Genomic DNA, 57,353 nt, shown 5'->3' on the forward strand with positions numbered 1-57,353 from the left:
GGTACCCCCCCCCCCCCCGGCCGGCCCGGCCCCCCCCCGGGCGCCCCCCCCCCCTTACCCCGGGGCGATACTGTGGGTTTTATCCCCCCACTCACGCGCCCGGTGACGACGCCGGGAACACGTGCTGGACGGCGTCAGCCTGCCGGGGGAGGGCCGAGGGCGGGTGTCCTCAGTGCTGCTTTCCCGCGGGCGTCCGGCTCACGGTCCCCTTGCCGCTCGCCAGTTTCCACTCGCGGTTCAGCGTGCCCAGCGGGATACGGCGGTCGAAGAGGGGCGTGCCGAAGATGTCGAGGTGTGCACGGAGTGCGCCCGAGACGTCGATGCCGCCGTAGGCGGACCAGCTGCCGGTGGCCGAGGCGGAGCCGTCCGTGCCGGCGGAGGCGGTGCCGGCGACCTCGGCACGCAGGTAGGGGGCGACGTCCGCGGTGACGCCGACCGCGCCGTAGAGTCCGACGCTGGCCTCGGCGCCGAGGGAGGCCTTGACCTTGCCGGCCGCGGCCGCGGTGGCCCGTATCGGCGTGCTGTGCATCTCGGCCTTGGCGACCGGTGCCCAGCCCTTGGCGTACTGGTAGCTGCCGCCGACGGTGAAGTCGCCCTTGAGGTCCTGCTTGACGTCGACACTGGCCTTGCCGTCGGCGTCGACCTGGAGGTAGCAGGTGAGGTCGAGGTTGACCACGACCGGCACCGGCCCGACCTGGATGACGGGGTCGGCGTGCAGCTTGGCGAAGGGCAACCGCAGCGGCTTGGCCGCGGTGGAGGCGGCCGCCCGGCCCTTGAGCTCCCACTGCGAGGACCAGTCGCCGGACAGGGTCAGCGAGGCGCCGCCGACGCCGCCGCCCTTGCCGCCCTCGTAGGAGAAGTCGACCTTCGGGGCGAGCTGGACGTAGCCGGTGGCCGACGCCTCGGCGGAGACGGGGCCGCCGGAGGGCGTGGGCAGCGAGGCGCCCACGTCCAGGCGAAGGCGGCCGAGGGGCAGCGTGGCGCCCTTGGGGCCGAAGTGCAGGCCGCCGGTCTTGGCCCAGGACACCTTGACCTTGGGGGCGATGGGCTCGACCTTCATGGCGGCCGGGTCGACGGGCACCGTGCCGTGCGCCGTGGAGCCGCCGAGCAGCGCGTCGAGCGTGGCCGGGGCGGTCTTGACCTCGGTGCCCCGGTCGGTCTTCCCGACGACCTGGGTGACCTTGGCGAGGAGGCCCTGGGGCGCGCCGGGTGCCGGTGCGCTGGCGATGACATCGCCGACGGCCACGGCCGCCTTGGGCGCGGGCGCGCTCTTCGAGGGCGCGGCGGACGGGTCGGCGGACGGCGTGGTGGAGTGCGGTGCGGAGGGTGTGGCGGTCGGCGATCCGGACGGGCTGCCGGACGCCGGCGGCTCCGACGGGGCGCCCGACCTGCTCGGCGAAGGCCGTACCGCCGGGGCCGCGATGACGGCCCGTCCGCTGTTGCGGTCGAAGGACGCGACCTTGAGCGCGGACTTCTGGGCGAGTCGTCCCGGGTGGCTGCCGCCGGGCCGGGCCACGGCGCTCGGGGCGCCGCCGGCCTCGCCGTCGTCGGTGCCCTTGACGGTCAGCTTCGGTGCGGCGGCCGCCGGCTCCTTGCCGCTGTCGGACGCATCGGCGGACGGGTCGGATCCCGATGACGAGCACCCTGCGACGAGCAGGGACGCGGTGGTGAGGGCCAGGAGAGGAGCGATTCTGCTGGATCTGCGCAAGGTTGGGTCCTGGAGGGGTGAAGTGGGGGTAGACCCGGGGGAGTCCGCGGAGAGGCGGGCCCCGGGGAGTCGCCGCTACCGACAGGTAACGATCGGCAAGATCGTGTCATGGACATCAGGAGCAAAGAACCGATTCATCCGTCGTATGCGGATGATCTGGATCACATGTGCTCGGCGCAGATCCTGGGCGGTCCGGACAGCCCGAACCGCCAAGTGGGGAGGTGTCGGTGAGTGGCCGTCATGAGCGGCCGTCTTGCCGCTGCGGGCAGACGCGCGTCACCGCCCTCCCTGGAGGGGGGCGGTGACGAGGGTGTGGGTGGTGGGGGCGGGGGCGCGCCCTCGGGCGACGGTTCCGAGGGCGGGCGGTAGGGCGGGGCGGGCAGGTGACGCGTCGGCCGGCGGCTTCCCCCGTACGGCTAGCGGAGGCTCTTCTCCTGCACGACGCACAGTGCCCAGATGACGAAGCCGTACAGCGCGATCAGGACGATCGACCAGAGCGGGTAGTACGGCAGCGAGAGGAAGCTGCTGATCAACAGCAGTGCCGCGATGACGATCCCGGTGACCCTGGCCCATGTCGCGGCCTTGAACAGGGCGATACCGGCAAGGGCGGCCACGATCCCGAGGATGAGGTGGATCCAGCCCCAGCCCGTCACGTCGAACTTGAAGACGTAGTTCGGTGTGGCGACGAAGATGGCGTCCTTGGCGATCGCCATGATGCCGCGGAAGATGGCGAGGAAGCCGGAGATGGTGAGCATCACGGCGGCGAACAGGGTCAGCCCGCCGGCCAGTGCCTCGGATTTCGCGGGGCCGTGATTCGTTGTTGTCGACATGGTCTCGGACCTTCTTTTTCGTCATGACGGCGGCGGTGGCGGTCGCCGACGGACGCCTGCCGGTCAGCCGGAACGGCGAACCGTCGCCGGACGTGTCCGCCGGGTTTCCCGGCCGGCCGTCAGTGCAGGATCTTGTCCTTCGCCCGCTGGAACTCCTCCTCCGAGATGTCGCCCTTCGCCTTGAGGGCCGACAGCTTGGTCAGTTCGTCCGCATGGCTCGTGCCGCCGCGGGTCGCTGTTTCGCGGATGTACGCGTCGATCGCCTCCTGCTGATGCCGGGCGTGCTGCATCTCGCGCTTTCCCATGTCCGTGCCGCGCACCATGACGTAGACCAGGACGCCCAGGAAGGGGAGGATGATGACGAAGATCAGCCAGCCGGCCTTGGCCCATCCGTTCAGCGCGTGGTCACGGAAGATGTCGACGATGACGCGGAAGAGGACCATCAGCCACAGAACCCACAGGAAGATCCACATGACGGTCCAGAAGGCGCCCAGCACCGGATAGTCGTAGGCCAGGAACACGTTGCCCATGGCTTTCCTCCTGTCACTCGGAGTCGCCCCTTCAGACTGCGCCCGCCCGGCGGGCAGGGGCATCACCCTCCGCGGGTGAACACGGCGGGGGACTCCCGGCGCGTGACCACCCGGTCCGCCGACCCTTCCCCTCCGGCCGTGCCCGTCCGCCTCAGGGGGAGGCCTTCCCGGTGAGTCGACCCGTGGGCAGGTTGCGGGTGAACGGGAAGCCGGCGAGCGTGACGGCGGCGGCGGTCAGGACGGCGATCTTGAGGCTGTTGAGCTGGGCGCGGGCGTAGGCGTCCACGACCGCGTCGGCCTCGGCCGGCGGCAGTGAGGCGCGCTCGGTCGCGGCCCGGATCTCGTCGGTGCTCACGAAGCTGACCCCGGCCTCGATCGCGATCCCGGCCTGCTCGCGTACCGCGTCGGAGACCTTCGGGTTGTCGGCGATCTGTGTGGTGAAGGCGCTGACCAGGGCGCCGATCAGGATGGAGCCGATGAGGGCGGTGCCGAGGGAGGACCCCAGGTTCTGGGCGGTGTACTGCAGGCCGCCCACCTCGCTGCGTTCGGTCTCCCCGACGCTGGACTGCGCGACATTGCCCAGTTGCGAGGCGAGCAGTCCCATGCCGAGTCCCAGCAGGGCCATCGACAGGGCGAAGTTCAGGTCGTCGATACGGGGTTGGATCGTGGCCAGCAGCCACACGATGGCGATGAGCAGCACCAGCAGGCCGGTGCGTACGATCGCGCGCGGACCGGCGAACCGGCCCAGGAGGGGGCCGCTCATGGCGGACACCAGCATGGTGATCGACACCGGTAGCAGCCGCAGACCGGTCTGGAAGGCGCTGAAGCCCTGCACCACCTGCAGGTAGAGGGGGATGACGAAGAACAGGCCGAGCAGGATGAGGTTCTGGCTGAGCAGCATGCTCAGGCCGGACCGCAGCGGCGGTCGCGTGAACAGCGAGAAACGCACCAGCGGGTCCCGCCCGTGGCTCTCCCGCCGTCGCTCCCACACGCGGAACAGCCACAGGACGACGGCGCCCGCCGCGATGAAGAAGAGCGTGAGGGAGAAGCCGAAGACGGTGACGGGGGAGTTCCGGGGTTTCAGCCAGCCCCAGGAGCTGCTCTGCAGGACGCCCAGGACCACGACGGCCAGGCCGACGGCGGAGAGTACGGCGCCGGTGATGTCGAGCCGGGGCCGCGGCTCGGACGCCGGGTGGTCCTCGACCCACTGGATGAGGCAGAGCATGGCCGCCACCAGGACGACTTCGCCCGCGAAGACCAGCCGCCAGGTCAGATACGTCGTCACCCAGCCGCCGAGCAGCGGGCCCACCGCGATGCCCGCCCCTGCCAGCCCGCCGACGACCCCGTAGGCCACGGCCCGGTCCCGGCCGGTGTAGGCGCCGGCCACGAGCGCGGCCAGGGCCGGGAGGACCAGTGTCGCGCCCAGTCCCTCGATCACCGACCAGCCGAGTGCGAGCACCCACAGGGTGGGCGCCACGGAGGTGAGTGCGGATCCGGTGCCGTACACCGCCAGGCCGACGGCGAACATCCGCCGGCGGCCGAACATGTCGCCGAGCTTGCCTCCCGTGATCATGAACGCGGCCATGACCAGCGTGTAGAGGGTGATGACGGCCTGGATCGCGGTGACCTCGGTGTCGAAGTCCTCGACCAGTTGACTGATCGACACGTTCATCACCGAGGTGTCCAGCACCATCAGGAACTGGGCCGTGCCGAGGATGACCAGCGGCCGCCAGCGCCCCACCGCATGCACCTCCACAGGTTCCGACGTGCCGCACGGTGTGATCGGCCGTCACGGCGGCCAGCATAGGCAGGGTGGGGAGGCATTTATCGAGCTATGACAGGGCATGTCCCCCGACTGGCCGGGGCCGGCCGGAGCCGGTGAGCGCGGTCAGTGCAACGCGGCCTTCAGGGCCACGATCGTCAGGCCGAGGAGGAGGTTGACCGCCCCGGCGAGCAGCACCAGGCGGCGCGGGGCACCGGCCTGGACGACCGCGACACTCGCCCACCCCACCTGCTCGGCCGCGGCCACGGCGAGCCCCAGCCACGCCGCACCGTACGGACCGAGCCCCAGCAGCGGACTGACCGCCACGGCGGCGGCCGGCGGGACGGCCGCCTGGACGATCGGCCACTCGTCCACACAGACCCGGCGGATCTCCTGCCGGCTCAGGGACTCGTGCACCAGCCGGTCCCCGACGAGACGGGCGTAGACGTGCGCGGCCCAGAACACCACACCGGTGCACAGGAGCAGCAGCACCAGCTTGAGCCGGGGGAACGAACCGAGGGTGCCCGCCCCGGCCACCACCGAAGCGGCGAGCAGCGATCCGTAGACGGCGCCGGCGTAGTCGGCCCTCCGGGGCGACGAGGCCGGCGCCCGCCGCTCGGCGCGCCCGGGCCCGTGACCTCCCACCGCTCCGGGATCCCCGGAGTCGGCGCGGTGGGCGGGGCGGTCAGCCATCGTCCCCGGTGAGCCCGGGGCCGGGCCCCGCCGACGCGGGCGCCGTTCGCGCGGCGGCGAGGATGCCGAGGAGCACCAGGACCAGCACCACGATCCCGAGGACCAGGGCCACCACGCCCGGGGTCGGGAAGTTCCAGAGGAACAGCGTCAGCACTCCGGCACCGATGACGATCCCGGTCGTCCAGCCGCGGTGGCCGGCGAGCCAGCGGCCCGCGCCGCCCGTGCGCAGACCTGCTCGGGCGAGACCCCGTCCGGCGGAGTCGGTGCCGCGGACGGCGACGGAGCGTATCCAGCGGGCGCCGCGTCCGGGCCCGTAGAGATAGCCGGCGATCAGGACGATCACCGCGATGACGAGCACGGTGCGGGTGCTCTGCTGAAGGAAGCGCACCAGGTCGTCGTAGACGGCGGCAGCCGCCTGCGGCGACTGGACCTCGGGCTGCACGGAGTCCAGGTACTTGCCCCGGGCGAAGGCGAGCCCGACGAGCAGCACGACCATCATCACGCCGATGCCCACGGACGCGCTCATCATGGCCACCCGGTGCGAGGGCCCCGACCACACGGCCAGTGCCGCCAGCACGATGACCAGCACGGGGAGCCAGACGCCGACGATGTTGAGCAGGCGCATGGCGTTCTGGGCCTTGCTCAGCTCGTCGGTCTTCACCAGCACGATGGACTTGTCGATGTCGGGGATCTTGTCGGCGTTCTTGAAGCCCTCGTCGACCAGCTTCTTCTGCACCTGGCTGATCACGGTGCCGATGCCGAGGCTGATGGTGTTCCCCTTGGCCTCCACGGCGCTGCCGCCCTGCCCGGTGAGGACGTTGACCATGGCCAGGTGGGCCCTGCGGTTGGCGGCGTCCCAGACGTCCGCGAACTGGTCGCTGGTCACCACCTTGTTCACCACCGCGCGCACCGCGCTGGTGGCGCCGGACTTCAGCGCGCCGGCCAGCACATCCGCCTTGTCGACCACGATCGGCGGGGCGCCGGTCTTCTGCAGGGCACGGGTGAGCGCGGCGGTGACCTCCTCGGTGTTGATATAGCCGACGATCTTGTCCGTCACCCGGTTGGTCACCGCGCTCTGGACCGCCGGGTCCTCGGCGAGGGGCGCGACGGTCTGGACGTACCGGTCGGTGTCGGACATCTGGGAGTCCACCCAGGCGGCGACGACGCCGAGGGGGGCGAGGACGAAGGACAGCGCCAGCAGCAGACAGGTGACGACGTAGCGCAGTCGGCGGTGCCGCATGTCGGCGGCGCGGCGCAGACGTGTGTACTCCACCCGCTCGGCGGCGCTCAGGGGCCCCTGGGGGCCTTCGGGGGTGGCGGCGGCCGCGGATGACGAGTCCATCGCGTGCTCCTTCGCGCAGATCCTCGAACCACCGTCACCCGCCCCGACCCGGACCACATCACCCGTAACGGGCGGCCCTGCACGGTCATCCGGTCCGGGCCGTGACGCGCCCGGTGCGTACGGCATCGGCCAGGGCCTGGTGGTCGCGCTCGTTCTGGTCGGCGTAGGCCTCGGCGAAGTCCACCAGCGCCCGGTCGAAGGTGTCGGCCTGACCCAGGTAGGAGGCGATGGCGATCCGGTCGCCGGTGCGCGCATGGGCGCGGGCGAGCGCGGCACCGCACAGGTCCCCCAGGAGCCTCATGCCGTCCGGGACCATGGTTTCCGGCTGGGGGGCGCCCTTCCAGTCGCGCAGTTGGCGGACGTAGAAGTCGCGCTGCCTGCCGTCGATGCCCACGGCCCGCTCCCAGCCGAGGAAGATGTCGCCGGCGGCCTGCATCAGCCGCTGGCCGCACACCACCCGCTCTCCCTGGTTGTCGTACGCGCTCGCTCCGGCGTACGGGGCCAGCACGGACTCGCCGGCCTCCTTGGCCTGGAGCAGCAGGGGGTCCTCGTCGTCCCTGCCGAGCATCAGCAGGATCCAGCAGCGGGTGCCCACGCTGCCGACGCCGACGACCTTGCGCGCGATGTCGGCCAGCCGGAACTGGTCGAGGAGGTGTCTGCGGTCGGGTTGCAGGCTGCGGCGGTAGCCGTCGACGAGCGTATGCAGCCGGCGTTCGAGCGTGGCGCGCTCTGCCTGGGGAAGGAGGTCGCCCAGCGGGACGAGCAGCGGCGGGTCGGCGGCGATCCGCCGGACTCCGCCGACGATCCGGGTGAGCTTGGCGAAGGCCTGGAGGCTGTCGCGGCCGCGTGCCTTGGCCAGCGCGCGGTCGACCTTCTCCCGCGCTTCCCGGTCCATCCGGCCGGCGATCAGCTCGCGGAGCCGGTCCGCGTCGGCCTGGGCGTACCAGACGTCGAGATTGCGCATCCGCGCGAAGCGGCGCATCACCTCGCGGTAGGCCCGGACGGTGTCGCGCACCACCGCGCCGCGCTCCTTCGCCGTGAAGCCGTTGTTGCGGCCGGCGACCGCGAATCCGGCGGCGAGGCGCTTGACGTCCCACTCCCACGGGCCCGGCAGCGTCTCGTCGAAGTCGTTGATGTCGAAGAGCAGATGCCGCTCGGGGGAGGCGAACAGCCCGAAGTTCAGCGGGTGCGCGTCCCCGCACAGCTGCACCGGGATCCCCGTGTCCGGGGACGCCCCCAGATCGCTCGCCATGACCGTGGCCGCACCGCGGTAGAAGCGGAACGGCGACTCCAGCATGCGGCCGTAGCGAAGCGGTACGAGTTCCGTCACGCGCCCGGCGGACTGGCGCTCCAACTGCTCTACCGGGTCGGGCCGGTGCGGCGGGGGATCGAACCCGGCGTGGCCGGAGCGCGGCATACGGGCGCGCGCCGCCTTGCCGAGGGCGGCCCGCTCCTGCGGTGTCGGGGGGACGTGCGGTTCGGGGGCTGTCATGGTTCCGGCAGTTGACGCATCTCCAGGACCCGCAGGCCCAGATCCTGGAAGCGGGTGAGGAGCCCGTAGAGATGGGCCTCGTCGGTGACCTGGCCGACGAGGACCGTCTGCTGCGGCGCGAGCGCTCCGTCCAGCTCGGGAAACGCCTCGGCCATCACCGTCGAGATGCGGCCGGTCACGCGGAACTCGTATCGCATGAGCGCGCGCCTCCCCGGCGTCGGTGCGGTCGGTCCCTTCGATGCTCGACGGCCACCGGGCGCGGCCGCATCACCCGGACCAGGTGACATCCGGCCGTCGCCGGGTCACAGCAGATGCAGCTCACGCGCGCGCCGTACCGCGTCGGCGCGGCGGGAGACCGTGAGCTTGCGGTAGATGCTCCGCAGATGCGTCTTGACCGTGTTGACCGACAGATACATCGCCTCGGCGATCTCCTCGGTCGACAGCAGCTCCGCGCCGTGCCGGAGCACCTCGCGCTCACGGTCGGTCAGCGTCTCGACCATGACCGGCGTCGACGGGCGGCCGCCGTCCGTGCGGGAGGTGCCGTTGACGCGCGCCGGACGGTCGAGCAGCCATGCGTGCCTCGTGGCCAGTTCGGGCCGCTGCGCCAGCAGATGCCACACCCATGGGCCCGCCTCGGTGAAGGGCCGGCGGGCCCGCTCGGGGCGGGCGGTGGCCAGCGCGTCGTGCAGCAGGCGGCATGCGGTGTCGGTGTCCTGGGCCAGGGCCGCGGCGCGGGACCGCAGCAGGAGGACGCGGATCTGCTCCGCGGTTCCCGCGTCCGGCCGGCGGTCCAGGGACGCGAGGAGGTCGAGGGCCCGGTCGAGGTCTCCGGCGGCGAGCCGGGCCTGGACGAGGGCGAGGGTATGCGCCGCACCGCCGCCGCCGGATTCGGCCAAGGCGGCGATCGCCGACTCGGGGTCGCCTCGGGCCAGTTGGGCCGCCGAGCGGGCGATGGCGAGGCGCTGCGCCGGCCCCGGCGCCAGGGGGCCGGCGTCGGTGTCGCCTTTGAGGGCCGCGAGTGCGGCCTGCCACCGGCCGTGTGCGAGCTCCAGCCGGGAGCGGACGACGGCGATCTCGGCGTCGGTGACCGGGTCGTGGCCGGCGTCCGGGGACGCGGCGGCGAGGTCGAGTCGACGGCGGGCGGCCCGGAGTTCGCCGCGTTCGAGGGCGACGGCGGCCAGCGCGAGGTGGCTGATCCCGGACCACGGGGTCGGCGGAACGGACCGGTCCCCGACGAGTTCCAGCGCGAGCAGGGCGTGCTTCTCGGCCCGGCTCAGCTCCCCGCGCTCGGACTCCATCAGGGCCAGCCGGCCGAGGCTGCCCTGCCGGACGGTCCGCGTCACCTCCGCGGTGCAGCCCTCCACCGCGTGGTCGAAAGCCGCCATGGCCTCGTCGGGGCGGCCGCCCAGTTGCAGCCCGCACGCCAGCCCGTACCGCCGCAGCGCCTCGATCTCCTGGTGGGCCTCGACGAGCGGCCGCGGCAGCCGCTCGGCGAGTTCGCGGGTCCGCCGGGCCACCGACTCCGCCGTGCCGCAGACGTCGTCGCCGCCTTGCGCCGGGGCGCCGGCCAGCAGCCGGAGCAGGGCCGCGGCGAGCCGGGCTTCCGGTGCCGGCCGGGCCCCCGGCTTGCGCAGAGCGTCCTCGGCCCGGTCCAGTCGCGCCCGGCAGCCCGCGGTGTCGTACCGGGCCAGGGCGCAGGCGGCCGCGACGAGCGCGGGAGCCGCGCCCGGCAGATCGCCGGGCATGGCGGAGAAGACCCGCTCCAGCCGGGCTGCCTCAGGGCCGGTGAGCAAGTGTCCGATCTCCAGGCGGCCCACCATGCGGGTGCAGGCCCACTCCCAGTCCGCGGCCGCGGCGGCCTGTTCCATCCCCTCGGCGAGCCTTCCGGTGTCGGCGAGCCAGGTCGCCGCCCGGCGACGCAACCGGGGTTCGAGGCCGGGCCGGTGATGGCGCAGGTGCATGCGCAGCACCTCCGAGAACAACGGCTGGTAGCGGCACCACGGCGTGCTGTCGATCGGCTCGACGAAGAGGTGGGCGCGGGTGAGTTCGGCCAGGATCCACTCGGCGTCCTCGCGTTCCGTCAGCACGTTCGCCAGGTCCGGGTGCACCCGGTCGAGGATGCTGCCGCGCATCAGCAGCTCCTGGGTGGCGGCGGGCTGGGCGGCGAAGACCTCGGTGAGCAGGTAGTCGGCGAGGGCGCTCTGGGAGGCGGCGAACGACCGGGCGAACTCGGCCGGGTCGTCGGCCCGCTGCATCTCCAGCGCACACAGCCGCAGTCCGGCCGCCCAGCCCTCCGTGCGCGCCAGGAGGGCGTCGACGCTCTCCTCGTGGCCTCCCAGGCCGTGCCCGCGCAGCAGTCGCGCCGCCTCCTGCCGGGTGAACGCGAGGTCGGGACCGCGGATCTCCCTGATCCGGCCGTCGGCGCGGTAGCGGTGCAGCGGCAGCAGCGGGTCGACGCGGCTGACCAGCACCAGGCGCAGCTGTGGGCCCGCGTGGTTCAGCACGAAGTCCAGGCCGGAGGTGACCGCCCGTACCGGCACGTGCTCCAGGCCGTCGATGACGAGCACGACCGGCCGGCGCAGCTGTGCCAGTGCGGACGCGAGCCGTGCGAGCAGGGAGTGGTCGACGCGGTCGGCGGAGCCGGGCTGCCCCACCTCGTCGGGCAGCACGACCTGGTGATGGTTCAACGCCTCCAGCACATAGGTCCAGAACACCCCGGGCGCCCGGTCGTCCTGCTCGGCCGTCAGCCACGCCACCGGGCCGGGGGCACTCCCGCCGCGCGCCCAGGAGGCGGCCAGCGTGGTCTTTCCGGCGCCTGCCGGGCCCGTGATCAGGGTCAGCGGCCCGGCCGTGCCTTCGGTGAGCCGGTCGAGCAGCCGCTGCCGGCGAATGGCCTTGCGTGGAACGGACGGTACGGAGAACTTCGCGGCCAGCAGGGGGTCACCGGTCGGCGCCAGGTGCGCGGGGGCGCCGCCGCGGCCGGACACCGCGGCGCGCGGCCGTAGAGCGGGGAGCGCGGACTCCCCGTCGCCGGCTGCCGCTGCTGAGGCTGTGCTGCGGGGCATGGACATCACCGTCTGGGTGCGGGCTCCCTGGCACCGCCGTCCGCCCGCCGCCGCACTGTGCCGGACGAGGCGGCCATCTCCTGTCGAACCGCTTCCCGCCCCATGAGGACCTGCCTCCCACTGTGCGGCGCCCGAACCATGATCGCCATACGAGGGGCCCGGGGCATGCCCGACGGGTCGTGGCCGGGTCCGCGCCACCGCACACCTGCGCCCGTCCGCACCGCTCACCCGCCCTGGGTGATGCCAGGCCCGGCCGCGGGCTGTGGACTGGCAGCCGGCAAGCCGAAGCGGCAGCCGGCCCTCCCGTGACCGCCAGGAGTCCCCATGGGCAGTACGGATACCGGCGCACGCCACCGGACGCAGCGCTGGTCCGCGCTCGCGGCCTTGGCGGCCGCAGCCGCGGCCGCCCTGGTCCCGCTGCTGTTCGCCGGGCTCCGGAGCATCGCTCTCCTGGGCGTCGGGCTGGCCGGACTCGCCGTCGGCGCGGCGGGCGTGTGGTGGATGCTCACACGGCGCGGACTGGTCAGGATGCTTGCGGGCGCCCTGGCCGTCCTGGCTCCGGTCGTCGCGCTCGTGCTGTACGCAGGGGCCGGTCTGCTGTGGGTGGTGCTCGTCTCCCTCGCCCTGTGCGCACTGGCGGTCTCCGCCGGCGGGGCCGCGCTCAGCGGGGACACTCGGCCGGGCGGCCCGCAAGAAGTTCGCGCCGTGCCGCCGAAGAGCCCCTTCCTGATCATGAACCCTCGCTCGGGTGGTGGAAAGGTGGGCAGATTCCGCCTGAAGGAGCGGGCCGAGGAACTCGGTGCCGAGGTGCACCTGCTGGATACCGCTCGCCATGAGGACGTGGTCGCGCTCGCGCGCCGCGCGGTGGACGACGGCGCCGACCTCCTGGGTGTCGCAGGAGGGGACGGCACCCAGGCCATGGTGGCCGGTGTGGCCGCGGAGCACGGTCTGCCGTTCATGGTGATCTCGGCCGGTACCCGCAACCACTTCGCACTCGACCTCGGCCTGGACCGGGACGATCCGGCGAACTGCCTCGACGCGCTCACCGACGGCGTCGAGATCCGCGTCGACCTCGGCTTCATCGACGGGCGGGCCTTCGTCAACAACGCGTCCTTCGGGACGTACGCGTCCGTCGTGCAGAGCCCCGCCTACCGCGACGACAAGGTGCGGACCATCCTGGAGCTGCTTCCGGACCTGCTGACCCACCAGCGCGGCCCGCGGCTGGCCGTGCGCGTCGGGGGCACGGGCATCGACGGCCCGCAGGCCGTCCTCGTCAGCAACAACCCCTACCGCATGGGTGATCCGGCCGGACTGGGACGGCGCGAAGAGCTGGACGCGGGCGTCCTCGGGGTCCTGGGCGTCAAAGTCGACAACGCGGCGCAGGCGGCCGGCATCCTCAGGGGCAGGCACGGTCCGGGCCTCACCGTGCTGACCGCCCAGGAGGTCCTCGTCGACGCCGACGAGCCCGAGATCCAGGCCGGTGTCGACGGCGAGGCGCTCACCCTGCCGACCCCCGTCCGCTGCACGATCCGGCCCCGAGCCCTGCGGGTACGCGTGCCGCGGCGCCGTCCTGGTGTGCCGCGCGCCAAGCCCCCGATGGACTGGCGGCGGCTGCGCGGGCTCGCACTGGGACGGGAGCGTCCGGCGGTGGATCCTCAGCCGCCGACGCCGGACCGGCCGGCCGGGGGGACCGGCAGCAGCCGGTAGGCGTCCCCCTGGACGGTCACCCGGCCGGCTGTGGGCGGCGCGAAGTGGGTGCCGAGGACGAGGGCGTCGGTACCGGCCAGCGAGCCGAGCAGGGAGCGGCGGGTGGCCTCGGACCGCTCCGGGTCGATGTCGACGCAGCTGCCGATGGCGGGGTGGGCGAACTGGACGGGGTGGTGGATGCAGTCGCCGGTGATCAGCGCCGTCTCGCCACGGCTGCTCACCTGGACGGCGACGTGGCCGGGGGTGTGTCCGGGAGTGGGCAGCAGGCGCACGCCCGGGGCGACCTCGGTGCCCTGGGCGGGCACGTCGACGAGGTCGAGCAGTCCGGCCTCCTCGACCGGATCCACGGAGTCGCGGAACATCTGCCGCCGCGGCTCGTCCATGTCGTACCCGCTCCAGAACTCCCGCTCGGCGCGGGTAGTGACGTAGCGGGCGTGCGGGAACGTCGGGGCCCAACTGCCGTCGTCCTGGGCCCGTGTGTTCCAGCCGACGTGGTCGGCGTGCAGGTGGGTGAGGACGACCAGGTCGACGCGGTCCGGGGGGAAGCCGGCGTGGGTGAGGCGCTCCAGATAGTCGGTCCTGAGGTCGTGCCACGCCGGGTTCGCCCGCGTCTTGCCGTTGCCGATGCCGGTGTCGACGAGGACGCGCAGCCCGCCCGCTTCGAGCGCGAAGCTGTGGCTGTCGAGGTGCAGTACGCCGTCGTTCCCGGCGAAGTCGGGGCGCAGCCAGTCGTGTGGGGCGACCACGTCCGCGGTGGCGCCGGGCAGCAGCCAGCGTCCGGTCGCGGGTGGGAGGGGGACCTCGTCGATGCGGTGCACGGTGACGTCGCCCACGGTCCAGGACGGGGCGGCGGCGGGCGGGTGGGGTTCGTTGACCGGTGGTGTCTGCACGGTCCGTTCGGTTCCTTTCCTTGCCGGGAAGCTAAAAGCAATGAGTTTGCTTTAAGTGACTGTAGGCTCTACGATCACTTAAAGCAAATGCTTAGCTTTTGTGTCGCAGCCTCTCCAATCCGATGAGGGAGACCCCCATGCCCGCCGATCCGTCAGTCGATGAACTCACCCCGCCCGAAGCGGCCCGATGGGCTGCCCGTGCCGGACTTCCCTTGGCGGACGACCGCCACTCGGAGGTGGCGGCCACCGCCCAGCACATCCACACCGTCGTCGCGATCCTGCGGGAGCTGGACTTCGGCGACACCCAGCCCGCCTTCGGCTACCGCGCCGGAGAGGAGCGGCGCGATGCAGCCGTCTGAGCTGTCCCTCACCGCCGCCGCGGACGCGATACGCGAACGGCGCATGTCCCCCGTCGAGTTGGTGGACTCGGTGCTCGACCGCCTCGCGAGCGTGGAGCCGCACCTGGGGGCCTATGCCACGGTGACGGCGGAGCGGGCGCGCCGGTCGGCGCGCGCGGCCGAGCGCGAGGCCGCGGCCGGCCGCCTCCGGGGTCCGTTGCACGGGATCCCCATGGCGCTGAAGGACCTGATCGACGTCGCCGGCACGGCGACGACGGCCGGCTCCCGGGTCCGGGCCGACCACCGCGCAACGGCCGACAGCACGGTCGCCGCACGCCTGGCGGCGGCCGGCGCGGTCCTGGTCGGCAAGACCGAAACCCATGAATTCGCCTACGGGCTGACCACGCCGCAGACGCGCAACGCCTGGGACCGCGACCGGGTCGCCGGCGGATCCAGCGGCGGTTCGGCCGTCGCCGTGGCGGCGGGGGCCGCGGTCTTCGCCCTGGGGACCGACACCGGCGGATCGGTCCGGGTGCCCGCCGCACTGAACGGCGTCGTCGGCCTCAAACCGACGTACGGCCTCGTACCCCGCCACGGTGTGACGTCGCTGTCGTGGTCGCTGGACCACGTCGGCACCCTCACCCGCAGCGTCGAGGACGCGGCCCTGGTGCTGTCCGCCGTGGCCGGACCCGACCCCCGCGACCAGGCCTCCCTGCCCGCGGCCGCCGGGGACTACCGGCCGGGCGGCGAGGGCGACCTGACGGGGCTGCGCGTCGGCGTGCCCGGCAACTACTACTTCGACCGCGTCGACCCGGAGGTGGAGTCCGCCGTCCGGACCGCCGTCGACCGGCTGCGCGCCCTCGGCGCACGGCTCGTCGACGTCGAGATCCCGATGACGCGCTACGTCCAGGCGACGCATTGGGGCCTGATGGTCCCCGAGGCCACCGCCTCTCACGAGCGGACCCTGCGCACCGTCCCCGACCTGTACGGGGCGGACGTCCGCGTACTGCTCGAAGCCGGGGAACTGCTGTCCGCCGGGGACTATCTGCGCGCCCAGCGGGCCCGGACGCTGATGCGGCAGGAGTGGGCGCGCATGCTGACCGAGGTCGACGTGATCGCCGCCCCGACGGTCCCGGTGACCGCAGTACCGGCCGGGGAGTCGTCGGTCACCTGGTCCGACGGCACGGAGGAGAGCGTCTCCGACGCCTATGTGCGCCTGTCGTCGCCCGCCAACCTCACCGGGGTGCCCGCGTTGTCCGTGCCGGTAGGCCACGACCGGGCCGGATTGCCGATAGGTATGCAGCTGCTCGGGCGCCCCTTCTCCGAGGCCCTGCTCCTGCGGGTCGGCCACGCCTACGAGCGGACCGAACCCGCCCGCGGGCTCGCGCCGGTGAGCTGAGGGGGGCGAAGGCGCGCCCCTCTAGAAGCAAGGATTTTGCTTTAAGGTGGAGGTATGGCTCGCAGACAGATGGTGCGCCCCGGAGGGCGCAGCGCCCGGGTCCAGGAAGCGGTGCACTCGGCCGTACGCGCACTGGAATCCGAGGTGGGCCGGGACGCCCTGACGGTGCCGCTGGTGGCCCAGCGCGCCGGAGTCACCCCGTCGACGATCTACCGCCGCTGGGGCGACCTGCAGGAACTGCTGTCGGACGTGGCCGTCGAGCGCCTGCGCCCCGACACGCAGCCGGGGGACCACGGCGACCTTGGATCCGACCTGACGGCCTGGGCCGAGCAGTTCCTCGACGAGATGGCCGCTCCCTCGGGGCGCGCCTACATCCGTGACGCGCTGCTCGGCGACCCGGACGGCAGCAACGCCGGCCGCTGCTCGGCCTACGCCGCCGAGCAGATCGAGACCGTCCTCGCCCGCGCGGCCGACCGCGGGGAGCGCGCGCCCGACGCCGAGACGGTCATCGACCACGTCGTCGCCCCGATGATGTACCGCATCCTCTTCCGCCCCGCCGGGCTGGACGCCGACTACGCGCGCGGGCTCGTGACGAAACTCCTGGCCTCGGCCCGCAAGCGCTGACGGAGCGCGCCGGTCCTCGGTCCTCCCCGTACGTCGGCGGCCGGGAGACGCAGGTCACATGTGTCCATGTCACAGGGGGTCGGGCTACCCCGTCTCAGGGGTGTAGCCACTGACGACGACCGCACAGGAGCACACCATGGACGCACGCCTGAACTACTTCGCTGCCCCGTTCGCCGGCAAGGCCCTCAAGCACGTCATGGCGGCGGGCAAGGTGCTCAAGGAATCGCCGCTGCCGGCCGCGACGCAGGAGCTCGTGGCGCTGCGCGTGAGCCAGATCAACGGCTGCGCCGTGTGCATCGACATGCACACCAAGGATGCCGCCGCTGCCGGCGAGACCGCGGTGCGGCTGAACCTGGTCGCGGCGTGGCGGGAGGCCACGGTCTTCACCGAGGCCGAGCGGGCCGCCTTGGCGCTGGCGGAGGAGGGGACCCGGGTCGCGGACGCGGCCGGCGGGGTCGGCGACGCGGTGTGGGCGTACGCCGCCAAGCACTATGACGAGGAGCAGCTCACCGCCCTGGCGATGCTCATCTCCTTCATGAACATGGCCAACCGGCTGAACGTCATCGCCCAGCAGCCGGCCGGCGGTTACGAGCCCGGCCAGTTCCACTGAGGGGCACCGCGTCAGCGGCCCGGGGTCCGACTGCGGGCTCCGGGCCCCTACCCGGGGGCACCCCACCGGCCCGCCGACGGGCCGGACGATCATTGGCAGACGCGCACCGGCACGTACCGCCGGGCACAAGGGCTTCGAGGAAGGACCGGCGTGAGCAAGGTGGAGGAGTTCGAGGAGCTGCGGCCGCTGCTGTTCTCGATCGCCTATCGCATTCTGGGCAGTGTGGGCGAGGCCGAGGACGCGGTGCAGGAGACGTGGCTGCGCTTCGACGGCTCGTCGGCCCGGCCCGCGTCGACCAAGGCGTATCTGTCGACCACGGTGACGCGGATCTCGATCGATGTGCTGCGCTCCGCGCGGGTACGCAGGGAGGAGTACGTGGGCCCGTGGCTCCCCGAACCGCTGCTCGGTGACCCGTATCAGGATCCGGCGCGGGCGGTGGAGCTGGCCGACTCGGTGTCGATGGCGGCGCTGTTGCTGCTGGAGCGGCTCAGCCCGCTGGAGCGGGCGGTCTTCGTGCTGCGGGAGGTGTTCGCCTTCGGGTTCGACGAGATCGCCACGGCGGTGGGGCGATCGGAGGCGGCCTGCCGGCAGTTGTTGGTGCGGGCGCGGCGGCACATGGAGGCCGGGCGGCCGCGGTTCGCGGCGGACCGTCAGGAGCGGCAGGAGCTGGCGACGCGGTTCTTCGACGCGCTGCGGGACGGCGATGTGGACGGACTGCGCAAGCTGCTGGCCGCCGACGTGCAGCTGGTCGGGGACGGCGGCGGCAAGGCCCCGCAACTGGCCAAGGGCGTCCTGGGCGCGCAGAACGTGGCCCGCTTGCTGGGCACGGTCTTCCCCTGGCTGTTCCGGATCGACGTGACGTGCGAGCCGCGCGAGGTCAACGGCCAGCCCGGCGCGATCTTCCGCGACCGGGACGGCAAGGTGATCCACACCCTGGCCCTCGACGTGCTCGACGGACAGATCCAGACCATCCGCACCGTGGTCAATCCCGACAAGCTCGGCCACCTCGGGCCGGTCGCCGACGCCTGGGCCGTCGACCGCGAGGTCAAACAGGCCCGCCGCCAGCGGACCCGACCCGAGAAGTAGCGCCCACGACGGCTCGTTCACCGGCAGCGCGTCTTAGCCGGCGGTCCGCGTAGCGTTGCCTCCATGCCACAGCAGTCCCACGCGACAGGCACCGCCCTGCCCCGACTTCCCGACGACGCGACGCTGCGGGACCGTGCCGCCGAAGACCCCGAGAGCCTGTACGAGCTCGCCGCCCTCGTCTCGCGCGCGAGGGCGGACCACGCGCCCGCAGCCCTGTGTCGGATCGCCGTGGCGCTGTGCTCCGAGCCGTCAACCGGGGCGATCACCTGTGCGGCCCGGCTGGTCGACACCCTGCTGAGACTCGACGGGCCCGAGTATCACCGCTCGGTGCTGCGCCAGATGGCCTGGCACATGCAAACGGCGCAGAAGCCGGACACCACACTGCTGTACCCGCTCTTCCAGCGGCTTCCCCAACGCCTGGACATCGCCGCGGAGTTCCGCGCCTGTCTGCTGCAGGAGATCGCGCTGCGCTCGTGGGGGCCATGCGACGAGCCGTATCTCGACTACGCCGGACGGCTGCGCGAGCTGAACCACCCCCTGGCGTGGCTGCCGCCCCAGACCCTGTCGTTCGAGGACCGCGCCCGGAACTGCTCCCGACGCCGGGACACCGGGCTGGGAACGCTGACCCCGAGGCACCTGCGCGCCCGATACCCGGAGATCCCGCCGACTGAAGAGGGGGCGCGGGCGGCACGCGACGCCCGCGAGGTCGTCGACCCGCGACGCGCCGAGACGGCCGGGGAACCACTGGCCGCGCTGGAGATGTGGGAGGCACGCTTCTACGAGCTGCCCGAGCCGCTGCCCGCTGCCGACTGGAACGCGGGCCTGCTCACCGGCCTCCCGGCCGACTGCCTGGCCGCTCTGACGCCGGACACCCTGGCCGCCGTGCACACCACGGGTGATGAGGTACTGGCCGACCTGTTCCTCGCCGCGTTCGCGGGCGGGGTACAGGGCGGGCGGCAGGAGGGCGCCTATGCGCGGCTGGCGGCCTGGCGCGGCTGCTACGCGCTGCTGAACCTGCCGTGGGGAACCCCGCACACCGACGCCGTCCGGTACGCCGCCGAGCACCGCTGGCTGCGCTTCGCCGCGGCGGACGGCAGCCACAACGACTGGTTCACCGACAGCCACTGGGAGATCTTCGGCTGCAACCAGCTCGGTTTCGCCGTGCTCGATCCGACGGGGCGGCGGATCGCACTGCTGGCCGCCACGGATACGGACCCGGAGGTGAACGAGATGGACAGGTACTGAGGGGAAGGGTCGGTTGGGCGAGGAGCCCGACGCCGGGCGCCGTCACGGCCGGCTGAGCAGGATCAGGCAATGCGAGTGCGTCGTCTGGCAGTTGACAGCTCGAACGAGGCAGGTCAGAGTCCCGGCGTGAGCGAGACCAGTGATCTTACGCCGGCCGAGACGCAGGTATGGCGGGCGTTTCCCCGAGGCGAGTCCGTGGACTTCCGTACTGCCGAGAACGAGGATCCGGCGCTGTGCGACACCTGGGGTGCCGAGCGGACTCTACGGGCGAGTGTCCTGCGGGCGCTGCTGGTCAAGGCTCCGCGGGAGGAAGGGGAGATCGCCGCGCTCAAGATCACGGGTGCGCGGATCACCGGAACACTGGACCTGAAGTACGCCGAGATCGATGCCCCCGTCCGGCTCAGTCACTGCCACTTCGACGGCGTACCCGACCTTTACGGTGCCCGGCTGCGCCAGCTCAATCTGAGCAGGTCCGTTCTGCCGGGCCTGGCCTCAGGGACGTTGCGGGTCGAGGGGGTGCTGCGGATGACGGACTGCCGTGTGCGGGGGCCGGTGCGGCTAGGAGGGGCACGGATCTCCGGGGCGCTGTTCATGGAGCGGGCACAGTTCACGGCGCAGGACGACGCCGAGCCGGTGCTGCAGCTGAACCAGGCCACGATCGGGGACGACCTGTGGGCGCCGGAGATGCGTGCGCACGGACAGGTCCGGCTCACCGGCGCCGCCATCACCGGGCGGATCAACCTCCAGGACGCCGAGTTCGACAATCCCGGTGGCACCGCGCTGGACGCCCAGAACCTCAACGTGGGAGCCCATGTACGGGCGCGGTGCGTCCGTACGCGGGGCCGGGTCGAACTGCGAGGCTCACGCATAGCGGGCCGGGTCGACCTTCTCCACGCCCGTCTGTCGCATCCGGGCGACACGGCGCTGCGGGCGAGCAGCTGTGTCATCGGTGAACTCTGGCTGAGCGGAGGCGAGCGCATCGAAGGTGCCCTGAACCTGAGGCGTTCCCAGATAGAGATCCTGACCCTTGACCCCGAGATGCTGCCGGAGGAGGTGCATCTCGGCAATCTCACGTACACCGCACTCACCCCGCACGAGCCCGCCGGTCGTCGCCTCGCGATGCTGGAACGGGACGGCGGCGAGTATGAGCCGTACGCCTACGAGCAGTTGACCGCCGCCTACCGCCGTATCGGTGACGACGACGCGGCCCGGCTCGTCCAACTCGCCAAGGCGCGTCGCCGGCGCACCACGCTCACCTGGTACGGACGGCTGTGGGGATACCTGCAGGACGCCACCGTCGGCTACGGCTTCCGCCCGATGCGCGCGGCCGTCTGGCTGCTGTCCCTCGTGGCCATCGGATCGATCGCGTACGGCCTGGACCACCCACGCCCCATCAAGGCGGACGAGGCCCCCGACTTCAACCCCGTCTTCTACACCCTCGACCTGCTCCTGCCGGTCGTCGGCTTCGGCCAGGAGGCGGCATTCGCCCCCCATGGCTGGCACCAGTGGCTCTCATACGTTTTGATCATCACCGGCTGGATCCTGGCGACCACGATCGTCGCGGGTGTGACCCGATCGGTCAGCCGCCAGTGACCGGTTCTGCCGGCCTCCGAGTGGGCGAAAGATCCTCGGCCGGGCGGCGTAATCCCAGCACGCCCCGACCGTCGGCTCCGCCCGGGGGTGGTTCCGTGACGCTCGACCTTTCCGGGTGCGGTCCGGCCGTCGGGTCACGGAGCGGAGGAGGCTTTCGATCGTGAGTCCTGCTGAGGGCGCCCCCCGGGGCGTGGTCCCGGCGCATCTGCTCAAGGGCCAGAAGGCGCTGGTCACGGGTGCCAACTCCGGTATCGGCAAGGCGACGGCGGTGGGTCTTGGCCGGGCGGGCGCGGACGTGGTGGTGAACTACGTGGCCGGCCGGGAGGCGGCCGAGCAGGTCGTCGAGGAGATCACCTCGTGCGGAGTGCGGGCGGCCGCGTACGAGGCGGACGTGTCCCAGGAGGACCAGGTCGTCGCCATGATGGACCAGATGGTCCAGGAGTTCGGGACGATCGACATCCTCGTCGCCAACGCCGGCCTGCAGCGTGACGCCTCCTTCACCGAGATGTCCCTCGCCCAGTGGCAGAAGGTGCTGGACGTCAACCTCACCGGGCAGTTCCTCTGCGCCCGCGAGGCGACCAAGGAGTTCCTCCGCCGCGGGGTCGTCCCCGAGGTCTCGCGCGCCGCCGGAAAGATCATCTGCATGAGCTCGGTGCACCAGCTCATCCCGTGGGCGGGCCACGTCAACTACGCCTCCTCCAAGGGCGGCGTACAGATGATGATGGAGACCCTGGCTCAGGAACTCGCCCCGAAGAAGATCCGCGTCAACGCGATCGCCCCGGGGGCCATCAAGACCCCGATCAACCGCGGTGCCTGGGAGACCCCCGAGGCGCAGCAGGACCTCCTGCGCCTGATCCCCTACGACCGGATCGGCGACCCCGAGGACATCGCGCACGCGGCCGTCGGCCTCGCCTCCGACCTCATGGACTACGTCGTGGGCACCACCCTCTACGTGGACGGGGGAATGACCCTCTTCCCCGGATTCGCCACCGGCGGCTGACCACCGCTCGGTCGCCCACCGGCGGCCGACCTCCGCCCACCTGCGCCGGTTCCCGGGGGAGACCTCATGCACACCACGCTTCACCTGCTGGCGGACGCGCCGCCCCAGATGCTGCCGGCCAGATCGCTGATGGCCTTCACCCTCGCCTCCCACATCATCCTGGTCCCCCTCGGCGTGGCGCTGCCGTTCATCACCCTCGTCATGCACGCCTACGGGCTGCGCCGCGACTCCCCGGCCGCCCTGCTGCTGGCGCGGCGCTGGTCGGCGGTCATGGCGGTGCAGTTCGCGATCGGGGTCGTCACCGGCACCGTCCTGTCCTTCGAGTTCGGTCTCCTGTGGCCCGGCATGATGGGCAGGTGGGGCGACGTCTTCGGCATCGGCTTCGGCGTGGAGGCCTGGGCCTTCTTCCTCGAAGCGGTCCTCATCGCCATCTACCTGTACGGCTGGCGCAGACTGCCGCCCCGCACGCACTTCCTGCTGGCGCTCCCCCTGCCGGCCGTCGCCCTGCTCGGCGCCTTCGGCATCCTGGCCGCCAACTCCTGGATGAACACCCCCCGGGGCTTCACCCTCGACTCCGCGGGCAACCCCACCGACGTGCACATCTGGAAGGCCGTCTTCACCCCGATGTTCGGGCCCCAGTACTGGCACTTCGTGGTGGCGATGCTGGTGACCGCGGGCTACGTCGTCGCCGGGGTCTACGCCGCCGGCCGGCTGCGCGGCCGCCGGGACCGCTACCACCGTCTCGGCTTCACCGTCCCCTTCACCGTCGCCGCGGTGCTCACCCCCGTCCAGTTCGTGCTGGGCGACGCCATCGCCCGCGCGGTCTTCCACAAGCAGCCGGTGAAGTTCGCCGCGATGGAGATCGTCTGGCGGACCGACACCCACGTACCGGAGTACCTGTTCGGCCGACTCCATCCGGACGGGAGCATCTCCGGCGGCATCAGGATCCCGCAGCTGGACTCCCTCCTCGCCGGGTTCCGTGCGGACACGAAGGTGACCGGACTGACGTCGGTGCCGGCGCGGGACCGGCCGACGGCCACTCAGGCCACCATCGCCCACTGGGCCTTCGACATCATGGTCGGGATCGGCTCCGTGCTGGTGCTGCTCGCCCTCTGGTACGGCCTCGTCTGGCTGCGCCGCCGCCGGCTGCCCGAGTCGAAGTGGTTCTTCCGGTGTGCCGCGGGCGCGGGCGCGGCCTCCGTCGTCGCCGTGGAGTGCGGCTGGATCACCACCGAAGTGGGCCGTCAGCCCTGGATCGTCTACCAGAACATGCGGGTCGCCGAAGCGGTCACCGCGACCCGTTCCGCCGCGCTGTGGACCACCTTCGGCCTCGTCGCCGTGGTGTACGTGTGCGTCTTCGGCTCGTTCCTCGCCGTGCTCCTGAAGATGCGCACCCGCTGGCGGCTCACCGACGAACAGCACAAGGAGGCGGGAGCGAAGGAGACGGGAGCGAAGGAGGCGGGAGCGGCGGAGCTGCCGGAGACGGACACGCCGTACGGGCCCCGCTCCGCGGTGGTGGCCGGTGGCGCTCCGGCCTCCCCCGAGCAGGGCCCACCGACCGGGCAGGGCCCACCGACCGGCCAGGGCCCACCGACCGGGCAGGGCCGGCCATGACCGCCGGTCTCGTCGCCGTCGTCCTGCTGCTCGCACTCGCCGCGTACGCCTGCGCCGGCGGTACCGACTACGGGGCCGGGTTCTGGGACCTGACCGCGGGCGGAGCGGAACGCGGCAAGCGCCCCCGGTGGCTGATCGACCACGCCATGGCCCCGGTGTGGGAGGTCAACAACGTCTGGCTGATCTTCGTCCTGGTCCTCATGTGGACCGGCTTCCCGGTGCTGTTCCAGGCCCTCTTCTCCGCGATGTGGCTGCCGCTGGCGCTGGCCGCCGTCGGGACCGTGCTGCGCGGCGCCGGCTTCGCCCTGCGCAAGCCCAGCCGCCGGCTGGCCGGCCGACGCCTCTACGGGGCGGTGTTCGCGATCTCCTCGCTCCTCACACCGTTCTTCCTCGGCGCCGCCGCCGGGGGGATCGCCTCCGGCAGGGCGGCACCCGGCACCGAGCCGTCGGCACATGCCTGGTCCAACCCGACCTCGATCCTCTTCGGCCTCCTCGCCGTCACCACCACGGCCTTCCTGGGAGCGGTGTTCCTGGCCGCGGACGCCCGACGCTTCGACGCACCCGATCTCGACGGCTACTTCCGGCGGCGGGCCCTCGCCGCCCTCGCCGCCGTCGCCGTACTCGCCGTGCTCACCCTGTTCCTCACCCACGGTGACGCCCCGCACGTATGGCACGGCCTGACCCACGGCGTGGGCCTGCTGTTCGTCGTCCTCGCGGCGCTCGCCACGGTCGCGACCGCCTGGCTGCTGCTGCGCACCTCCGCCGCCTGGTCCCGGGTCACCGCCGTCGGCGTGGTCGCCTCGGCCGTCCTGGCATGGGGCATGGCCCAGCGCCCGTACCTCATCCCGACCTCACTGACCGTCGCCGAGGGGGCGGGCGCCCCGACGACACTGCGCTGGCTGATGTTCGTCAGCCTCGTCGCGGTCGTCCTGGTCTTCCCGGCGGTCGCCCTCCTGTACTGGCTCGACACCCATGGCGAACTGGAGGCCCTCAGCGACGCCGACCTGCGGAGCAGCGGTGCTCGCGACGAGGGCTGACCTCAAGGGCCCCGTGGCGCACGGGCCGTGCGCGGGGTGAGGCGGCCATGACCGAGGACGAGATCCTGCTGGGCGTCGGCCTGACCGTCGCCCTCGCCGTCGGCTCCCAGATCCTGGCGAGCCGGTTGCGGGTCCCGGCCCTGGTGGTGCTCCTTCCGGCGGGTTTCGCCGCCGGGGCGCTGACGGACGTCGTCCACCCCGACGAGCTGGTGGGGCAGGACTTCTCCGCCCTGGTGTCCCTGTCGGTGGCGCTGATCCTCTACGACGCCGGGCTGGGTCTGGACCTGCGCCACCTCAGGGGCGCGACCAGGAGCGTGGTCGTCCGGCTCATCCTGCTGGGCGTGCTGGTCACCTGGGGGACCGTCATGGCGCTGGGACCCGCGCTGTTCGGCGTGCCGCTCGCCGTGGCCTGCATGCTCGGCGTGATCCTCGTCGTGTCGGGGCCGACGGTCGTCGGGCCGCTGCTCGACCACGTGCGCCCCACGGACCAGGTGCGACGGGTACTGATCTGGGAGGGCTCCCTGATCGACCCGGTCGGGGGCATCCTCGGCGCCGTCCTCTTCCACTCCATCGTGTCCGGCGGACTCCGGGCCGGACACGGCTTCCGCTTCGCCGACTTCTTCGCCAGCATCGCCGTCGGGCTCGTCGGCGGCCTGATCGGGACCGCGCTGCTGTGGCTCACCCTCCGGGTGCTGGGCCTGGGCGAGACGCTGGGCACGCTCGCCCAACTGGCCACCGTGGTCGTGGTGGCCGCGGGGTGCGACATGGTGCTCGACGACACGGGCCTGATCGCCGCGATCGTCACGGGGATGACCGTGGCGAACCTGCCGGGCTTCGACATGCCCGCACGCCGGCCGTTCTTCGAGACGCTGGTGCAGCTCATCATCGGCCTGCTGTTCGTCTCCATCTCGGCCACCGTGACGCCGAAGTCCGTCGTTCCGGTGTTGCTGCCCACCCTCGTACTCGTCGCCGTGCTCGTCCTGGTGGCGCGGCCGTTGATCGCCCTCCTCTCCACCGTGCGCACGGATCTGACCACCGGGGAGCGCGCGTTCGTCGGCTGGATGGCGCCCCGCGGCATCGTCGCCGCCTCCACGGCCGCCACCTTCTCGTCCGACCTCGTCCGCGACGGCCTCAGGGGCGCCGACCGGATCCTGCCGGTCACCTTCCTGACGATCGTCGGCACCGTCCTGGTCTACGCGCTGACGGCCCGGCCGGCGGCCGCCGCACTGGGCGTCGTCCGGTCCGCGCGTACCCGCCCCCTGCTGGTGGGCGGCGACCCCTGGGCGGTGGACCTCGCCCGGTCGCTGCGCGCCGCCGGGCTCGACGTGCTGATGTGGGCCGGACCGGCACCGCAGCGGGACCGGATCCGGGACGCGGGGATCGAGCTGGCCGCCGGGGAGCTCATGGCCGCGGCGACCGACCCCGAAGCCCGGCTGGAGGGGGTCACGGCGGTCCTGCTGCTCACCGACGACGACGACTTCAACGCGCTCGCCTCGGTCGTCGTCCAGGAGGGCGTCGAGGGGCCCGTCTACCGTGTCGGCCCGCCGCCCGGCCCCCCGGGCGTGGTGGCCCCCTCCACCGGCGGCGCCGTCCTCTTCGGCTCCGGCCTGCTCCGCGACACCCTGGCGGCCCGCCATGAGCAAGGGGCCCGCTTTCCCGTGCAGCCCGCCGCCCGACCGCTGCCACCGGGGCACCGGATCCTCTTCGTCGTACGGGCCGACGGCCGGCTCGAACCGGTCACCGACACCCGGCGGGCCGCGCCGGCGGAAGGCGACACGCTCGTGCTCTTCGGGCCGCTGCCGCACGACGGCCCGGACCCCGCCGGGACGCACCACGCCCCGGGCTGACCGGCCGGCTTTCGCGCTTCCTGGTGCCTGTCCCATGGGTCAGGGTCGGACACGCCCTAGCGTCGCCGGTTCAGGGACGCGTCCAGGGTGATCGCCGCGTCGATCAGCGCGAGATGGGTGAACGCCTGGGGGAAATTGCCTAGTTGGCGGCCCGTCAGGGCGATCTCCTCCGAGTACAGGCCCAGATGGTTGGCGTACCCCAGCATCTTCTCCAGCACCAGCCGGGCCCGGTCGGTCCGCCCCGCCCGTGCCAGCGCGTCGACGTACATGAACGTGCACAGCGAGAAGGTGCCTTCCGATCCGCGCAGCCCGTCGGGTGAGGCCTCGGGGTTGTACCGGTAGACCAGGCTGTCGGTGACCAGCTCCTGTTCCATCGCGTCCAGAGTGGAGACCCACATCGGGTCGTCGGGCGTGATGAACCCGACCGTCGGTGCGCGCAGCAGCGAGGAGTCGAGCACATCGCTGCCGAAGTGCTGGACGAAGGCGTGGCGCTCCTCGTTCCAGCCCTTCGCCATGACCTGTGCGTAGATCTCGTCCCGTGCGCTGCTCCACCGGGCGGCGGTGGCCGGACGGCCGTTGTCCGCCGCCAGCCGCAACGCGCGGTCGAAGGCGACCCACGACATCACCCGGCCGTACGTGAAGTGCTGGCGGCCGCCGCGGGTCTCCCACAGGCCCTCTCCCGCCTGGTCCCAGTGGTCGACCAGCCAGTCGAGCAGGGTGAGCAGCGACGTCCAGCCCCGGTGACCGAGCTGGAGCCCGTGCCGGTGAGCGAAGGAGATGCTGTCCAGCGCCTCCCCGTAGATGTCCAGTTGGAGCTGGGTGGCCGCACCGTTGCCGATGCGCACCGGGGCGGAACGCTCATAGCCCTCCCAGTGCTCCAGGACCTCCTCGTCCAGGTCCGAGGAGCCGTCGACCTTGTACATGATGTTCAGCGGTCCGGAGTCCCCCTGGCTGCCGACGCGTTCCTGGACCCGGTCGCTCAGCCAGTCGATGAACGCCTTCGCCTCGTCGGTGAAACCCAGCCCCAGCAGGGCGTAGACGGAGAAGGAGGCGTCGCGGATCCAGGTGAAGCGGTAGTCCCAGTTGCGTTCGCCGCCCAGCTGCTCCGGGAGCCCGGCCGTCGGCGCGGCCACGAGCGCGCCACTGGGCGCGTAGGTCATCAGCTTCAGCGTCACGGCCGCGCGTTCCACCGCCTCCCGCCAACGTCCCGTGTACCGGGACTGGCCCAGCCAGGACCGCCAGAAGCGGACGGTGTCGTCGAAGAGCTGCTGGAACTCGTCGTGCCGGATCTCCCGGGGCGGTCCGTCCGCCGACGACTCCAGGACCATGCCGCGCTGCTCGCCCGCCTGCAAGGTGAGGGCGAAGTGCAGGTCGTTCTGGCCGGTGAGGGTGTTGAGCAGCCGCTCGTCCTGCGGTTCACGGACCGTGTGCACGGTCAGCTCCAGCCCCTTCGAGGCGAACACCACGCCCTGCTCGGTGAAGTGCAACTCGTGCGGTTCGCGTCCGTAGTCAAACCGCGGCGCGATGTCGATCTCGAAGGTCATGCTGCCCCGTACGCAGCGGACCATACGGACCAGACGGTGACGGGCCGAGACCGTGGTCCCGGTCACCGGCATGAAGTCGACGACCTCACCGGCCCCCGCCTCGGTCATGAACCGGGTCACCAGGACGGCCGTGTCGGGGAGGTACAACTGCTTGGTCGCGTAGGTCGCATGGGCCGGCCGGACCGTGCAGTGTCCGCCCTTCTCCCGGTCCAGCAGAGCGCCGAACACACTGGGGGAGTCGAACCGCGGGCAGCAGAACCAGTCGACCGTCCCGTCCGTGGTCACCAGGGCCGCGGTCTGCAGATCCCCGATCAGGCCGTGGTTCTCGATCAGCGGGTAGTCGTCCATCGGGGCGCCCCTTTCGGCATGCGCTGTCACCCGGATGCCGGCCCACGACCAGCGTAGTCCGGAAACCCGGCACCGGCCCGCCGAGCCGGCGGCGGGCCGGTGCCCAGGGGCGGTGGCCGGGTGGGCGGCCTCCGGCACGGGTGGTCGGAGCCCCGGGCTACGGACGCCGCCACCGTCGGCGCACCGCGCTCACACAACGGGAGACGACCGCGCTCACGCACCGGGAGACGACCGTGCTCACGCACCCGGTAGGGACGGAAGAACGTCCTGGATGTCCCTTGCCTCCCCTGCCGGATCCCCGAACACTGGCGCGCACGGGGGAAGGGGTACGGGGTGGCCGTCGAATTCTGCTTGCTCCACACGATCAGCGCGCAGGTGGACGGCCGGGAGGTGGATCTGGGGCATCTGCGCCAGCGCCAGGTCCTCGCGGCTCTCCTCGTCGACGCCAACCGCCCCGTCTCCGTGGAGCGGTTGATCGACCGGCTCTGGGGCGAACGCCCACCGCAGCGCGCCGCGACGACGCTCTACAGCTATCTCTCGCGGCTGCGTCGCGTCATCGAGCCGCTCGGCGCGTCGATCAGCCGCCATCCGCACGGCTACGTGTGCGAGGTGGACCCGCGAACGGTCGACCTGCACCGCTTCCGCGACCTGGTCGTACGGGCCCGTTCCGCCGGGGACGACACCCACGCCGCACGGCTGCTCACCGAGGCGCTGCGGCTGTGGCCCAGCGACGCGCCGACCGAGCCGGACACCCCCTGGTTCAACGCGCTGCGCGACACCCTCGAAGGCGAGCGCCTGGGCGCCGAGTTGGACCTCAACGACCTGCTGCTGCGGCAGGGCCGGGAGTCCGAGCTGCTGGCCCCCTTGCGCCTGCGGGCCCGGGAACACCCCCTCGACGAGCGGATCGCCGCGCAACTGATGCTCGCCCTGCACCGGCAGGGCCGCACCCCGCAGGCGCTGGAGGTCTACCGGGACATCACCCGGCTCCTGGACGCGGAGCTCGGCCTCGCCCCGAGCCCCTCGCTACGGCGACTGCACCAGGACCTCCTCATGGGCGCGCCACTCCCGGGCACCGACGGACCGGCCGGGGCTCCCGGCGACTCCCTCCCCGGCTCCGGCTCCGGTACCGGTACCGGTTTCGCTTCCGATTCCGTTTCCGGTGAGGGTCCCGGCCCGTCACCGGTAGTGGCACCCGAAGCCGCCCGGTTGCCGGTGCCGCGCCAATTACCGCCGCCCCCACCGGTGTTCACCGGCAGGGGGCGCGCCATGGCGGAGCTCGACCGGCTCCTGGAACCACCGTCCGCCCACGGCGGTACGGTGCCGATCGCGGGCATCGGCGGATCCGGCGGCATCGGCAAGACCTGCCTCGCCCTGCACTGGGCGCACCAGCGGCTGGAGGAGTTCCCCGAGGGGCAGCTCTATCTGAACCTGCGCGGCTTCGAGCCCTCGGGGACGCCGACGACCGTCGCCTCGGCCCTCCGCGACCTGCTCGACAGCCTGGGCGCGCCCGAGGGGGCCGTCCCCACCGGACTGAACGCCCAGGTGGGGCTCTACCGCAGCCTCATCCAGGGCCGCCGCATCCTCGTGATCCTGGACAACGCACGCGACACCGAACAGGTCCTGCCCCTGCTCCCCGGCAGCCCCACCTGCGTCGTCATCGTCACCAGCCGCCACCACCTGGCCGGCCTGGTCACCACGCACGGCGCCCGGCTCCTCACGCTCGGCCCGCTGTCCACCGCCGACGCCGCGTCACTGCTCACCCGCCGGCTCGGCCGGGAGCGGCTGCGCAAGGAACCCACCGCGGCCGCCGGCCTGCTCCAGCTGTGCGGCGGGCTGCCACTGGCCATCAGCATCATCGCCGCCCGCGCCGCCGTCCACCCGACGTTCCCGCTGCGGGCGCTGATCCGCGATCTGCACGGGGCGGGCGGCGCCCTCGACACCCTCGACGCGGGCGACGACTCCGCCGACCTGCGGGCCGTCTTCGCCTCGTCCTACGGCGCGCTCAGCGAACCCGCGCGCCGGCTCTTCCCCCTGCTCGGCCTGCACGCGGGCCCCGACATCGGCCTGGCCGCGGCGGCCGCCCTGGCCGGGGCCGCGCCGCACGAGGTCAGCCGGGCCCTGACCGAACTGGTCCGCTCGCACCTGGTGACCGCCCACCGGCCCAACCGCTACACGATGCACGACCTGCTGAGCGCCTACGCCGCGGAGCTGGCCGCGGCGGACCCGGCGAGCCGATCCGCCTTCGAGCGCCTGGTCGACCACTACCTGCACACCGCCCACGCCGCCGACCGGCTGCTGTCCCCCCACGGCGAGCCGATCGCCCTGGCACCGGCCCTGCCGGGCGCGGCGCCCGTCCAACCGGCCGACCACCAGGGCGCCCTGGCGTGGTTCGCCGCCGAACGCGCCGTGCTGACCTCCCTCGTGGCACAGGCCCGCCACACCGAACTGCACGCCAAGACCTGGCAACTGGCGGCCGTCCTCCCCACGTTCCTGGCACGACGCGGCCTCTGGGACGAGCTCACCGCGACACAGTACGCCGGGCTCGAAGCCGCGACCGCCCTTGCCGACCGCTCGTACCAGGCACGCGCCCACCGCGAACTGGGCAACTCCTGCTGCGAGACCGGCCGCTTCGACGAGGCGCACGCCCACCTGGAACAGGCCCTCACCCTGTACCAGGAGCTGGGCGACACGGTCGGCCAGGCCCACACCCACCTCAACCTCGGCTGGCTGTGGGAGCGCCGGGGAGATCAGCAAAGGGGTCTGGAACACGATCTGCTCGCACTCGACCGCTTCGAGGCCGCGGACCACGAGACCGGCCGGGCCAGGGCCCTCAACGCCGCCGGCTGGGACCACGCGCAGCTCGGCAAGTACGAGGAGGCCGCCGACTTCTGCCGGGAGGCGCTCGCCCTGCAGCAACACCTCGGCGACCGCCGAGGCGAGGCGAACACCTGGGACAGCCTCGGATACGCGCTCCAGCACCTCGGCGACCACCGGCAGGCCGCCGACTGCTTCCTGCGGAGCCTGCACCTGAACGAGGAACTCGGCCACCAGTACAACCAGGCCGAGACGTTGGAGCATCTCGGCGACACCCACGAGGCCGGCGGCGACACCGCGGCGGCCCGCGCGGCCTGGCGGCGGGCAGCGGACCTCCTGCACGCCATCGGACACAACGACGCGGACCTCCACCGGCTCCGCACCAAACTCCAAAACCCTTCCTGACCAGCTCATTCAAGAGATGGACAAGGTTTGTCCAGGACCGCCCGAGCAACGTTGGCAACGCCAATACGGCACCCGGAAACGAGTAGGGAGTGTGGACGTGTACCGGAAGATGGAAGCGATGGGGAGCAGGCTCCTGGAGCGGTTCGTGCCCAAGGCCGAGGCATCCGCCGCCGGCTGCTACGTGTGCGTCACCGGCGGGCCGGGGTCCGGCTGCGCGCGGTGGAACCACACCTGGGTGAAGGACCAGTGCACGAATACGTTCATCCGCTGCGGCTGCTTCTGACGAGGCGCGGTTCTCACAGGTCATCGCCGTCCGGCCGGGTCGCGCACCGCCGCGCCGCCCGGCCGGCTCCGGCGCACCAAAGGGGTATCCGTACCGTGGACATACTCGCTGTAGCCTGCGCGTCCTGCCTTGTCGTGGTCTTCGGGGCGGCGGCGCTCGGCAAGATCCGCAGCAGGGCCGCGTTCTCCCGTTTCGCCCAGTCGCTGACCGCCATGGACCTGCTTCCGGCCGGCTGGGTGCGCGCCTGCGCCGTGCTCGTGGCGGGGGGCGAGGTGGCGGTGCTCCTCCTGCTGCTGGCAAGCCCGTTGACGGCGCCCGCGGGCGTCGTGGGGTGCGTCCTCGCCGCCGGCCTGCTGCTGGCGTTCACCGTGGGCGCCGCGCTCACCGTCATCCGACAAGTACGCGTGGTGTGCCGCTGTTTCGGGGCATCAGGCGGCCCGATGGGCCGGCTCCATGTGCTGCGCAACGGCGCGCTGACGCTGCTCGCGGCGGGGGGAGTGCTGAGCGGCGGCGGGGCCGGCGCGGTCGCACCGGCGTACACGGCGGTGGCCGTGGCCGGCGGCGCCGTCGCCGGGGCGCTGGTGACCAGGCTCGACGACCTCGTAGCGCTGTTCCGCCCGACGGTACCGGCCCGGCCGGAACACGCCCGCGACCAAGGGAACAACACCGGCCCGGCACTCCAGGGGCCGTACGGAACGAGAGGAGTGGGGAAATGGCCTTCCTGATAGCGGCAGTGGTGTTCGTCGGCACGCTGTGCACGCTGGACCTGGTGCTCACCCTGGGGGTGATCAAGCGCCTGCGGGAGCACTCCGAGCAGCTGTCCGGGGCGAGCGGGCCGGGCGGCCGGTTCGACGCCCTCGACCCGGCCGTGGGGGAGGAGGTGGGGGAGTTCGCCACCGCCACCGTGGACGGCGAACGGCTGACCCACGGCATGCTCGCCGCGGACACACTGGTGGCGTTCTTCGCCCCCGGATGCCGGCCGTGCCGGGAGAAGCTGCCGGCGTTCGTGGACCATGCGCGGGCCCTGCCCGGCGGGCGGGCACAGGTGGTGGCCGCCGTGGTCGGCGATCCCGCCGAGTCCGCCGCGTTCGTGGCCGAGTTGTCCCCGGTCGCCCGGGTGGTCGTCGAGGAGGGGCCCGACGCACCGCTGAGCGCCGCGTTCCGGGCGCGCTCGTACCCCACGCTGCTGCGGGTGTCCCCGGACGCCGACGGCACGGTCCGGGTCACCGCCAACCGCATGGCGCTGGACCGACCGGTCACCGCGGCGCGATGACGGACACCGACGTCACACCGCGCGGACGCCGGGTGACCCGGGGCACGGGGGCCCGGGTCACCACGGCGTGGTCGCTCGCGGTCAAGGCGGCGCCCGGCACCCTGGCGGCCTTCGTGCTCCTGACGCTGGCGACCGGCGGGCTGCCGGTCGCCACGGCCCTGCTGACCAAACTGGTGCTGGACCACCTGGTCGCCGGTGCTTCGTCCGGGACCCTGACCGGACTGGGGCTCTGCCTCGGCGCGGCCGGTGTGGTGGCCGGGGCGGCCCCGCAGATCAGCCAGTATCTGCGTGCGGAGCTCGACCGCCGGGTCGGACTGCTCATGCAGGACCGGCTGTTCACCGCCGTGGACGGGTTCGTCGGACTGGAACGGTTCGAGGACCCCCGCTTCCTGGACCGGCTGCGGCTGGCCCAGCAGGCCGCCGGCGGCACCCCCAACGAAACCGTCTCCGGGGCACTGGGCATCGTCCGGGCCGTCGTCACCCTCACCGGGTTCGTCGGCTCGCTGCTGGTGCTCAGCCCCGTCCTGACCGGGCTGGTGCTGGTGGCCGGAGTGCCGGTGCTGCTCGCGGAGATCGCGCTGTCGCGACGGCGGGCGCGGATGGTGTGGGACATCGGCCCCGCCGAGCGGCGCGAGCTGTTCTACAACGACCTGCTCTCCAGCATGGAAGCCGCCAAGGAGGTGCGGCTGTTCGGCATCGGGGGCTTCCTGCGCGGGCGGATGCTGGCCGAGCGGCGCACGTCCGACGCCGCCAAGCGGGCGGTGGACCGGCGGGAGGTCCGCGCCCAGGCGGGGCTCGGGCTGCTCGCCGCGCTGATCTCCGGCTGCGGGCTCGTATGGGCGGTGGGCGCGGCGCGGTCCGGAGGCCTGTCGGCCGGAGACGTCACCCTGTTCGTGGCCGCGGTGGCCGGTGTGCAGGGCGCGCTCGCCACGCTCGCGCTGGAGGTCGCCCGCACGCACCAGGCCCTGCTGATGCTCGACCACTACCTGGCGGTGACCACCGCGGGTCCCGATCTGCCGCTCGCGGCGGCGCCCCGGCCGCTCCCCGCCCTGAGCGGCGGAATCGAACTGCGCGACGTGTGGTTCCGGTACTCCGACGCGCACCCCTGGATCCTGCGCGGGGTCAGCCTGCACATCCCCCACGGCCGGGCGCTGGCGCTCGTCGGGCTCAACGGAGCCGGGAAGTCCACGCTGGTGAAGCTGCTGTGCCGGTTCTACGACCCCACCCGCGGAGCGATCCTGTGGGACGGGGTGGACCTGCGCGAGGTGGACGTCGCCGCGTACCGCCGACGCCTCAGCGTGGTGTTCCAGGACTACATGCACTACGACATGACGGCGGCGGAGAACATCGCCCTGGGGGACCTGGACGCACTCCACGACGACCGGCGGCTTCGCGCCGCCGCCGAACGGTCCGGCATCCACCAGAAGCTGGCCGGCCTGCCGCACGGCTACCGCACCCTCCTGTCACGGATCTTCTTCACCCGGCCCGAGGGGGACGGGGCGCAGAGCGGGGTGATGCTCTCCGGCGGACAGTGGCAACGGCTGGCGCTGGCCCGCGCGTTCCTGCGCGAGGGGCGGGACCTGATGATCCTGGACGAACCCTCGGCCGGGCTCGACGCCGCGGCCGAGCACGAGATCCACGCCGCCTTGTGCGGCCACCGGGGCGAGCGCACCGGCCTGCTGATCTCCCACCGGCTCAGCGCGGTACGTGACGCGGACCGGATCGTCGTGCTCAAGGACGGTCTCGTCGCCGAACAGGGCAGCCATGACGCGCTGATGGCGCTGGACGGCGAGTACGCCCGCCTGTTCACCCTGCAGGCGGCCGGTTACCGGACGGACGGCGAGCCGGTGGGCGCCGAGCCCGGTGCGGCGGCGCCATGAGCACGGCGTCATGGGCCCTGGCGGGGGGCGTACCGGTGCTGGCGGCCTTCGTCCTCGTCCTGACCGCCACCGCGCTGCGGCGCCGGCTGGTCGCGGTTACCGTACGCGGAGCGAGCATGGAACCGGCCTACCGGGACGGCGACCGCGTCCTCGTACGGCGCGGGCGCCTGCCGGCACCGGGCCAGGTCGTCGTGGTGACGGACCTTCCGGACACCGGCCCGACCGCCGACCCGGCCACCGCCCCGGTACGTGCCGCCCCGGTACGTGCCACCGCGGCCCGCGCGGTGCCGGGTCCGGCGCTGGTGATCAAACGCGTGGCCGCGGTGCCCGGGGACCCCGTGCCCCGCGACCGGGTGGCCGCGCTGGCCGGTGTACCGGAGCGGTATGTGCCCCGCGGACAGCTGGTCCTGCTCGGGGACAACCCGTCGGCCAGCTTCGACTCCCGCCACCGGGGCTACTTCCCGGCCGCGTGCGTCGTGGGAACGGTGTGGCGCTCGCTTCCCGGCTGACCGGGGTTCGGCAGTGCCCCGCCGAACCCCACCGCGGCACCGCGGCACAGCCGGCCGGCTACTTCGCCTGCTGCACCCGCGCCACGATCTTCTTGGTCAGATCGAGGCCGGCGGCGCCCATGTCACTGGACTGGACGCTGTAGAAGGTCGTGACGACGACGTTCCCGACGCGAGTCGCCACCAGCGTGGTGCCGCCCTCCCACTCAGGTGCGGAGAGCTCGGCCTTGAGGGTCTGGTCGCCCACCTTCGGCACGGTCGTGGTCTTGATCGTCACCGAGGCCGTGGTGTCGCCGGAGGTGTCCTTGAAGTGCGCGCAGTGCTTGAGGACCTGTCCCAGGCGCTTCATGACCGTCTGCGCGTCCGTGCCCCGGAAGCTGTCGAGCTCCTGGTTGAACTCCTCCTGGGCGGCGTTGACGAAGTCGCCCTGCGCGAAGGCGGCGCCCTCGATGCCACTGGTCTGGATCCAGGCGCTGGCCTCCAGCTTCGGGCAGGCGCTCGCCAGGTCGACGGGCTTCTTCGACGACGCGGCGGCCAGGGTGCCCCCGGAGTCGCGGGTGGCCTCCGGGTCGGCCTTGTAGCCCTTGGGCAGCACCCCGACCGGAAGCAGCAGGGACTTCAGCCGGGTGCCGTTGAGCAGCGGGGTCTTGGAGGCACCGGCACCGGCCGACGGGGCGGACGATTCCTTCGAGGGGCTGCCGGAGCCACCGGAGCAGGCGGTGAGGGCGAGCGGCAGGACAGCGGTCGTGGCGACCGTCACCAAGGCACGACGAAGCTTCATGAAGCCTTCTTCTTGATCAGATAACGCACTCAGGAAAGGAAGAGGGCCGTCGCGGTATGGGGGTGCGCGGTGCGGCAGGCGCTGATCGTAAGGCCGTGCGGCCGGGTCGCCCAGCGCTCCGCCGCAGGCCGGCGGGTGGGCGGCCGGCGAACCGCAGGGGAGGATCTCGGTGAAACCGGGCAGTTGCCCCTGCTTTTCGAGAATTTCCTATGGCAACCATCACGCCGCCAGAGCGCCCGGCCCAGGCACCCGGTCGCGGTGTCAGTGGCCGCTGCCATGATGCCCGCGACATCGACGGCAGGGGAGCGGAACATGGTGGAGCAGGCAATACGGCCGATGGTCGAGGCGATCGCCGCGAAGGCGCCGTACGGCTGGACCGAGGCGGTGCTGCACAGCCGGGCAGGGCGGGGCGGCAGCTCGGTGACCGGCGGATACACCGTGCGGGGGGAGTACCGGAACACCGGCATGCCCCACCCCTACGAAGAACTCATGGCGCTGGGCGAGACGCTCCGCACGGACCGTGGCTGGGATCCCGTCAGCCTTGAGCTCCGGTGCCGGCCGTCCGGTGAGTACCGGCTCGTCGTCTTCCACGACGCCGTCACGTGGATGACCGGTGGGGGCAGCGGCTTCCACGTGGTCCTGGACGGCGACTACCGCCTGCCCCAGCCCGGCCGGCATCAGCAGCCCGGCACCGCCGCACCGGCCGGCGCCCCCGAGCCGGCCGCGGCCCGCTTCCACACCTACCTCCAGCGGCGCGCCGAGATCCTGGGACACCCCGAAGAACTGCCCCCGCCCGCCACTCCCGCCGCCCTCGACGACGCCGAACGCCGCCTCGGCCGCCGCCTGCCCGCCGACCTGCGGGCGAGGGGCCCGTCTATGTCGCGGACTCGATCACCTCCCTCCTGGGCCGGTATCTGGAACTGCTGGACCAGGGCGCATACGAGAAGGACGGCGACCACCTCCGCCTGCTGTCGCCCACCTGCGATCCCACCCCCCAGCGCATCATCGGCGCGATCCCCGACGAGGTCCCGCCCACCCTCCAGGCGATCCACCTCAACGACGCCACCGGCCTCGTCGACCTCGCCCCGCTCACCGCCGCCCCCCCACCTCCGCCTGCTGCACCTGAACCGCTCCACCGCCGCCGACCTGACGCCGGTGCGCGAACTCCCCGTCGAATCACTGCGCCTCACCCTCGCCGACGGCGATCTGACCCCGCTCGCGGGCCACCGCCACCTCACCTCCCTCGACCTGAACACCACCGCCCCGGTCGACCTCACCCCGCTGCGCACCACCCACCAGCTGCGCGGCCTCGACCTCTCCGGAGCCGAGGTCCCCGAGCCGGGGGCCCTGGCCGACCTGCCGGACCTCCGCTATCTGGCCCTCACCGGACGCCAGTGGACCGCCTTGCTGGACGAGGGCAAGGTGCCACCCACCCTGGCCGCCGCCCGCCTGGCCGACGCGGACGCCACCTTCGACGACGCCCTTGCCTGGGCGGCCCGCCTCGGCCTCGACACCGACGACGCCCTCCGCGTCACCGGCACCCTCAAGACCGCCGACGGCGACGAGGGCGGTTCGGGGTTGCGGTCGTGATCTGATGCGCCTCCTTCCCCGGGGATGCGGGGCGGCATTGTGCCCGTAGGGAAGCGTGATCGCCACCGGTATCAGAAAGGTCCGCTCGTCCCGGTGGTGATCTGACGCCCTGCCAACTTCCTTGCGCATATGCCGGATACGCTCCCGCAGGTCGTCCTACGATCTTCTATTCCCATGGGTTGAGGGTGCTAATGGTCCGGAAGAAGTCGCTGTCGAGATTGCCTTCCGTGGCGGTTTACGCGTGGCTCATACCAGTAGTTGCGTCCGCGATCGTGGTGAGCCTCGTCGGATCGTCGGCGCTCACCGCGGCACTGTGGATCGGTGTGCCGGCGGTGGTCGCGGTGACCGTCACCGCGAGCGTGGCCGCACATCGGAGCCGGCAGGCCGTCGCGTTGGAGGAAGGCGGCCACGCGCAGACGGTCGCGATGGCACGGCAGCAGGAGGCGACCGTACGGCTGGCCGACAACCTGGTGCCGGACATGCTGACGCGGCTGCGGCTGAACGAGGCTCCCGAGGAGGTGCTCAACTGGCTCACCGTACGGTGGGCGGACTCCTACAACGGTCTGCCCCCCGAGTTCCAGGCGGCCCACTGGTCGGTGCTGCGCACCGTGATCGACGCCGTCGACGCGGAGGAAGGGCTGCGGGACTCCGCGCAGCGGTCGCTGGTGAACCTGTCCCGGCGCGTGCAGGCGATCGTGCATCAGCAGGCGCAGGAGCTGCGGGAGATGGAGGACCGCCACGGACGGTCGCCCGGTGTCTTCGGCGACCTGCTGCGGATCGACCACAACACCGCGCTGATCGGCAGGCTCGCCGACTCCATCGCCGTTCTCGGCGGCGCCCGGCCCGGCCGCCAGTGGAACCGGCCGGTGCCGCTGTACAGCGTGCTGCGTGGTGCGATGTCCCGGATCGTCGGCTACGAGCGGGTCGACCTGAGTCCCGCCACAGATGTCGCCGTCATCGGCCCGGCCGTCGAGCCGCTCATCCACGCCCTGGCCGAGCTGCTGGACAACGCGACGCGCTATTCGCCGCCGCACACCCGCGTCCATCTGACGGCGGCGGAGGTGCAGTCCGGGATCGCGGTGGAGATCGAGGACGGCGGCGTGGGCATGAGCGAGTCCGCCCGTCGACGCGCCGAGCAGATGCTGGAACAGGCACAGCAGGGCATCGACCTCGGCGACCTGGGGGAGACCCCGCGGCTCGGTCTCGCGGTGGTGGGCAGGCTGGCCCAGGCCTACGGCCTTCAGGTCGCCCTGCGCACGTCCGCCTATGGCGGCGTACGGGCCGTGCTCATCGTCCCGCAGCAGCTGATCACCACGGTGGCCGAGGCCTCGGGTGTGGCGCACGGGATCGGCACCTTCTCCGGCCCCCGGGTGGCGGGTGGAACGCCGCAGTCGCTCCCCCGCCAGTCCATGAAGCCGCAGGCCGCGGACCACCACACCGAGACGGCGCCGGCGGTCGAGCGTACGGCGAACGGTCTGCCGCAGCGACGCCGCAGAACGCGGGTGGCGGAGGCGGCGGAACCCACTGCAAGCACACGTCAAGCGGAGCCAGCACCACAACGAGCGCCGGGAGAGTGGCTGGTCGCGTTCAAGGACGGCCTGACGGGCGACGGCAACAGCGGTAGCGACGACGCCGCCGCGCCGAGAGGAGAACAGTGAATCAGCGGCAGGCCAACCTGGACTGGATGCTCAAGGATCTGGCGGAGAGCGTGCCGCAGACCCGCAACGTCGTGGTGTTGTCCGCGGACGGGCTGCGCATGGGCCAGCACGGTGGCGACACCGACGCGGCCGACCGGCTGGCCGCCGCCTGTTCGGGGCTGCAGAGCCTGGCGGGCGCGGTGGGCGCCGAGCTGCCCCAGGCGGGCAGGATGAAGCTGGTGGTCATCGAGATGGACGGCGGCTTCTTCTATCTGATGGCCGCCGGCGCGGGTGCCTACCTCGCGGTACTGGCCGACGAGGGCGTGGACGCCGGGCTGATGGGCCAGCGCATGCGCGACCTGATCATCCGGCTCGGAGAACACATCACGAGTCCGCCCCGCAGCGACGGGCAGGTCAGGTGAACGACTCGGACCAGGACGGGATGGATGACGTCCCGGAGCGTCTCTATGTCATCACCGGTGGCCGCGCATCCGCCTCCAACCGCCTCGACCTCGTCACCCTGATCGTGGCCAGGACCGGTCCCACCCCCGGGACCCAGCCGGAGCACGCGGCGATCCTGAGGCTGTGTCAGTCTCCGCTCTCGGTGGCCGAGATATCCGCCTACACCGGTCTGCCGGTGAGCGCCGTGACCGTATTGATCAGCGATCTCCTGGACGAGCAGAGGGTGCTCACGCGCGCACCGGTGCCGCCTGCAGAGCTCCCCGACATCTCACTTATCGAGAAAGTGATCGATGGACTTCAAAAACTCTGAGCCCATGGCGCCGCTCAGTGAGGAACGGCTGCCGCAGACGGCGTCGGCCGCGGTCAAGATCGTGGTGGTGGGCGGTTTCGGGGTCGGCAAGACGACCCTGGTCGGTTCGGTGAGCGAGATCCGGCCGCTCACCACCGAGGAGACGATGACGCAGGCCGGCGTCGGCATCGACGATCCCGCGGGCGTGGAGCGCAAGACGGCGACCACCGTCGCGATGGACTTCGGTCGGATCAGCATCAGCGACGAGCTGGTCCTGTATCTGTTCGGCACCCCTGGGCAGGAGCGGTTCTGGTTCCTGTGGAACGGCCTGTTCGAAGGGGCCCTGGGTGCGGTGGTGTTGGTAGACACCCGCCGCCTGGAGGTCAGCTTCGATGTGATGGGCCGCCTGGAGGAGAGCGGGGTCCCCTTCGTCGTCGCGGTCAACTCCTTTCCGGGCGCCCCGGTGCATTCGCTGGAGGAGCTCCGCGCCGCCCTCGACCTTCCTTCGGGCGTTCCCCTCCTGGCCTGCGATGCCCGGCGCCGTGACTCCAGCCGCGACGTCCTGATGACCCTCATGCACTACCTCCACTCCCTTGTCGTATCGGAGATCTCATGAGCACGACTCCCCTCCCGCCACCCGGGTGTCCGGCCCACGGTCTCGGCCCGGACGGCCTGCAGCGCCTGTACGGCGTGGAAGCCGAGCGGGACCCCATGCACCTGTACGAGAAGCTGCGCGCGGAGCACGGCGCGGTGGCACCCGTGCTGGTCCACGGGGACCTGCCGGCCTGGCTGGTCCTCGGCCACAACGAGAACCTCGAAGTGGCCCGCAACTCCAGCCGCTTCGCCCGTGACCCGCGGACCTGGCGCGCCGCGCAGGAGGGGTCGGTGGTCCCCGAGGAACACGCGCTGGGACCGATGGTGACCTGGTGGCCGGTGATCAACTTCAATGACGGCCCGGTCTTCGAGCGGTTGCGAGGCGCGGTGCTGGAGTCCCTCCAGCGCTTCGACCGGCGCGGGATCCGCCGGTATGTGATGCGCTTCGCCCACCAGTTGATCGACGACTTCGTGGCGAACGGCCGGGCCGATCTCGTGGCGGAGTTCTCCAGCCAGTTGCCGATGCTGGTGATGACGCAGCTGATCGGGGCACCGGACGAGCACGGCCCGAGGCTCGTACGGGCGGTCCCCGACATGCTGGAGGGCTCGGACACCGCCCTCGCCAGCGACGAGTACGTCACGACCATGCTGTACCAGCTCGTGGAGACCAAGAAGGCCGCCCGCGGCCACGACCTCACGTCCTGGTTGCTGGACCACCCCGCGGAGCTGACGGACGTCGAGGTGCTGGCGCATGTGCGGGTGATCCTGGTCGCGGCCTATGCGACGACGGCCAACCTGATCGCGAACACCCTGCGGATGGTGCTCACCGACCCGCGCTTCCGCGCGAACCTCTCGGGTGGCCGTATGACGCTCCCGGACGCCCTGGAGCAGGTGCTGTGGGACCAGCCTCCCATCAACACCGTCCTGGGGCGCTGGGCGACGGCGGACACCGTGCTGGGCGGGCAGGAGATCAAGCGCGGTGACATGCTGCTGCTCTCCCTGGCCGCGGGCAACGTCGATCCGGAGATCCGGCCGGACCTCTCGCAGCCGGTCCACGGCAACCGCTCGCACCTGGCGTTCAGCGCCGGCCCGCACGAGTGCCCCGGTCAGGACATCGGCCGGGCCATCGCCGACACCGGCATCGAGGTGCTGCTGGCGCGCCTGCCCGACATCGAGTTGACCGTGGACGACGCTGAACTCAGTCGCCGGGGCACGCTGATGTCCCAGCAACTCGTGGCGCTGCCGGTGTCGTTCACCCCCAAGCACGTCGGCCCGGCGCCCGCCGCAGCTCCCGCGCCCGGCCCGATGCCGTTCCCCGCGCCCGCCACGGCGGTTCATGTGGCGCCACCGCCCCGGACCCGGCAGTTGTGGCCGTGGCTGGGACGCCTGTTCCGCCGGCGCTGAGCCCGTCGAGTGGGGCCCGCAGCTTCCACCGCTGCGGGCCCCTCTCGCTGTCCCGTACCCGGTTCTCCCGGACCGTTCACCGGTCCAACTGCCGCCACCACCACGCCAGCGCGGGCAGGGGAGGCGGCTCGGTGCCCGGGATGCTCGGGGTGTCGCTCCAGACGACTCCGAAGGACGCTCCTTCGACGGGCAGCCTGTTGCGGTTGCGGGGACTTGCGTAGCGGGGAGCGACGTCCTGCCAGGCGATGCTGCCGGCGATGTAGTGCTCCAGCGAATCGAGGTAGCGGCGAAGCGGTCCGTCCGCTTCCCGTGCGAGCTGTGCCCGCAGCCGGAGGAAGAGCGTCATCACCCGGTCCCGCAGGGCGACCGCCTCGGCGACGGCCTCCCGGGGCGTGCAGCCGCGCTCATGGGCGAGGACGTTGATCAGGTTCTGTTCCCACGGTTCCTGGTCATCGTCCTTGTTGTACGAGAAGAGGTCGTTGTCGGCGCTGACGATGAACCCCGCGGCGTCGGTCAGGGCCTGGACCGGCGCCGAGTAGAGGGTGTCGGGCGGCAGCCGCGTCCCGTTCGCCGCGTCGGCCCAAGTGAGGCTGAAGCGGGTGCCGTTGGCGAGCGCACCGAGGCCCGCGTAGTCGTTGAGGTTCGGCATACGGCCGCGTTCGGCGTTGGCGGTGCGCCAGCCGGCCCCGATCAGCCAGTCCCGGGCCCCCTCCGTGAACCTGCGCAGCTGGAAGGGGGTGAGCAGGTCGCGGGTCCGTGTGACGAGGTCGTCGAGTGCCGTCGTGAGCGGCCCGGGAGGAAGCAGCGCGCAGCCGGGGGTCTCCAGCGCGCGGGCGAGTCGGGCGCCGTGGTCGGTGATGTCGGCCGTGCTGGTGGTCGCGGGCCCGGCGTCCTGCCAGTCGTCGATCGCGTTGGCCCAGTAGTTCCACAGGGTGAACGTCAGCACATGCTCGACGTCGCCGAAAGGGATGATCCGGCAGGAGAAGTCGGTGCTGTGGGTGGCCAGACCCCAGGCGCGCTCGGTGGCGTCGGCGTAGATGCCGAAGTCGTCGAGCCACGCCAGGGCCCGCCGCTCGATCTCCTTCGCCTCGGTGTGCAGCCGGGCGCCGAAGGGGCAGAAGAACGGCGGGAGTTGCCACCCGATGCGGGAGGGGTGCCCGTGCTCGGGAACCATGGTCAGCCCCCGAGCCGGAAGAGCAGCAGCCGGGTCTCCACGGCGTGGTCGCGCCAGATGCGGAAGAGCTTGCCGTGGGCGATGGCGCTCTCCTGGAGCCGTGGCAGGGACCACGCGGCCTGTGGCCCCCCTTGTTCGATGCGGGTCAGCTCGGCGGTGTTCCACGCCATCGACTGCAGCCAGAACTCGCTGACTCCGTCCGTGACGTCCTCGTCCTGCTCCAGTTCGAAGCCCGCTTCCTTCGCGGCGATGATGTACTCGGTGAGGGTGCCCAGCCGGGTCTTGTAGTAGCCGTTGATCCAGTCGACCCATTCAGGACGGCAGATGAAGTGCTCCTGGATGCCGAACCAGCCCCCGGGTCGCAGTGCGCGGGCCACGACCTGGAACAGCCGTCCGCGATCCATGTAGCCGGAGCTCTCGTTCGCGTACGCGGCGTCGTACCTGCGCTGCTCGGACAGTTCGTGGACGTCCCCCAGCCGCGGGGTGACCCGTTGGCCGACGCCGGCCTCACGTGCGAAGGACTTGATGACCGGGATGTGCTCGGCCGCGACGGTGAGGCCGGTGACGTGTGCGCCGTGCTCCTGAGCCCAGTACAGAGAGCCGCCCCCCAGTCCGCAGCCGATGTCGAGCAGATGCGCCGGGGGCGGGCCGCCGGCCGCCCACGAGCGGGCCGCGTGCGCCACGATCGCCTCCTGCGCCGCGACGATGCGTCTCTTGAGGACGCGCTGCGGGACGGTCGTGTTGAGCGTGACGGCCGGGTCGAAGAGACCGACATGGAAGTGCACCCGCGGCCCCGGGCCGTACTTGTGGAGTATGTCGGCCGTCTTCCGCCTGTAGTACAGCGGCACCGCGCTCTCGTCGAACGCCTGGTCGTCTGACATCGGCCGAATGGCTAGGTCACCGTTTCTCTTCATGGGCTCTCCGGGGCGTACGGGGTGTGCGTGGGAGACCGGACCACACTGCCCACAACGGGCCAGATCAATTCGGTTTTGAATCATCTCGCCACCAGGTGAGACATATTCGTGATCATGATTGCAGGTTTACCGGTGCCTGGTGGAGCAGTCGCACGAGACCCACCGCGTGAGCAGTGGCTCCGGCACCAACATCGAGGGTGGCGCGCCGAGTTGACCGGTTTCCGCTACATGGTTCTCACCGCTTCCACGATGGGTGTGCGGGCCGGATCGCCCGGCTCTCACCTACGGATCGAGTGTTGTTGAACCAGCGGACTGACTGTGCAAGCCCACCACTCTAAGGGCAGGAACGCGCCGTTGGAGGGTGTCCGTGCTCCCGAACACCACCGTGCGCCCCCCGGGGCCGAACCCGCCGATGTGAGCGCCGTTGCCCGGCGGGCTCCCGCGGCCCACCCCTCCCGAACGATCACCCGCACCTGCGGGTGACGCCCCTCACCAGCGGTTGACGGTGCGGGGAGCGAACGGTCGCAGAGCTGTCGAGCCCGGCCGTCCGGAGCGGTTTCGGTGCCGTGGTGACGATCGCTAGGGCGTGTCCGATGGGTCAGGGTCGGATAGGCCCTAGCCGTACGCCACCCAGAACTCGATCAAGAGGGCGAAATAGCCGCCGGGGGCGCTCGACACCGGCTCGAAACCCGTCCATGTGCCCATGTGGGCAGGCAGGGCGGGCGAGTTGGCGTGGATCACCGTCGTCGGCAGCCACTGTCCGCGGAGCAGTAGGTAGAAGTAGGGGAAGAACAGGGTGATGAGCGCGGGGAGGGCGGCCGTCGCCGCCAGCAACGCGACCGTCGTCAGGCCCGAGATCCGCTCCTGCGGCACATAGGACCACTGCCCTCGCCAGGTCGAGGAGAGCGTCACGGGAATCCACAGCACCGAGATCGCCACACCGGCCCACAGGAGCGACAGCACCGACGCCACCGCACAGTGCGTACGGAACCGGGACGCGGACACCCTGCGCGTCGCCACGAGGTTCCCCATGCGCACCAGGTGCACGACCAGCGGGACGGTCACCGCGACCAGAAGGGTGCTCTGGACCTGCAACGGCCGCAACACCACGGCCACCAGCGCGAAGCCGGGAAAGAAGGCGGTGATGTTCCGGCACGACATGACGAAGTAGCGCACCCAGGTCGGCGCGAGATAGCGCTCGGTGATGACCGGCGTCGGGGGGAGGACCTTGCCCGCCGTCTCGGCTTCGGGGGACCGCAGCGCGGCCAGGAGCTGGAACAGGCTGTCGGGGCGCCGTTCGCGGAAGTCCAGCCACTGATGCCGTCGCAGTTCCGCCGCGTCGGGCGGCAGGCGGACGGCGTCCAGGAGGACGCAGATCGCGCGGGGCCCCAACTGCCGTATCGCACGCGCCGTCTCTTGCCAGGGGGCCTGTGAACTGACCAGCACCAGGACCCACCGTGCCGGAGACGCGCCCGCCGCCATGCCCGCCTGCCGGCACGCCACCCTGAGGTGGTGGGCGACGGCCTCCTCCGCCGGCGCCGGACTCCACACCTCGACCGTCACCGGTACGTCCCCGTCCGGCACCGGCAGCGCGGCCAGGCGCTCACAGAGGCTCTTCCACCGGCTCAGAAAGACCACATCCGCGCCTCGCGGCAGGGCGGAGGTGTCCAGCGCGGGGTACGCGTCCCAGGCCGCGAGGAACTGCCGCCACTCCACGGCGAACTGCTGGTGCGCGCGCCGCCTCGTGATGATCCGGGTGCGGTGATGGTCCCCGTCCGCCCCGGTGGGCAGCCACAGATGCAGCGTGCGCGACCACCCGACCACGACCGCGCCGGCCGCCGCGCACACCACCGCGGCCGCCAACGGCGCTCTGAGCATCGCCAGGGCGGCGCTCACCTCGGGCGGGGTCGGGAAGATCAGCTCCGTGACGGCGGCATTCCGCAGCTCCCCGGCCTGCATGACGAGCCCGACACCGCCCAGGAGGATCGATCCCGCGCCCACGGTCGCGACGAAGCCGATCGCCAGCGCCCGGCGGCTGCTTCGGCGCCGCAACAGCCGCAGGCCCGGGATCAGGACACAGGGCACCAACGGCGCCGCGAGAGCGGTCAGACCCAGCAGGCCGAACATCGTCCCCTGCCAGCGATGGGTGCGTAGCACCTCCAACGCGCTGCCCCGGTCCACCCAGGGAACGTCGTTGTCGAAGGGGCTCCACGCCAGGCGCACGACCGCGAGGTCCAGGCCCACCAAGAGCACGATCGCCCACACCAGGGCGACCGAGGCGAGCGCCGACAGCACCACCGTCGCGGCCACCGGGGCGGGCATCCGGCCGGGCAGGCCGAAGCGGTTCGGCCGGGGGGCGGCGACACCCGGTCCGGTGCGCGCCTGGGCCATCGCCTCCGCGAGTCCGGCGGCGCGCTCCCAGAACCGGGTGCGCAGGTCGTGTACGGGGAAGCCGGCGAGCTCCGCCGGGAGGTCGACGGCTTCGACGACACCGATGCGAATCGGGATGCCGCGCTCCAGGGCCCGGGTCCATTCGCGCCGCACATATGTCGAGGCGAGGGCCGCCGGCGAGGCCAGCAGGAGCAGGGCGTCGGCGTGGTCGAGGCTCTCGTCCAGGGCCCTGGCCCAGTCCGTGCCCGGCCGCAGCCGCTGCACATCGAACCAAGGGTCCAGCCCGACCTGCGACCTCAGCGTCGCGGTCACCGCCTCGGCGAAGTGGAATTCACGCCGCGAGTAGCTGACGAACACCGTCGCCGCCCGCCGCGCGCCGTCCCCCTCGTCCCCGCCCCCGACCACCCCCTCATGATGCCCATGGGACCTCGGCTGTCAACGAGCCCGCGGCAGGGCCCTCTCCTGACCGCGACCCCCGCGGGTCAGAAGGCCGTGTGGGTGAACCAGTGGTCGAGCGTGGTGACTTCGCCCGAGACGTCGAAGGCGGCGTCCTGGTACGACCGCCGCTTGTAGAGCAGCAGCAGGAGGTCCGACGCCTGCCCCCGTACCACCGTCTGCGCCTCGGCCGGAGCGGCGTCGGCCGAGGCCCGCGGCAGCAGGCGGAAACCGTCCGGCTCCAGTCGCACCCGCCACTCCTCGCCGGTGCCGCCGTCGGCGTCCGCACACCGGAAGGCGATGGTCTCGCCGTTGCCGCGCAGCTTCGCCACAGCCGGGGCGAAGAAGCCCGCGGAGGGCAGGTTGACGAGGAACTCGTCCCCCCCGTCCGCCGCCAGCGCGGGTTCGATGTCCGACTCCCGGCCGACGGCCCGCTCCGCGTCCACGCGGTGCACCAGGGTCTCGAACAGCATCCGGCGGGCCCAGAACCGTGCGTGCTGGTCCGCGCCCCAGGCCCACATCGGCGCCTGGGGATCGGTCCTGCCCAGCACGTCGGCCACCGCGGGGACACCCGCGGCCACCCAGTCGGCATAGTCCGCCGCGCGCTCGGGCAGCCCCAGCTCCACATCGCGGCTGCGCGGAGGCTCCTGCACCAGCTGGGTCAGCAGAGCGGAGAACCAGCGCTGTAGCGCTCCCACATGCCGGGTGAGCTCGGCCAGCGTCCAGTCGGGGCAGGAGGGCACGGGGGTCGTGGGGTCGGCGCCCTTGACCACGTCGGCGAAGCGCAGGGTCTCCCGCTCGATCGCCTGCCGGTAGGTGTCGTACGGAAGAGGGTGCCCCGCCCGGCTCGTCGTCTCCATCTGCTGCCGCCCTTTCTGTTCCGCGGCTGCGTTCCGCGGCGCGGATCGTGTCGTGGTCAGTGTGGGTGCTGGAGTGCACTCGAAGGCAAATCCCACCGCCGGGGGAGCGGGCGCACTGTCGAGGTGGTCCGGCGGGCGTGGCCCCCCGCTTCGAGTGCCTTCGGTGCGCGACATGATCTTCACTGCACGTAACGGAGAGTTCCGAATAGTGGGCGTTCACGTCATACGTGCAACGTGTCCCCTCAGACTCGTGCGGCTCACCGAACGTCTCAAGCAATGAACAGGCACGACCATGAGTCGGACAGTCACCCGGTCCACCCCGGACTCCCCGCAGGCCGTGCAGAGCGGCGAACCCGTGTTGTCGCACGGCCTCAAGCAGCGCCATCTGTCGATGATCGCACTCGGCGGGGTGATCGGCGCGGGGCTCTTCGTGGGCTCCGGCGCCGGCATCGCGGCGGCCGGTCCGGCCATCGTCCTGCTCTTCGTGGGTGCCGGCGCGCTGGTCATGCTGATCATGCGCATGCTCGGCGAGATGTCCGCGGCCCGGCCCTCCACCGGCTCGTTCTCGGTGCACGCCGAGGAGGAGCTCGGCTCCTGGGCGGGGACCACCTCGGGCTGGATGTACTGGCTGATGCTCTGCGCCGGTGTGGCCGCCGAGGCCACCGCGGCCGGCGCGATCATGCACACCTGGGTGTCGTTCGTCCCCGCCTACGGCTGGGTGGCGATCTTCATGGCGTTCTTCTGCGCCAGCAACCTGACCGCGGTCAAGAACTTCGGCGAGTTCGAGTTCTGGTTCGCCGCCATCAAGGTCGCCACCATCGTCGCCTTCCTGGTGCTGGGTGTGCTCGGCATCCTCGGGGTGTTCGGCAGCGCACCCGGCACCGGCCATCTCACCGGCCACGGCGGCTTCTTCCCGACCGGCGCGGCCGGACTCGCCGCCGGGCTGCTGACCGCCATCTCCGCGTTCGCCGGTCTGGAGACCGTCACCATCGCGGCGGCGGAGTCCGACCACCCGAGCCGGAACGTGGCCCGTGCCGTCCGCACCGCCGTCTGGCGCATCGCCGTCTTCTACATCGGCTCCATGGCCGTGGTCGTCACCCTGGTGCCGTGGAACGACCCGAAGGTCGCCACGGACGGCCCGTACGTCACCGTGCTCGACCGGCTCGGCATCCCGGCGGCCGGCACCATCATGCAGATCGTGGTGCTGGTGGCCCTGCTCTCGGCGATGAACGCCAACATCTACGGCTCGTCGCGGATGGCGTACTCCCTCGTCAACCGGGGCCAGGGCCCGCGCCTGCTGGGCAGGGTCACCAAGGGTGTGCCGATGGCGGCCGTGCTGGCGTCCTGCGTGTTCGGCTTCGCGGCGGTGATCGCCGGCATCATCTGGCCGACCACCGTGTTCGCCTGGCTGCTGAACATCGCCGGCTGCTCGGTGCTGGTCGTCTGGTCCGTCGTCTGCCTCACCCAGCTGAGGATGCGCCGCCGTCTGGAACGCGAGGCGCCCGAGCTGCTCTCGGTGCGGATGTGGGGCTTCCCCTACCTGACCTGGCTCGCGTTCGCCGCCATCCTCGGCGTTTTCGGCGTCATGGCCGCCAGTTCCGACGGGCGTCATCAGCTCGCCGGTACGGCCGTCGTGGTGGCGGCGCTGGCCGGTGCGGGCCATCTCAAGCAGCGCCGCGACCGGCGGGCCGCCGCCGGCGGCTGAGAGCCGGCGGTCGAGTCACCGCGACGCATCGGTGCCCCGCGGCACGTGGCCTGGTGGCCCGTGCCGCGGGGCACCGTCGTTCTGCCGGCGGGCGTTCTGTCCGGGGAACGGTCATTCGCCAGGCATATCCAAGACCTGTGCTATTAAATCCCTAACATTGCATGGCGCGTGGGGGAGTTAATGGCTTCTTTCGAAGGTCCCCTTCTGGGGCGGGCGGCCGAGCTGGCGGAGCTGTCCCGGTTGGCGGAGTCCACCCTCGCGGGCGTGGGGCAGGCCGCCTTCGTGGTGGGGGAGGCCGGTCTCGGGAAGACCGCGATGCTGGAGCGGGCCGCGGCCGACGCACGGCGCGAGGGCGTACAGGTGCTCTCCGCGAGCGCCCCCAACCTGGCGCAGCCATGCCCGTTCGCCGTCGTCTCCAGCTGCTTGGGGCTGGAGGATTCCCCCTCGGACGACCGGCGAGCGCAGGCCGCCGAGGTCCTGCGCGGCGATGCTCGCTACGGCCTGCCGGGCGCCAGGAGCGAGGCGGCGGGGGCGGCCGCCGCCACGATCGAGGCGATGGTCGGGCTGGTCGAGGACCTGTGCGCGCAGGGGCCGCTGGCCCTGTTCCTCGACGATCTGCAGTGGGCCGATCCGGCGAGCCTGGCCGTGCTGGACAAGCTGGTGCGTTCGGTGCATCAGCTGCCGCTTCTGGTGGTCGGCGCTCATCGGCCCGTACCCGGAGCGGGGGACGTCGCCCACCTGTCACGGAGCCCGATCGCCGGCAACCGCACCCTGCTGGAACTGGCACCGCTGAACCCCGGGGACGTGGCCGCCCTGCTGGCGGACCTGTGCGGCCGGGAGGCCGGTCCGCGACTGCGGCGGATGGCCGAGGGAGCCGCCGGAAACCCGCTGTACCTCACCGAGTTGATCGCCGCGCTGCAGCGCGAGCACGCCATCGAGACCGTCGGGACCACGGCGGAGATCGCCGCCGGCTGTGCGCTGCCGCCGCTGACCGCGCTGGTGACGCACCGGCTTCGCTACCTGCGTGCGGACGTACTGCAGATGCTGCGCACCGTCTCCGTACTGGGCGCCGGTTGCACCACCGCCGAACTCGCGGCGGTCATGGACCTCCCGCCGCGCGACCTGCTGAGCGCCATGGCGGAGGCCGAGACCTCCGGCATCCTGAGGGACACCGGCCAGAGCCTGCGCTTTCGTCATGAGCTCATCCGGGACGCGCTGTACGACGCCGTCCCGGGGTCGGTCCGGACCATGCTGCACATGACAGCGGCGCAGCGTCTCGCCGAGGCCGGCGCGGCTCCTGAACGCGTCGCCGAGCACCTGCTCAACGGGGTGCCGAGCCCGGAGTTCCTGACCACATGGCTGGACGGATCCGCGGCCCGGCTCACCACCCGGGCCCCCGCCATGGCCCTGCGGCTGCTCACCACGGCACTGGAACTCGGCGACCCCGCGGACGCCGGGTACGGCAACCTCCGTCTGCACCACGCCGTCGCGCAGCTCTCCTGCGGCCATCTCGCGGAGGCCGAGGAGAGCGCCCGCTCCGCCCTGGCCAAGGCGCCCGAGCCCGGGTTGGCATCCGTGCTGCGCTGGATCGTCATCCAGGCCGCGTTCGCCCGCGGCCGACCCGACCTGGCGCTGGCGGAGGCGCGGGCCGGATGCCGGAGCCCCGGTGTCGCGGCGATCGAGCGGGTCCGGCTCCAGGCGTTCGGCGCGGTGTGCCTGTTCGCGCTGGGCGACCTCACCGAAGCCGGCGCGGTCGCCTCACGCGCCCGGTCCGCCGCCGACGAGGCCGGTGACAGCTCCGCTCTGGCCAGTACCCTGCACGTACTGGCCGCCAAGCGCTTCCTCGAAACACCGGATGCCGAAGCGGTCGAACTGGCACGGCAGGCCACCCGCCTCACCCCCGACACGATGCACCCCGCGCAGTGGCTCGGACTGCAACTCTCCCTGGTCAACTGCTACATCGATCTCGACCTCGGGCCCGACGCCCAGCGGACCCTCGCCGCGCTGCGCAGACCGGCGGAGCGCATCGGAGGGGTGTTCCTGCCCTGGTACCACCTGTCCTGCGCGCTCCTGGCGTTCCACACGGGGCGCTGGGACGACGCGCTGGCGGAGATCGAAGCGGGGCTCGAATGCGGGGACCAGGCCGCGATGAGCCGGGCGCTACGGGCGATGGCAGCGATGATCGCCGTACACCGAGGCCGGCGCCCCCTGGCCGAAACACATCTGACCGCCGTGCTGCCCGAGCCCGACAACGCGACGGTCGCCGCCTTCTACGAGTATCTGCCGATGTGCGCGGGCGCCCTGTTGGACGAGGCACGGGGCGACGACCGGCGGGCGTACTCCCGGCTCGCCGAGGCGTTCGACGAGGGCGTCGGCCATCTGCCGGGCCAGCTGATCCTGGGCTTCTTGACCCCCGATCTGGTGCGACTCGCCCTGGCCCAGGGGGACCACGGCAGCGCACGGCGCTACGCCGCCGCCGCGCAGCGACGGGCCGAGGACAGCGGCGGCCTCTACCACCTGGGTGACGCCTACCGCTGCGAGGGTCTGCTGAGCGGGGACCCCGATCTGCTCATGGAGGCGGTCCGCTGCTACCGCAACGCACCGCGGCCGCTCGACGCGGCACACGCCTGCACCGACGCGGCCGAAGCGCTCGCCCGCCGCGGGCGCCTGGACGACGCCCGCCTCCTGCTCGACCAGGCGCTGGAGACGTTCACCGGGCTCGGCGCGGCCTGGGACGCGGCACAGGCGACGTCCCGGCTGCGGGCGGTCGCCGTACGCCGCGGCTCACACCGGGCCCGAACCGGCGTCCGCGACGGCTGGCAGGCGCTCACCCACACGGAACGCCTGGTCGCGGAGCACGTGGCCGAAGGGTGTTCCAACCCCGAGATCGCGGCGCGGCTGTCCATCGCCCGAAGCACCGTCAGCACCCATGTCTCCAGCATCCTCAGAAAGCTGGCGATGACCTCGCGGGTCGAGATCGCCGCGGAGGTGACCCGTCGGCGGCCGGCGTAGGGCCGGGGTGGCCGACGCGTTGTTCCCCGGCTCCGTTCGCGGAGGCCGGGGAACCGTCCGACGGCGTGCCGTCAGATCACGAGGTGGCGGGCGGTGCGCCGGTCACCGGTTGTCGACGCACTCCTTGGCGGTGCTGTCGCTCGTGCACAGCACCAGGTTGCTGCTGAGGTCGTCGGTGCCGTCGACGGCGGGGAGCGTGGCGGTGCCGTCGCCGGACCACTTGTCACCGAGGTCGTTGGTGAACGTCCACTTGCCCGTCACCGTCTTCATCAGCTGGCCCCGCATCGCCCAGCTGTAGTTGTTCGGCTTCACGGATATCTTGTTGGCGTCGCTCACGGTGTTGGTCTGGGTCCAGGAGTGCTCGTAGCGTGCGCTGATCGCGCTGCTGACCTTGACCGAGACGACCTCGATGTTGACCCCGACCTCGCTGGTGACGGTGAGGGAGCTGCCCACCGTGTTGGTCTCGGACGAGGTCTGCGTCCATGTGATGGTCCGGTCCGCCGGATCGGTGCTGTTGTTCCACACGTTGGAGCTGACCCGCTTGAGGTTCCCCACGGACGCCACGCTGTCGCCGGTGACCGTGTAGTCACAGGACTTGATGACGCTGGAACTGTTGCTGCACTGCTTGAGGGCGTACGCGGTGGCCAGATCCGACAGGGTGGGGCCCGTGGACCCCGGGCTGGGCGTCGGACCGATGATCCACTCCTGGTTGCCGCGACCGTGGCAACCGTCGAGGCCGACCGTCGTGCCGTCGCTACCGCTTCCCCCGAACACGTCCATGCACTTGTCGGTGTTGACGTTCCGGATCAGGTAGTAGCCGCCCCCACCGTCCGAGGGCTGCAGATACCAGTTCTGCTTGGTGTTGGTCGGGTCGCAGTACACCGGCTCGACGAGGTGGTTGTTGTCGGTGTTGAAGTCGAGGCACTTCTGCGTCTTGTCGTTGCGGATCAGGAAACTCCCGTCACCGTTGGGCAGGATGCTCCAGTTCGCCATCGGAGTCTTGTCGACGACGATCTCGGTCCCGTAGTCGGGCGAGTCCTTCGCCAGGTCCAGGGACGGCGCGAGGCCGTCTGCCTGGGGCAGACGCGGTGACAGGGACAGGCCCGCCAAGGCGGAGGTGTCCGCATGGGCCGTTCCGGTCGTCAGCGGAGACACCGATGTGGCGAGCGTGGCGAAGGCGACCGCGGCGAATGCGGCCATCGTGCGCCGCACCGGCCCGTGAGGGGTCGACTCGGTGATCATGATTGGTCTGTTCTCCTTCGGCAGTTCTTGCCTGCGGGGCGGGTCGAGGGGAGGAGGAGGCACTCCGCCCCTGGCTGCGGCCCGCCGCGGCGGTGTCAACGTACGGGCGTCCACGCGGCGTTACATCCGTCAACTGACGGAGGCTTTCGGGACGAGCGGCGGCGGCAGCAGACGGCCGGGGTGATCGACGGCGGATGTCGGCCGAGCGTGTCAGCTGCTTTCGCTGCGGTGGCATTGCCTGCGTTCGAGGCGCACCGCTACCGTGGGAGGTTTCTCACTCCCGGAAGTCGGGCTCTCGCGGCGAACTCCGTCGCGCCCCGTGAGGATGATCAGTTAGCCTCCGCCCGGACGTAGCGAGGTGGCTGACCGCGAAGGGGGCCGACGTGGAGACTGGGCGTGCGAGGACCGGACGTTTGGACTTGCTGCTCGACCAGTTCGACTGCGCCAGGGAGATGGCGCAGGTCCGGCTGGCGGGGCTCGGCGACGAGGAGTATCTGTGGGAGCCGGCCCCCGATTGCTGGTCGATCCGGCGCCGGGGCGAGGCGGTGACACCCAGGGCGTTCGGGCCGGGTGACTGGGTGCTCGACCAAGGCGCCCCGCAGATCCCGTCGAGCGAGTACGCCGAGGTCGCCCGGCAGGCCGCCGGAGGCATGACGGTCGCAAAGATCGCCGAAGACTGGGGCGTGAGCGTCGAGCGGGTCGAGCAGGTCCTCGCCCACACCGGCCCCCCGGAGCCCGACCGGACCCCGGTCACCACGATCGCGTGGCGGCTGGGGCACCTGCACTACTGCTTCGCGGGCGAATGGGAGTGGGCCTTCGGCGAACGGCGGCGGGACCCGAAACTGCTGGTCGACTTCGCGCCCGGCGCCGCCTCGGCCCTCGAGCGGTTCTGGGCGGCGATCGACCGCTGGCGCGACAGCCTCGCCACGGTGACCGACCAGCAGCTCGACACGATCGGCTTCTCGCAGTATCCGCACGGCTCCCACCCGGACGACCCGTTCGTCGATGTGCTGTGGGGGGCCAACCTCGAGTTCATCCACCACATGGCGGAGATCGCGTTGCTCCGCGACCTCTGGCGGACCCGCGCCGGCACTCGCGGGTAGTCCCGGGCGCTCCGCGAGGGTGCACGACGGCGCCCGTCGGCCGCGATCGGCGGGATCGGCGCGAGGTGCCCGTCGCCACCCGTAGGCTTTCGCGGGCCGAATCCGCAGCGTCACACAGGGCACAGTCGTCACAGGTGCATCTGAGGTGAACATGAGTGCGGTGTACTGCCAGACCCAGGTTGGCGAGAAGCGGCCCCCGAACGGGAGGTTTCGCTCGCGGCATCGCCGCCGGTGGTGTGTGCAGTTCCTCTGATTCCGCATCCCCGCGCGAGCTGGCGGAGCCGGTGCGGTCGGCGGTCCGCGGCGGCGACGCCCGTGCGTACGGGAGCGATGGCCGCCGGGGCGGGTACGGCCTTGATCGCCGGAAGGCCTGAGGAGTTGTGGACTCCTGCCATTCCCACGGGTAATGAACGGAGCGTCAGTACGCCGGCAGCGCACAGGTTCCAGTCAAATCCCTCGAAGCTCCCTCTGGCTGGAAATCCGGGCCATGACAATTCAGCAGTGCAAACTGCATGGCCAACGGAAGGAACGAGGGTGATCCGGGTCTTGGTGGTCCATGAGACACGGCTGGTGCGATCGGGGCTTGCTGCGTTGCTGCGCGATGCGGAGGGCATCGACGCGATCGCGGCCTGCTGGGCGAGCGCCCCCAGACGAGCGCGTTCCTTCCGGCCCCAGGTGTGTGTGGTGGACGGCGACTCCGCGGGGTCGCCGCAGCCGACGGGCCATCCCGGAGGGCCGGGCTGCGAACTGCTCGTGCTCGCCAGCTCCTGCCGGCCCGGCACCCTCCGGCGCGCCGTCGCCGCAAAGGCTCGTGGGTTCGTGGACAAGGACGCCCCGCCGCACCGGTTTCGGCACGCCATAAACCAGGTCGCGGCGGGAGAGCGGTACGTCGACCACACGTTGACACTGGACTTTCTGCAGGCCGCCGATATGCCCCTGACCGCAAGGGAGTTGACCGTGCTCTCGCTCGCCGCGGGTGGGGCGTCCGTTCCGGAGATCGCACGCGAACTGCATCTGAGCAGCGGCACGGTGCGCAACTACATGACCGCGATCAATCGCAAGACCGGCGCCCGAAACCGGGTCGACGCCATTCGCATATCGCAGGGGGCCGGCTGGCTGTGAGGGCCGTTCCGCAAGAGGTCTACCGCATGTCGATCAGTCGCCGGGCGGCGATCAGCGCACCATCGGTGCGTACGGCGCCGGCGACGGTTCGGGCCCGGCCGGCGACGTCACGTTCCAGGGCGTGGCGGAGAGCGGCGAGGAGCGAATCGGCGGTGGGTTCGCCCGCCGGGTGCGCACTGCCGATGCCGAGCCGGTCGACACGGTCGGCGAAGTAGAACTGGTCGAACATCTGCGGGACGACCACCTGTGGTGCCCCGGATGCCGCGGCTGCGGTGGTGGTGCCCGCGCCACCGTGGTGCACCACCGCGGCGACCCGACGGAACAACGCCTGCTGGTTCACCTCGCCGATCGACAGGCAGTCGGGCTCGTCGTCCACGAGCGACAGATCGGCCCACCCGCGCGAGACGATCACGCGTCGTCCCAGCGCGCGAGCCGCCTCGATCACCGCCTGGGAGACGCCCTCGGGCGCGCGAACGCTGCCGAATCCGCAGTAGACGGGCGGCTCGCCGGCTTCCAGGAACGACGTCAGTTCGGCAGGCAGCGGCCGGTCGTCCGACAGCAGCCAGGCTCCGGTCTGGAACACCTCCGGCTCGGTCGGCGTCGGCCAGGGTGCCAGCGTCGGATCCGCGGCCAGCCACGGAGTGCTGGTGAAGAGGTGGTGGCGGATGTCCTCGACCGTGGGCAGTCCGGCAGCCGCACGGTGCGCGTGGAGGGCCGCCCGGAAGGTGGTGTTCCAACGTTCGGCGTCCTCGGCCCAGAGCGTGCGGTTGTCGACCGATCCGTCCGCCGGCTTCTGTCCCAGCATCCCGAGGACGGGCGGTGCGTGGTGCGCGGACGGCAGCGTGATCGGAGCGAACGCGGCGTACACGTAGCCGATGCCGCGCTGCTCGGCCACCGAGTGCGCGGCGAGGGCCAGCCCACCGCCGCCCACGACGACGTCGCAGCCCTCGGCGGCCGCGCCGAACGCTTCGAACTGCGCGGCGACCGTGCCCTCGACCATCCGACGCCGCTGCTCGGGCGTCGGGAGGGTGGTGGCGCTCCGTTTCGCCGTGCCGCGCAGCTCGGGGCCGACGGGGAGATAGCGGACCCCCAGCGACTCGGCCCATTCCTGGAAGTCGGGGGGCGCGCACACCACGGCCTCCTGCCCCAGTTCCCCCAGTTGCCTGGCCAGCG

Annotated in this window: 46 protein-coding genes (1 of these 46 cut by a window edge); 28 read left to right on the forward strand and 18 right to left on the reverse strand. The window is 71.9% G+C overall.

Features of this window, described 5'->3' with window-relative positions; all coding sequences use genetic code 11:
* Positions 1-169 precede the first annotated feature (169 nt).
* The 9 genes from ACFWZH_RS05835 to ACFWZH_RS05875 all read right to left on the reverse strand — a co-directional run bounded on the left by ACFWZH_RS05835 (position 170) and on the right by ACFWZH_RS05875 (position 11,422).
* The gene (locus ACFWZH_RS05835) at positions 170-1,708 is read right to left on the reverse strand and encodes a hypothetical protein (RefSeq protein ID WP_384425971.1); all 1,539 of its coding nucleotides are present in this window, start codon (positions 1,706-1,708) and stop codon (positions 170-172) included.
* A gap of 416 nt (positions 1,709-2,124) precedes the next feature.
* On the reverse strand, positions 2,125-2,538 hold the full coding sequence (locus tag ACFWZH_RS05840; protein ID WP_384425974.1) for a hypothetical protein: 414 nt from the start codon (positions 2,536-2,538) through the stop codon (positions 2,125-2,127).
* Positions 2,539-2,657: 119 nt separating this feature from the next.
* Positions 2,658-3,068, reverse strand: coding sequence for an SHOCT domain-containing protein (locus tag ACFWZH_RS05845; RefSeq protein ID WP_384425977.1), 411 nt, complete (start codon positions 3,066-3,068; stop codon positions 2,658-2,660).
* 151 nt (positions 3,069-3,219) lie between these two features.
* Positions 3,220-4,809 (reverse strand): MFS transporter, encoded by a 1,590-nt coding sequence (locus ACFWZH_RS05850; protein WP_384425980.1) that lies wholly within the window; start codon positions 4,807-4,809, stop codon positions 3,220-3,222.
* Between the two features lie 147 nt (positions 4,810-4,956).
* The gene (locus ACFWZH_RS05855) at positions 4,957-5,523 is read right to left on the reverse strand and encodes a hypothetical protein (protein ID WP_384425983.1); all 567 of its coding nucleotides are present in this window, start codon (positions 5,521-5,523) and stop codon (positions 4,957-4,959) included.
* Complete coding sequence (locus ACFWZH_RS05860) at positions 5,516-6,865, reverse strand: hypothetical protein (RefSeq protein WP_384425986.1); 1,350 nt, start codon at positions 6,863-6,865, stop codon at positions 5,516-5,518. Before ACFWZH_RS05860 ends, ACFWZH_RS05855 begins: the two co-directional genes overlap by 8 nt.
* Positions 6,866-6,950: 85 nt before the next feature.
* Complete coding sequence (locus tag ACFWZH_RS05865; protein WP_384425988.1) at positions 6,951-8,357, reverse strand: DUF2252 domain-containing protein; 1,407 nt, start codon at positions 8,355-8,357, stop codon at positions 6,951-6,953.
* Positions 8,354-8,554, reverse strand: a complete 201-nt coding sequence (locus ACFWZH_RS05870) for a hypothetical protein (protein ID WP_384425991.1) — start codon at positions 8,552-8,554, stop codon at positions 8,354-8,356. Before ACFWZH_RS05870 ends, ACFWZH_RS05865 begins: the two co-directional genes overlap by 4 nt.
* A gap of 105 nt (positions 8,555-8,659) precedes the next feature.
* A complete protein-coding gene (locus tag ACFWZH_RS05875; protein WP_384425994.1) occupies positions 8,660-11,422 on the reverse strand; it encodes a LuxR C-terminal-related transcriptional regulator in 2,763 nt (920 codons plus the stop codon).
* A gap of 324 nt (positions 11,423-11,746) precedes the next feature.
* On the opposite strand from ACFWZH_RS05875, the gene ACFWZH_RS05880 reads away from it, so the two are divergent.
* On the forward strand, positions 11,747-13,129 hold the full coding sequence (locus ACFWZH_RS05880; protein ID WP_384425996.1) for a diacylglycerol kinase family protein: 1,383 nt from the start codon (positions 11,747-11,749) through the stop codon (positions 13,127-13,129).
* On the opposite strand, the gene ACFWZH_RS05885 is transcribed toward ACFWZH_RS05880, so the two are convergent.
* Positions 13,078-14,019, reverse strand: coding sequence for an MBL fold metallo-hydrolase (locus ACFWZH_RS05885; RefSeq protein WP_384425999.1), 942 nt, complete (start codon positions 14,017-14,019; stop codon positions 13,078-13,080). The genes ACFWZH_RS05880 and ACFWZH_RS05885 overlap by 52 nt on opposite strands.
* A gap of 137 nt (positions 14,020-14,156) precedes the next feature.
* Between ACFWZH_RS05885 and ACFWZH_RS05890 the strand changes: the two genes are divergently transcribed.
* From ACFWZH_RS05890 to ACFWZH_RS05940, 11 genes are all read left to right on the forward strand, one after another.
* Positions 14,157-14,378 (forward strand): hypothetical protein, encoded by a 222-nt coding sequence (locus ACFWZH_RS05890; RefSeq protein ID WP_384426002.1) that lies wholly within the window; start codon positions 14,157-14,159, stop codon positions 14,376-14,378.
* A complete protein-coding gene (locus ACFWZH_RS05895; protein ID WP_384426005.1) occupies positions 14,365-15,756 on the forward strand; it encodes an amidase in 1,392 nt (463 codons plus the stop codon). The genes ACFWZH_RS05890 and ACFWZH_RS05895 overlap by 14 nt, the downstream gene beginning before the upstream one ends.
* 69 nt (positions 15,757-15,825) lie before the next feature.
* Complete coding sequence (locus ACFWZH_RS05900; RefSeq protein ID WP_384426773.1) at positions 15,826-16,380, forward strand: TetR/AcrR family transcriptional regulator; 555 nt, start codon at positions 15,826-15,828, stop codon at positions 16,378-16,380.
* 136 nt (positions 16,381-16,516) lie between these two features.
* The gene (locus tag ACFWZH_RS05905) at positions 16,517-16,990 is read left to right on the forward strand and encodes a carboxymuconolactone decarboxylase family protein (RefSeq protein WP_384426008.1); all 474 of its coding nucleotides are present in this window, start codon (positions 16,517-16,519) and stop codon (positions 16,988-16,990) included.
* Between the two features lie 150 nt (positions 16,991-17,140).
* Positions 17,141-18,076, forward strand: coding sequence for an RNA polymerase sigma-70 factor (locus tag ACFWZH_RS05910; protein ID WP_384426011.1), 936 nt, complete (start codon positions 17,141-17,143; stop codon positions 18,074-18,076).
* A gap of 63 nt (positions 18,077-18,139) precedes the next feature.
* Entirely contained in the window at positions 18,140-19,321 is a 1,182-nt protein-coding gene (locus tag ACFWZH_RS05915; protein WP_384426014.1) for a DUF6183 family protein, read from the forward strand.
* A 126-nt stretch (positions 19,322-19,447) separates the two neighbouring features.
* Positions 19,448-20,914 (forward strand): membrane-associated oxidoreductase, encoded by a 1,467-nt coding sequence (locus ACFWZH_RS05920; RefSeq protein WP_384426017.1) that lies wholly within the window; start codon positions 19,448-19,450, stop codon positions 20,912-20,914.
* A 160-nt stretch (positions 20,915-21,074) separates the two neighbouring features.
* Complete coding sequence (locus ACFWZH_RS05925) at positions 21,075-21,914, forward strand: SDR family oxidoreductase (RefSeq protein WP_384426020.1); 840 nt, start codon at positions 21,075-21,077, stop codon at positions 21,912-21,914.
* Between the two features lie 66 nt (positions 21,915-21,980).
* Complete coding sequence (locus tag ACFWZH_RS05930) at positions 21,981-23,528, forward strand: cytochrome ubiquinol oxidase subunit I (protein WP_384426023.1); 1,548 nt, start codon at positions 21,981-21,983, stop codon at positions 23,526-23,528.
* A complete protein-coding gene (locus tag ACFWZH_RS05935; RefSeq protein WP_384426026.1) occupies positions 23,525-24,565 on the forward strand; it encodes a cytochrome d ubiquinol oxidase subunit II in 1,041 nt (346 codons plus the stop codon). The genes ACFWZH_RS05930 and ACFWZH_RS05935 overlap by 4 nt, the downstream gene beginning before the upstream one ends.
* Positions 24,566-24,612: 47 nt before the next feature.
* The gene (locus tag ACFWZH_RS05940; RefSeq protein WP_384426029.1) at positions 24,613-26,412 is read left to right on the forward strand and encodes a cation:proton antiporter; all 1,800 of its coding nucleotides are present in this window, start codon (positions 24,613-24,615) and stop codon (positions 26,410-26,412) included.
* 56 nt (positions 26,413-26,468) lie between these two features.
* On the opposite strand, the gene ACFWZH_RS05945 is transcribed toward ACFWZH_RS05940, so the two are convergent.
* The gene (locus tag ACFWZH_RS05945) at positions 26,469-28,304 is read right to left on the reverse strand and encodes a glycoside hydrolase family 15 protein (RefSeq protein WP_384426032.1); all 1,836 of its coding nucleotides are present in this window, start codon (positions 28,302-28,304) and stop codon (positions 26,469-26,471) included.
* Positions 28,305-28,637: 333 nt separating this feature from the next.
* On the opposite strand from ACFWZH_RS05945, the gene ACFWZH_RS05950 reads away from it, so the two are divergent.
* The 6 genes from ACFWZH_RS05950 (at position 28,638) to ACFWZH_RS05975 (ending at position 35,468) form a co-directional block, all read left to right on the forward strand.
* Positions 28,638-31,523 (forward strand): BTAD domain-containing putative transcriptional regulator, encoded by a 2,886-nt coding sequence (locus tag ACFWZH_RS05950; protein WP_384426035.1) that lies wholly within the window; start codon positions 28,638-28,640, stop codon positions 31,521-31,523.
* A gap of 118 nt (positions 31,524-31,641) precedes the next feature.
* Positions 31,642-31,806, forward strand: coding sequence for a hypothetical protein (locus tag ACFWZH_RS05955; protein ID WP_261958127.1), 165 nt, complete (start codon positions 31,642-31,644; stop codon positions 31,804-31,806).
* 95 nt (positions 31,807-31,901) lie between these two features.
* Positions 31,902-32,531, forward strand: coding sequence for a MauE/DoxX family redox-associated membrane protein (locus tag ACFWZH_RS05960; protein WP_384426038.1), 630 nt, complete (start codon positions 31,902-31,904; stop codon positions 32,529-32,531).
* Positions 32,519-33,079, forward strand: a complete 561-nt coding sequence (locus tag ACFWZH_RS05965; protein WP_384426041.1) for a TlpA family protein disulfide reductase — start codon at positions 32,519-32,521, stop codon at positions 33,077-33,079. The genes ACFWZH_RS05960 and ACFWZH_RS05965 overlap by 13 nt, the downstream gene beginning before the upstream one ends.
* On the forward strand, positions 33,076-34,959 hold the full coding sequence (locus ACFWZH_RS05970; protein ID WP_384426044.1) for an ABC transporter ATP-binding protein: 1,884 nt from the start codon (positions 33,076-33,078) through the stop codon (positions 34,957-34,959). The genes ACFWZH_RS05965 and ACFWZH_RS05970 overlap by 4 nt, the downstream gene beginning before the upstream one ends.
* Positions 34,956-35,468 carry a S26 family signal peptidase gene (locus ACFWZH_RS05975; RefSeq protein WP_384426047.1) on the forward strand — a complete coding sequence of 171 codons (513 nt, stop codon included), beginning with the start codon at positions 34,956-34,958 and terminating at the stop codon, positions 35,466-35,468. The genes ACFWZH_RS05970 and ACFWZH_RS05975 overlap by 4 nt, the downstream gene beginning before the upstream one ends.
* Before the next feature lie 58 nt (positions 35,469-35,526).
* Here ACFWZH_RS05975 and ACFWZH_RS05980 read toward each other — a convergent pair whose 3' ends face one another.
* Complete coding sequence (locus ACFWZH_RS05980) at positions 35,527-36,246, reverse strand: hypothetical protein (RefSeq protein WP_384426051.1); 720 nt, start codon at positions 36,244-36,246, stop codon at positions 35,527-35,529.
* Between the two features lie 312 nt (positions 36,247-36,558).
* Here ACFWZH_RS05980 and ACFWZH_RS05985 point away from each other — a divergent pair, with 312 nt between their 5' ends.
* From ACFWZH_RS05985 to ACFWZH_RS06010, 6 genes are all read left to right on the forward strand, one after another.
* A complete protein-coding gene (locus ACFWZH_RS05985) occupies positions 36,559-37,836 on the forward strand; it encodes a hypothetical protein (RefSeq protein ID WP_384426054.1) in 1,278 nt (425 codons plus the stop codon).
* Between the two features lie 191 nt (positions 37,837-38,027).
* Positions 38,028-39,494, forward strand: coding sequence for a sensor histidine kinase (locus ACFWZH_RS05990; RefSeq protein WP_384426057.1), 1,467 nt, complete (start codon positions 38,028-38,030; stop codon positions 39,492-39,494).
* 26 nt (positions 39,495-39,520) lie between these two features.
* Positions 39,521-39,895 (forward strand): roadblock/LC7 domain-containing protein, encoded by a 375-nt coding sequence (locus ACFWZH_RS05995; RefSeq protein WP_384426775.1) that lies wholly within the window; start codon positions 39,521-39,523, stop codon positions 39,893-39,895.
* A gap of 20 nt (positions 39,896-39,915) precedes the next feature.
* Positions 39,916-40,245 (forward strand): DUF742 domain-containing protein, encoded by a 330-nt coding sequence (locus ACFWZH_RS06000; RefSeq protein WP_384426777.1) that lies wholly within the window; start codon positions 39,916-39,918, stop codon positions 40,243-40,245.
* Positions 40,226-40,840 (forward strand): ATP/GTP-binding protein, encoded by a 615-nt coding sequence (locus ACFWZH_RS06005; protein ID WP_384426060.1) that lies wholly within the window; start codon positions 40,226-40,228, stop codon positions 40,838-40,840. The genes ACFWZH_RS06000 and ACFWZH_RS06005 overlap by 20 nt, the downstream gene beginning before the upstream one ends.
* Positions 40,837-42,222, forward strand: coding sequence for a cytochrome P450 (locus ACFWZH_RS06010; protein ID WP_384426063.1), 1,386 nt, complete (start codon positions 40,837-40,839; stop codon positions 42,220-42,222). The genes ACFWZH_RS06005 and ACFWZH_RS06010 overlap by 4 nt, the downstream gene beginning before the upstream one ends.
* A 76-nt stretch (positions 42,223-42,298) precedes the next feature.
* Here ACFWZH_RS06010 and ACFWZH_RS06015 read toward each other — a convergent pair whose 3' ends face one another.
* From ACFWZH_RS06015 to ACFWZH_RS06030, 4 genes are all read right to left on the reverse strand, one after another.
* Complete coding sequence (locus ACFWZH_RS06015) at positions 42,299-43,396, reverse strand: hypothetical protein (RefSeq protein WP_384426066.1); 1,098 nt, start codon at positions 43,394-43,396, stop codon at positions 42,299-42,301.
* 2 nt (positions 43,397-43,398) lie between these two features.
* Positions 43,399-44,277: an SAM-dependent methyltransferase gene (locus ACFWZH_RS06020; RefSeq protein ID WP_384426068.1), complete on the reverse strand. Its 879-nt coding sequence runs from the start codon at positions 44,275-44,277 to the stop codon at positions 43,399-43,401.
* Positions 44,278-44,925: 648 nt separating this feature from the next.
* Complete coding sequence (locus ACFWZH_RS06025; RefSeq protein ID WP_384426071.1) at positions 44,926-47,106, reverse strand: toll/interleukin-1 receptor domain-containing protein; 2,181 nt, start codon at positions 47,104-47,106, stop codon at positions 44,926-44,928.
* A gap of 77 nt (positions 47,107-47,183) precedes the next feature.
* Positions 47,184-47,996 (reverse strand): maleylpyruvate isomerase family mycothiol-dependent enzyme, encoded by an 813-nt coding sequence (locus tag ACFWZH_RS06030; protein WP_384426074.1) that lies wholly within the window; start codon positions 47,994-47,996, stop codon positions 47,184-47,186.
* Positions 47,997-48,288: 292 nt separating this feature from the next.
* On the opposite strand from ACFWZH_RS06030, the gene ACFWZH_RS06035 reads away from it, so the two are divergent.
* Both ACFWZH_RS06035 and ACFWZH_RS06040 read left to right on the forward strand, forming a co-directional pair.
* Entirely contained in the window at positions 48,289-49,701 is a 1,413-nt protein-coding gene (locus tag ACFWZH_RS06035; RefSeq protein ID WP_384426077.1) for an amino acid permease, read from the forward strand.
* 180 nt (positions 49,702-49,881) lie between these two features.
* Positions 49,882-52,713 (forward strand): AAA family ATPase, encoded by a 2,832-nt coding sequence (locus ACFWZH_RS06040; protein WP_384426080.1) that lies wholly within the window; start codon positions 49,882-49,884, stop codon positions 52,711-52,713.
* 102 nt (positions 52,714-52,815) lie between these two features.
* Here the strand turns inward: ACFWZH_RS06040 and ACFWZH_RS06045 are convergent, their stop codons facing one another.
* Entirely contained in the window at positions 52,816-53,955 is a 1,140-nt protein-coding gene (locus ACFWZH_RS06045) for a ricin-type beta-trefoil lectin domain protein (protein ID WP_384426082.1), read from the reverse strand.
* Between the two features lie 383 nt (positions 53,956-54,338).
* Here ACFWZH_RS06045 and ACFWZH_RS06050 point away from each other — a divergent pair, with 383 nt between their 5' ends.
* Both ACFWZH_RS06050 and ACFWZH_RS06055 read left to right on the forward strand, forming a co-directional pair.
* A complete protein-coding gene (locus ACFWZH_RS06050) occupies positions 54,339-55,058 on the forward strand; it encodes a DinB family protein (protein WP_384426085.1) in 720 nt (239 codons plus the stop codon).
* Between the two features lie 534 nt (positions 55,059-55,592).
* Positions 55,593-56,180, forward strand: a complete 588-nt coding sequence (locus tag ACFWZH_RS06055) for a response regulator transcription factor (RefSeq protein WP_384426088.1) — start codon at positions 55,593-55,595, stop codon at positions 56,178-56,180.
* 19 nt (positions 56,181-56,199) lie between these two features.
* Here ACFWZH_RS06055 and ACFWZH_RS06060 read toward each other — a convergent pair whose 3' ends face one another.
* On the reverse strand, positions 56,200-57,353 hold the 3' portion of the coding sequence (locus ACFWZH_RS06060) for a glycosyltransferase (RefSeq protein WP_384426091.1). The gene runs 55 nt beyond the window's last position; only the last 1,154 of its 1,209 coding nucleotides appear in the window; the start codon falls outside the window, past its right edge; its stop codon occupies positions 56,200-56,202.

It is taken from the genome of Streptomyces sp. NPDC059008 (assembly GCF_042749045.1).
Classification (GTDB): Bacteria; Actinomycetota; Actinomycetes; order Streptomycetales; family Streptomycetaceae; genus Streptomyces.

What these genes read in the sequence shown, in the direction of transcription:
- ACFWZH_RS06020 (WP_384426068.1), bottom strand. Translation starts at nt 44,277, where the DNA reads ATGTCAGACGACCAGGCGTTCGACGAGAGCGCGGTGCCGCTGTACTAC.
- ACFWZH_RS06005 (WP_384426060.1), top strand. Translation starts at nt 40,226, where the DNA reads ATGGACTTCAAAAACTCTGAGCCCATGGCGCCGCTCAGTGAGGAACGG.
- ACFWZH_RS05980 (WP_384426051.1), bottom strand. Translation starts at nt 36,246, where the DNA reads ATGAAGCTTCGTCGTGCCTTGGTGACGGTCGCCACGACCGCTGTCCTG.
- ACFWZH_RS05890 (WP_384426002.1), top strand. Translation starts at nt 14,157, where the DNA reads ATGCCCGCCGATCCGTCAGTCGATGAACTCACCCCGCCCGAAGCGGCC.
- ACFWZH_RS05865 (WP_384425988.1), bottom strand. Translation starts at nt 8,357, where the DNA reads ATGACAGCCCCCGAACCGCACGTCCCCCCGACACCGCAGGAGCGGGCC.
- ACFWZH_RS06030 (WP_384426074.1), bottom strand. Translation starts at nt 47,996, where the DNA reads ATGGAGACGACGAGCCGGGCGGGGCACCCTCTTCCGTACGACACCTAC.
- ACFWZH_RS05975 (WP_384426047.1), top strand. Translation starts at nt 34,956, where the DNA reads ATGAGCACGGCGTCATGGGCCCTGGCGGGGGGCGTACCGGTGCTGGCG.
- ACFWZH_RS06015 (WP_384426066.1), bottom strand. Translation starts at nt 43,396, where the DNA reads ATGGTTCCCGAGCACGGGCACCCCTCCCGCATCGGGTGGCAACTCCCG.
- ACFWZH_RS05860 (WP_384425986.1), bottom strand. Translation starts at nt 6,865, where the DNA reads ATGGACTCGTCATCCGCGGCCGCCGCCACCCCCGAAGGCCCCCAGGGG.
- ACFWZH_RS06040 (WP_384426080.1), top strand. Translation starts at nt 49,882, where the DNA reads ATGGCTTCTTTCGAAGGTCCCCTTCTGGGGCGGGCGGCCGAGCTGGCG.
- ACFWZH_RS05945 (WP_384426032.1), bottom strand. Translation starts at nt 28,304, where the DNA reads ATGGACGACTACCCGCTGATCGAGAACCACGGCCTGATCGGGGATCTG.
- ACFWZH_RS05855 (WP_384425983.1), bottom strand. Translation starts at nt 5,523, where the DNA reads ATGGCTGACCGCCCCGCCCACCGCGCCGACTCCGGGGATCCCGGAGCG.
- ACFWZH_RS05995 (WP_384426775.1), top strand. Translation starts at nt 39,521, where the DNA reads ATGCTCAAGGATCTGGCGGAGAGCGTGCCGCAGACCCGCAACGTCGTG.
- ACFWZH_RS05940 (WP_384426029.1), top strand. Translation starts at nt 24,613, where the DNA reads ATGACCGAGGACGAGATCCTGCTGGGCGTCGGCCTGACCGTCGCCCTC.
- ACFWZH_RS05875 (WP_384425994.1), bottom strand. Translation starts at nt 11,422, where the DNA reads ATGCCCCGCAGCACAGCCTCAGCAGCGGCAGCCGGCGACGGGGAGTCC.
- ACFWZH_RS05870 (WP_384425991.1), bottom strand. Translation starts at nt 8,554, where the DNA reads ATGCGATACGAGTTCCGCGTGACCGGCCGCATCTCGACGGTGATGGCC.
- ACFWZH_RS05840 (WP_384425974.1), bottom strand. Translation starts at nt 2,538, where the DNA reads ATGTCGACAACAACGAATCACGGCCCCGCGAAATCCGAGGCACTGGCC.
- ACFWZH_RS05905 (WP_384426008.1), top strand. Translation starts at nt 16,517, where the DNA reads ATGGACGCACGCCTGAACTACTTCGCTGCCCCGTTCGCCGGCAAGGCC.
- ACFWZH_RS05895 (WP_384426005.1), top strand. Translation starts at nt 14,365, where the DNA reads ATGCAGCCGTCTGAGCTGTCCCTCACCGCCGCCGCGGACGCGATACGC.
- ACFWZH_RS05900 (WP_384426773.1), top strand. Translation starts at nt 15,826, where the DNA reads ATGGTGCGCCCCGGAGGGCGCAGCGCCCGGGTCCAGGAAGCGGTGCAC.
- ACFWZH_RS05845 (WP_384425977.1), bottom strand. Translation starts at nt 3,068, where the DNA reads ATGGGCAACGTGTTCCTGGCCTACGACTATCCGGTGCTGGGCGCCTTC.
- ACFWZH_RS05985 (WP_384426054.1), top strand. Translation starts at nt 36,559, where the DNA reads ATGGTGGAGCAGGCAATACGGCCGATGGTCGAGGCGATCGCCGCGAAG.
- ACFWZH_RS05965 (WP_384426041.1), top strand. Translation starts at nt 32,519, where the DNA reads ATGGCCTTCCTGATAGCGGCAGTGGTGTTCGTCGGCACGCTGTGCACG.
- ACFWZH_RS05935 (WP_384426026.1), top strand. Translation starts at nt 23,525, where the DNA reads ATGACCGCCGGTCTCGTCGCCGTCGTCCTGCTGCTCGCACTCGCCGCG.
- ACFWZH_RS06010 (WP_384426063.1), top strand. Translation starts at nt 40,837, where the DNA reads ATGAGCACGACTCCCCTCCCGCCACCCGGGTGTCCGGCCCACGGTCTC.
- ACFWZH_RS06000 (WP_384426777.1), top strand. Translation starts at nt 39,916, where the DNA reads ATGGATGACGTCCCGGAGCGTCTCTATGTCATCACCGGTGGCCGCGCA.
- ACFWZH_RS05955 (WP_261958127.1), top strand. Translation starts at nt 31,642, where the DNA reads ATGGGGAGCAGGCTCCTGGAGCGGTTCGTGCCCAAGGCCGAGGCATCC.
- ACFWZH_RS05915 (WP_384426014.1), top strand. Translation starts at nt 18,140, where the DNA reads ATGCCACAGCAGTCCCACGCGACAGGCACCGCCCTGCCCCGACTTCCC.
- ACFWZH_RS05990 (WP_384426057.1), top strand. Translation starts at nt 38,028, where the DNA reads ATGGTCCGGAAGAAGTCGCTGTCGAGATTGCCTTCCGTGGCGGTTTAC.
- ACFWZH_RS06035 (WP_384426077.1), top strand. Translation starts at nt 48,289, where the DNA reads ATGAGTCGGACAGTCACCCGGTCCACCCCGGACTCCCCGCAGGCCGTG.
- ACFWZH_RS05880 (WP_384425996.1), top strand. Translation starts at nt 11,747, where the DNA reads ATGGGCAGTACGGATACCGGCGCACGCCACCGGACGCAGCGCTGGTCC.
- ACFWZH_RS05970 (WP_384426044.1), top strand. Translation starts at nt 33,076, where the DNA reads ATGACGGACACCGACGTCACACCGCGCGGACGCCGGGTGACCCGGGGC.
- ACFWZH_RS05930 (WP_384426023.1), top strand. Translation starts at nt 21,981, where the DNA reads ATGCACACCACGCTTCACCTGCTGGCGGACGCGCCGCCCCAGATGCTG.
- ACFWZH_RS06045 (WP_384426082.1), bottom strand. Translation starts at nt 53,955, where the DNA reads ATGATCACCGAGTCGACCCCTCACGGGCCGGTGCGGCGCACGATGGCC.